At 63.4% G+C, this 42,399-nt stretch carries 36 protein-coding genes and 1 pseudogene; 18 read left to right on the top strand and 19 right to left on the bottom strand.

From position 1 onward, the window contains the following. The first annotated feature begins 302 nt into the window (after positions 1 to 302). The 4 genes from phaC (HP547_RS02845) (at position 303) to HP547_RS02830 (ending at position 5,347) form a co-directional block, all read left to right on the top strand. Positions 303 to 1,982, top strand: a complete 1,680-nt coding sequence (phaC, locus tag HP547_RS02845; protein WP_172220110.1) for a class II poly(R)-hydroxyalkanoic acid synthase — start codon at positions 303 to 305, stop codon at positions 1,980 to 1,982. A gap of 62 nt (positions 1,983 to 2,044) precedes the next feature. Then, complete coding sequence (phaZ, locus tag HP547_RS02840; protein WP_172220113.1) at positions 2,045 to 2,896, top strand: poly(3-hydroxyalkanoate) depolymerase; 852 nt, start codon at positions 2,045 to 2,047, stop codon at positions 2,894 to 2,896. 140 nt (positions 2,897 to 3,036) lie between these two features. Further along, complete coding sequence (gene phaC / locus HP547_RS02835; protein ID WP_172285452.1) at positions 3,037 to 4,719, top strand: class II poly(R)-hydroxyalkanoic acid synthase; 1,683 nt, start codon at positions 3,037 to 3,039, stop codon at positions 4,717 to 4,719. Between the two features lie 13 nt (positions 4,720 to 4,732). Next, positions 4,733 to 5,347 (top strand): TetR/AcrR family transcriptional regulator, encoded by a 615-nt coding sequence (locus tag HP547_RS02830; RefSeq protein WP_172285451.1) that lies wholly within the window; start codon positions 4,733 to 4,735, stop codon positions 5,345 to 5,347. Positions 5,348 to 5,489: 142 nt separating this feature from the next. Here HP547_RS02830 and HP547_RS02825 read toward each other — a convergent pair whose 3' ends face one another. Together HP547_RS02825 and HP547_RS02820 are read right to left on the bottom strand one after the other, a co-directional pair. Next, positions 5,490 to 6,266 carry a phasin family protein gene (locus HP547_RS02825; protein WP_172220123.1) on the bottom strand — a complete coding sequence of 259 codons (777 nt, stop codon included), beginning with the start codon at positions 6,264 to 6,266 and terminating at the stop codon, positions 5,490 to 5,492. Between the two features lie 10 nt (positions 6,267 to 6,276). Further along, positions 6,277 to 6,696 carry a phasin family protein gene (locus HP547_RS02820; protein WP_172285450.1) on the bottom strand — a complete coding sequence of 140 codons (420 nt, stop codon included), beginning with the start codon at positions 6,694 to 6,696 and terminating at the stop codon, positions 6,277 to 6,279. Positions 6,697 to 7,228: 532 nt separating this feature from the next. Here HP547_RS02820 and HP547_RS02815 point away from each other — a divergent pair. Continuing rightward, the gene (locus tag HP547_RS02815; RefSeq protein ID WP_172285449.1) at positions 7,229 to 11,665 is read left to right on the top strand and encodes a DUF6543 domain-containing protein; all 4,437 of its coding nucleotides are present in this window, start codon (positions 7,229 to 7,231) and stop codon (positions 11,663 to 11,665) included. Positions 11,666 to 11,713: 48 nt separating this feature from the next. Here the strand turns inward: HP547_RS02815 and HP547_RS02810 are convergent, their stop codons facing one another. Beyond that, the gene (locus HP547_RS02810) at positions 11,714 to 11,989 is read right to left on the bottom strand and encodes a polyhydroxyalkanoic acid system family protein (RefSeq protein WP_033701930.1); all 276 of its coding nucleotides are present in this window, start codon (positions 11,987 to 11,989) and stop codon (positions 11,714 to 11,716) included. 124 nt (positions 11,990 to 12,113) lie between these two features. Here HP547_RS02810 and ubiE point away from each other — a divergent pair, with 124 nt between their 5' ends. The 12 genes and pseudogenes from ubiE to HP547_RS29870 all read left to right on the top strand — a co-directional run bounded on the left by ubiE (position 12,114) and on the right by HP547_RS29870 (position 22,149). Further along, positions 12,114 to 12,884 (top strand): bifunctional demethylmenaquinone methyltransferase/2-methoxy-6-polyprenyl-1,4-benzoquinol methylase UbiE, encoded by a 771-nt coding sequence (ubiE, locus tag HP547_RS02805; protein WP_172220132.1) that lies wholly within the window; start codon positions 12,114 to 12,116, stop codon positions 12,882 to 12,884. After that, positions 12,884 to 13,507, top strand: coding sequence for an SCP2 domain-containing protein (locus HP547_RS02800; RefSeq protein ID WP_172285448.1), 624 nt, complete (start codon positions 12,884 to 12,886; stop codon positions 13,505 to 13,507). Before ubiE ends, HP547_RS02800 begins: the two co-directional genes overlap by 1 nt. Next, on the top strand, positions 13,504 to 15,123 hold the full coding sequence (ubiB, locus tag HP547_RS02795; protein ID WP_172220138.1) for a ubiquinone biosynthesis regulatory protein kinase UbiB: 1,620 nt from the start codon (positions 13,504 to 13,506) through the stop codon (positions 15,121 to 15,123). The genes HP547_RS02800 and ubiB overlap by 4 nt, the downstream gene beginning before the upstream one ends. Before the next feature lie 72 nt (positions 15,124 to 15,195). Beyond that, positions 15,196 to 15,588: a phosphoribosyl-AMP cyclohydrolase gene (hisI, locus tag HP547_RS02790; protein ID WP_172220141.1), complete on the top strand. Its 393-nt coding sequence runs from the start codon at positions 15,196 to 15,198 to the stop codon at positions 15,586 to 15,588. 1 nt (position 15,589) lies between these two features. Beyond that, positions 15,590 to 15,925: a phosphoribosyl-ATP diphosphatase gene (locus HP547_RS02785; protein WP_172220144.1), complete on the top strand. Its 336-nt coding sequence runs from the start codon at positions 15,590 to 15,592 to the stop codon at positions 15,923 to 15,925. 166 nt (positions 15,926 to 16,091) lie between these two features. Continuing rightward, on the top strand, positions 16,092 to 16,364 hold the full coding sequence (locus tag HP547_RS02780) for a twin-arginine translocase TatA/TatE family subunit (RefSeq protein WP_172220147.1): 273 nt from the start codon (positions 16,092 to 16,094) through the stop codon (positions 16,362 to 16,364). Positions 16,365 to 16,366: 2 nt separating this feature from the next. Further along, positions 16,367 to 16,744: a Sec-independent protein translocase protein TatB gene (gene tatB, locus HP547_RS02775; RefSeq protein WP_172220150.1), complete on the top strand. Its 378-nt coding sequence runs from the start codon at positions 16,367 to 16,369 to the stop codon at positions 16,742 to 16,744. After that, positions 16,741 to 17,529: a twin-arginine translocase subunit TatC gene (gene tatC, locus HP547_RS02770; protein WP_172220153.1), complete on the top strand. Its 789-nt coding sequence runs from the start codon at positions 16,741 to 16,743 to the stop codon at positions 17,527 to 17,529. Before tatB ends, tatC begins: the two co-directional genes overlap by 4 nt. Then, entirely contained in the window at positions 17,526 to 18,233 is a 708-nt protein-coding gene (locus HP547_RS02765; protein WP_172220156.1) for a 16S rRNA (uracil(1498)-N(3))-methyltransferase, read from the top strand. Before tatC ends, HP547_RS02765 begins: the two co-directional genes overlap by 4 nt. Before the next feature lie 101 nt (positions 18,234 to 18,334). Then, the gene (locus HP547_RS02760; protein ID WP_172220177.1) at positions 18,335 to 19,915 is read left to right on the top strand and encodes a methyl-accepting chemotaxis protein; all 1,581 of its coding nucleotides are present in this window, start codon (positions 18,335 to 18,337) and stop codon (positions 19,913 to 19,915) included. A gap of 44 nt (positions 19,916 to 19,959) precedes the next feature. Then, positions 19,960 to 21,294 (top strand): annotated as a pseudogene (locus tag HP547_RS29875) (methyl-accepting chemotaxis protein); the annotation flags it as partial. Beyond that, positions 21,277 to 22,149, top strand: a complete 873-nt coding sequence (locus HP547_RS29870; protein WP_372242846.1) for a methyl-accepting chemotaxis protein — start codon at positions 21,277 to 21,279, stop codon at positions 22,147 to 22,149. The pseudogene HP547_RS29875 and the gene HP547_RS29870, both read left to right, overlap by 18 nt. A 177-nt stretch (positions 22,150 to 22,326) precedes the next feature. Here HP547_RS29870 and HP547_RS02750 read toward each other — a convergent pair whose 3' ends face one another. The 14 genes from HP547_RS02750 to hutC form a co-directional block, all read right to left on the bottom strand. Next, complete coding sequence (locus HP547_RS02750) at positions 22,327 to 23,061, bottom strand: amino acid ABC transporter ATP-binding protein (RefSeq protein ID WP_172220217.1); 735 nt, start codon at positions 23,059 to 23,061, stop codon at positions 22,327 to 22,329. After that, positions 23,054 to 24,016: an amino acid ABC transporter permease gene (locus HP547_RS02745; protein WP_172220199.1), complete on the bottom strand. Its 963-nt coding sequence runs from the start codon at positions 24,014 to 24,016 to the stop codon at positions 23,054 to 23,056. Before HP547_RS02745 ends, HP547_RS02750 begins: the two co-directional genes overlap by 8 nt. Before the next feature lie 78 nt (positions 24,017 to 24,094). After that, positions 24,095 to 24,892 carry a transporter substrate-binding domain-containing protein gene (locus HP547_RS02740; protein WP_172220220.1) on the bottom strand — a complete coding sequence of 266 codons (798 nt, stop codon included), beginning with the start codon at positions 24,890 to 24,892 and terminating at the stop codon, positions 24,095 to 24,097. A gap of 233 nt (positions 24,893 to 25,125) precedes the next feature. Beyond that, on the bottom strand, positions 25,126 to 27,699 hold the full coding sequence (gene mdoH / locus HP547_RS02735; protein WP_172220202.1) for a glucans biosynthesis glucosyltransferase MdoH: 2,574 nt from the start codon (positions 27,697 to 27,699) through the stop codon (positions 25,126 to 25,128). After that, the gene (locus tag HP547_RS02730; protein WP_372242845.1) at positions 27,692 to 29,431 is read right to left on the bottom strand and encodes a glucan biosynthesis protein G; all 1,740 of its coding nucleotides are present in this window, start codon (positions 29,429 to 29,431) and stop codon (positions 27,692 to 27,694) included. The genes mdoH and HP547_RS02730 overlap by 8 nt, the downstream gene beginning before the upstream one ends. A 262-nt stretch (positions 29,432 to 29,693) precedes the next feature. Next, the gene (gene dtd, locus HP547_RS02725; protein ID WP_172220205.1) at positions 29,694 to 30,131 is read right to left on the bottom strand and encodes a D-aminoacyl-tRNA deacylase; all 438 of its coding nucleotides are present in this window, start codon (positions 30,129 to 30,131) and stop codon (positions 29,694 to 29,696) included. Beyond that, on the bottom strand, positions 30,128 to 31,099 hold the full coding sequence (pip, locus tag HP547_RS02720) for a prolyl aminopeptidase (RefSeq protein WP_016489576.1): 972 nt from the start codon (positions 31,097 to 31,099) through the stop codon (positions 30,128 to 30,130). The genes dtd and pip overlap by 4 nt, the downstream gene beginning before the upstream one ends. A 175-nt stretch (positions 31,100 to 31,274) precedes the next feature. Beyond that, the gene (hutG, locus tag HP547_RS02715; RefSeq protein ID WP_172220211.1) at positions 31,275 to 32,078 is read right to left on the bottom strand and encodes an N-formylglutamate deformylase; all 804 of its coding nucleotides are present in this window, start codon (positions 32,076 to 32,078) and stop codon (positions 31,275 to 31,277) included. A 10-nt stretch (positions 32,079 to 32,088) separates the two neighbouring features. Further along, positions 32,089 to 33,294: an imidazolonepropionase gene (gene hutI, locus HP547_RS02710; protein WP_172220214.1), complete on the bottom strand. Its 1,206-nt coding sequence runs from the start codon at positions 33,292 to 33,294 to the stop codon at positions 32,089 to 32,091. 15 nt (positions 33,295 to 33,309) lie between these two features. Continuing rightward, positions 33,310 to 34,713 (bottom strand): amino acid permease, encoded by a 1,404-nt coding sequence (locus HP547_RS02705; RefSeq protein ID WP_172285446.1) that lies wholly within the window; start codon positions 34,711 to 34,713, stop codon positions 33,310 to 33,312. Positions 34,714 to 34,867: 154 nt separating this feature from the next. Continuing rightward, positions 34,868 to 36,400, bottom strand: coding sequence for a histidine ammonia-lyase (hutH, locus tag HP547_RS02700; RefSeq protein WP_172232388.1), 1,533 nt, complete (start codon positions 36,398 to 36,400; stop codon positions 34,868 to 34,870). 107 nt (positions 36,401 to 36,507) lie between these two features. Further along, entirely contained in the window at positions 36,508 to 38,181 is a 1,674-nt protein-coding gene (gene hutU / locus HP547_RS02695) for a urocanate hydratase (protein WP_172285445.1), read from the bottom strand. Between the two features lie 267 nt (positions 38,182 to 38,448). Beyond that, on the bottom strand, positions 38,449 to 39,021 hold the full coding sequence (locus tag HP547_RS02690; protein WP_172231299.1) for a HutD family protein: 573 nt from the start codon (positions 39,019 to 39,021) through the stop codon (positions 38,449 to 38,451). Beyond that, complete coding sequence (gene hutC / locus HP547_RS02685; protein WP_172231302.1) at positions 39,018 to 39,728, bottom strand: histidine utilization repressor; 711 nt, start codon at positions 39,726 to 39,728, stop codon at positions 39,018 to 39,020. The genes HP547_RS02690 and hutC overlap by 4 nt, the downstream gene beginning before the upstream one ends. A 144-nt stretch (positions 39,729 to 39,872) precedes the next feature. Between hutC and HP547_RS02680 the strand changes: the two genes are divergently transcribed. After that, positions 39,873 to 41,237, top strand: a complete 1,365-nt coding sequence (locus HP547_RS02680; RefSeq protein WP_172285444.1) for a formimidoylglutamate deiminase — start codon at positions 39,873 to 39,875, stop codon at positions 41,235 to 41,237. Between the two features lie 32 nt (positions 41,238 to 41,269). On the opposite strand, the gene HP547_RS02675 is transcribed toward HP547_RS02680, so the two are convergent. Both HP547_RS02675 and bamE read right to left on the bottom strand, forming a co-directional pair. Then, positions 41,270 to 41,842, bottom strand: a complete 573-nt coding sequence (locus tag HP547_RS02675) for a lipocalin family protein (RefSeq protein ID WP_172231293.1) — start codon at positions 41,840 to 41,842, stop codon at positions 41,270 to 41,272. Then, positions 41,839 to 42,093, bottom strand: a complete 255-nt coding sequence (gene bamE, locus HP547_RS02670; protein ID WP_043200628.1) for an outer membrane protein assembly factor BamE — start codon at positions 42,091 to 42,093, stop codon at positions 41,839 to 41,841. Before bamE ends, HP547_RS02675 begins: the two co-directional genes overlap by 4 nt. Between the last annotated feature and the right edge of the window lie 306 nt (positions 42,094 to 42,399).

Genomic DNA, 42,399 nt, shown 5'->3' with positions numbered 1-42,399 from the left:
CCGGCCGAAGCCGTGGTCAAACTCATGCTCTAGCGCAAGGCCTGCAAGGTTTAGAGCGCATTTTCTAAATTCATCTGTTTGAATGCCCTACAGACAGCCCAGTGACGGGCTGTCTTGCGCATTACATGAAAGTCGGGTAACCAATGGGTGTGGCAAGTTCCCTGCATCACCTTGCAGGCAGTCAGAACCCCCGCAGCACCGCTGTTCCTTATCACTGGTCACCCGAGTAGCAGTACCGGGCTCAGGACTGTGCTTCCGGCACAGGCATCCGGTACTCGTCTCAGGACAACGGAGCGTCGTAGATGAGTAACAAGAACAACGATGAGCTGCAGCGGCAGGCCTCGGAAAACACCCTGGGGCTGAACCCGGTCATCGGCATTCGCCGCAAGGACCTGTTGAGCTCGGCACGTACCGTGCTGCGCCAGGCCGTGCGCCAACCGCTGCACAGCGCCAAGCATGTGGCCCACTTCGGCCTGGAGCTGAAAAACGTACTGCTGGGCAAGTCCAGCCTGGCCCCGGAAAGCGACGACCGTCGCTTCAACGACCCGGCCTGGAGCAACAACCCGCTGTACCGCCGCTACCTGCAAACCTACCTGGCCTGGCGCAACGAACTGCAGGACTGGGTCGCCAGCAGCGACCTGTCACCCCAGGACATCAGCCGCGGCCAGTTCGTCATCAACCTGATGACCGAAGCCATGGCCCCGACCAATACCCTGTCCAACCCGGCAGCGGTCAAACGCTTCTTCGAAACGGGTGGCAAAAGCCTGCTCGATGGCCTGTCGAATCTGGCCAAGGACATGGTCAACAACGGCGGCATGCCCAGCCAGGTAAACATGGACGCCTTCGAGGTGGGCAAGAACCTGGGCACCAGCGAAGGTGCCGTGGTGTACCGCAACGACGTGCTGGAGCTGATCCAGTACAGCCCCATCACCGAGCAGGTGCATGCCCGTCCGCTGCTGGTGGTGCCACCGCAGATCAACAAGTTCTACGTGTTCGATCTCAGCCCGGAAAAAAGCCTGGCCCGCTACTGCCTGCGCTCGCAGCAGCAGACGTTCATCATCAGCTGGCGCAACCCGACCAAGGCCCAGCGCGAATGGGGCCTGTCCACCTACATCGACGCGCTCAAGGAGGCTGTCGACGCGGTGCTGGCCATTACCGGCAGCAAGGACCTGAACATGCTCGGTGCATGCTCTGGCGGCATCACCTGCACCGCGCTGGTAGGCCACTACGCCGCAATCGGTGAAAACAAGGTCAACGCCCTGACCTTGCTGGTAAGCGTGCTGGATACCACCATGGATAACCAGGTGGCGCTGTTCGTCGACGAGCAGACCCTGGAAGCCGCCAAGCGCCATTCATACCAGGCCGGCGTGCTCGAAGGCAGCGAGATGGCCAAGGTGTTCGCCTGGATGCGCCCCAACGACCTGATCTGGAACTACTGGGTCAACAACTACCTGCTCGGCAACGAGCCGCCAGTGTTCGACATCCTGTTCTGGAACAACGACACCACGCGCCTGCCGGCCGCCTTCCACGGCGACCTCATCGAAATGTTCAAAAGCAACCCGCTGACGCGCCCGGATGCACTGGAAGTGTGCGGCACCCCGATCGACCTGAAGAACGTGCACTGCGACATTTTCAGCGTTGCCGGCACCTCCGACCACATCACCCCGTGGCAGTCGTGCTACCGCTCGGCGCACCTGTTTGGCGGCAAGATCGAGTTCGTGCTGTCCAACAGCGGCCATATCCAGAGCATCCTCAACCCGCCGGGCAACCCCAAGGCACGCTTCATGACGGGTGCCGACCGCCCGGGCGACCCGGTGGCCTGGCAGGAAAACGCCACCAAGCACGCCGACTCATGGTGGCTGCACTGGCAAAGCTGGCTGGGCGAACGTGCAGGCGAGCTGAAAAAGGCACCTACCCGCCTGGGCAACCGCGCCTATGCCGCTGGCGAAGCCGCACCGGGCACCTACGTTCACGAGCGTTGAGTTGCAGCGCCGTGGCGCCCTGCTGGGCGCCACGGTGTTAACTTCACCCAAGAGTCACGCGCATGCCGCAACCCTATATCTTCAGGACCGTCGAGCTGGACAACCAGTCCATTCGCACCGCCGTCCGGCCAGGCAAGCCACACCTGACACCGTTGCTGATCTTCAACGGCATCGGAGCCAACCTGGAGCTGGTGTTTCCGTTCATCGAAGCACTGGACCCGGACCTGGAAGTCATCGCCTTCGACGTACCCGGGGTCGGCGGGTCGTCCACGCCACGCCACCCGTATCGCTTCCCCGGGCTGGCCAAGCTGACGGCACGCATGCTCGACTACCTCGACTACGGGCAGGTAAATGCCATCGGCGTGTCCTGGGGCGGCGCCCTGGCCCAGCAGTTCGCCCACGACTACCCCGAGCGCTGCAAGAAGCTGGTGCTGGCCGCCACCGCCGCCGGTGCGGTGATGGTGCCGGGCAAGCCGAAAGTGTTGTGGATGATGGCCAGCCCACGGCGCTACGTGCAGCCGTCGCACGTCATCCGCATCGCACCGATGATCTATGGCGGCGGCTTTCGGCGTGACCCCGAGCTGGCCATGCACCATGCGGCCAAGGTGCGCTCCGGCGGCAAGCTGGGCTATTACTGGCAACTGTTCGCCGGGCTTGGCTGGACCAGCATCCACTGGCTGCACAAGATCCAGCAGCCGACCCTGGTGCTGGCCGGCGACGACGACCCGCTGATCCCGCTGGTCAACATGCGCCTGCTGGCCTGGCGGATTCCCAATGCCCAGCTACACATTATCGACGACGGCCATCTGTTTCTGATCACCCGGGCCGAGGCCGTCGCCCCGATCATCATGAAGTTCCTGCAGCAAGAACGACAGCGCGCGGTCATGCACCCACGCCCGGCCTCGGGTTTGTGAGGGCGACGCAAAACCTGTGGGAGCGGGTTTACCCGCGAAAAGCCAACTCGGTGTATGGCACCGGCTTTGCCGGTGTTCGCGGGTAAACCCGCTCTCATAGTGCCAGCGGCTGAAAATGGCTTAGACGAGGGAATGTTGCCATGAAAGAAAAACCGGCCAAAGGATCGACATCGCTCCCCGCCACCCACATGAACGTGCAGAACGCCATCCTCGGCCTGCGCGGCCGCGACCTGCTGTCCACCCTGCGCAATGTCGGCCGCCATGGCCTGCGCCACCCGCTGCATACCGCGCAGCATCTGCTAGCCCTCGGCGGGCAACTGGGGCGGGTAGTGCTGGGCGACACGCCGTACCAGCCAAACCCCCGTGACGCGCGCTTCAGCGACCCCACATGGAGCAGCAACCCGTTCTACCGCCGCAGTCTGCAGGCGTACCTGGCGTGGCAGAAGCAAACCCGCCAGTGGATCGAGGAAAGCCACCTGAGCGACGACGACCGGGCCCGCACGCACTTTCTGTTCAACCTGCTCAACGATGCCCTGGCCCCCAGCAACTCGCTGCTCAACCCGCTGGCCGTCAAGGAGCTGTTCAATACCGGCGGCCAGAGCCTGGTGCGTGGCGTGGCGCACCTGCTTGAAGACCTGCGCCATAACGACGGCCTGCCGCGCCAGGTAGACGAGCGCGCCTTCGAGGTAGGCGGCAACCTGGCGGCAACCCCCGGCGCGGTGGTGTTTCGCAATGAGCTGCTGGAGTTGATCCAGTACAAGCCGATGAGCGAAAAGCAGCACGCACGCCCACTGCTGGTGGTGCCGCCGCAAATCAACAAGTTCTACATCTTCGACCTCAGCGCGAGCAACAGCTTCGTCCAGTACATGCTCAAGAGTGGCCTGCAGGTGTTCATGGTCAGCTGGCGCAACCCTGACCCCCGCCATCGCGAATGGGGGCTGTCGAGCTACGTACAGGCCCTGGAGGAAGCACTCAACGCCTGCCGCAGCATCAGTGGCAACCGCGACCCCAACCTGATGGGTGCCTGTGCTGGCGGCCTGACCATGGCCGCGCTGCAAGGTCACCTGCAGGCCAAGCAGCAGCTGCGTCGGGTACGCAGCGCCACCTACCTTGTCAGCCTGCTGGACAGCAAGTTCGAGAGCCCCGCCAGCCTGTTCGCCGACGAACAGACGATCGAGGCAGCCAAGCGCCGCTCGTACCAGCGTGGCGTGCTGGACGGTGGCGAGGTGGCGCGGATTTTCGCCTGGATGCGGCCCAACGACCTGATCTGGAACTATTGGGTCAACAACTACCTGCTCGGCAAGACACCACCGGCCTTCGACATCCTTTACTGGAACGCCGACAGCACGCGCCTGCCCGCCGCGCTGCATGGCGACCTGCTGGACTTCTTCAAGCTCAACCCCCTCACCTACCCGGCCGGCCTCGAAGTGTGCGGCACGCCCATCGACTTGTCGCAGGTCGACCTCGACAGCTTCACCGTTGCCGGCAGCAATGACCACATCACCCCATGGGACGCGGTGTACCGCTCGTCCCTGCTGCTGGGTGGCGAGCGCCGCTTCATCCTGGCCAACAGCGGGCATATCCAGAGCATCATCAACCCGCCCGGCAATCCCAAAGCCTACTACCTGGCCAACCCCAGGCTTTCCAGCGACCCGCGTGCGTGGTTCCACGACGCCAAGCGTAGCGAAGGCAGCTGGTGGCCATTGTGGCTGGAATGGATCACCCCACGCTCGGGCCCGCTGAAGGCACCCCGCACCGAACTGGGCAACAGCACCTACCCACCGCTGGGCCCCGCGCCAGGCACCTATGTCCTGACCCGATGAGCATGTTCACTGGATGAAGACCCGCGACCGTATCCTCGAATGCGCCCTGCAGCTGTTCAACCAGCAGGGCGAGCCGAACGTATCCACCCTGGAAATTGCCAACGAACTGGGCATCAGCCCAGGCAACCTGTATTACCACTTCCACGGCAAGGAACCCCTGGTGCTAGGGCTTTTCGAGCGCTTTGAAGAGGCGTTGATGCCCTTGCTCGATCCACCGTTGGAGGTTCGCCTGGAGGCTGAGGACTACTGGCTGTTCCTGCACTTGATCGTGGAGCGCATGGCCCAGTACCGGTTTCTGTTCCAGGACCTGTCCAACCTGACTGGCCGCCTGCCGAAACTGGCCCGCGGCATGCGCAGCCTGATCAACGCACTCAAGCGCACGCTTGCGGCATTGCTGGCCAGCCTCAAGGGCCAGGGCCAGGTGGTCAGCGAGACGCAGGCGTTGGGGCAGTTGGTGGAGCAGACCACCATGACCCTGATGTTTTCGCTGGATTACCAGCGGGTGCTGGGGCGCGAAGGGGATGTGGGAATTGTGGTGTATCAGGTGATGATGCTGGTGGCGCCGCATCTGCAACCGCAGGCACGGGCGGCGGCGGAGCAGTTGGCAGTGAAGTATCTGGAGGAGTAGACCTGTCCGGGATGTATTGCCCTTGCCGACGCATTCGCGGGTGAATCGGATCGCCGCACCGCCGCTCCCACAGGCATAGCGTGGTCCTGTGGGAGCGGCGGTGCGGCGATCCGATTCACCCGCGAATAAGGCGAACGCGGTATCAGATCAGGGTACCGGTGCCGGTAGGTGCCGACGGCGTGCTGCTGGCGGGGGCCGCGGCAGGTGCCGGGGCGGCGGTCGCAGCTGGCGCAGCGCTGGCTGCTGGGGCTGCTGGCTTGGCGGCTGCCGGTTTGGCCGGCGCTTTCTTCACAGCTGGTTTCTTCGCTGCCGCTGGCTTGGCCGCTGCAGGCTTGGCTGCCGGCTTCGCAGCAGCGGTTTTGGCTGCTGGTTTTGCCGCTGCAGTTTTAGCCGCAGGTTTTGCCGCGGCAGTTTTTGCCGCTGGCTTGTCAGCTGCCGCCTTGGCCAATGGCTTGGCCGCTGCCTTGCGTGCCGCCGGCTTGGCCGCAGCCGCGCGCGACGAAACGGGCGTAACCGAAGCGCCGGTCAGTTTCTCGATCTGTTTGGTCAGGCTATCCACCTGCTGGTGCAGGGCCTTGATCTCGTTGCGGCTTGGCACACCGAGGCGCGAGATGGCGCTGTTCAGGCGCTTGTCAAAGGCCTCTTCGAGCTCACTCCACTTGCCCAGCGCACGATCTTTCACGCCCGACACACGCGAAGTGGTCGATGATTTGGCGCTGTCGGCTACCTCTTCAGCGGTTTTCTTCGCTTGCTTCTCGGCCTTCTCGCCATCCTTCACCAGCGAGTCGAACAGCTTGGGGCCGTCCTGGTCGACTTTCGAGTAGATACCCAGCCCCGCCAGCCAGATCTTGCGGGAATACTTCTCGATCCCGCCGACCCAGGAGCTGCCTTCTTTGTCGGAATTCTTCTTGCCAGCCATCCTGCTCTCCTTATGGTTTTTGCGCGACACGCTCAAGCAGCTCGTGCAGCTGTTCAAGCTTGATCGACAACGCTTCAACGTCATGTTTAGACGGAATGCCAAGGCGATTCAAGGCGCGACCGACCCGCGCGTCGAAAGCTTTTTCGATTTTATCCAGTTGAACTTCGACCTTGCCGCGTACGCGGCTCACCTCATGGGTGGCTTCGTCGATCTGGTGGTTGGCCGCATCGAGCTCTTTGTCGATGAGTTTCTTGCCACGTTTTTCTACGCCTTCACCGGCTTTCACCAGCTCCTGGAAGTAGTCCGAACCTTCCTGGCCCACCCGCGCGTAAGCGCCGATGCCAGCCAGCCAGATCTTGCGCGCGTAGCCGCGCACCTCGCCCAAGGTGCTCTGGGCGTCGTCCTTTTTCTTCACATTCACTTTGGCCATGCTCTGTACCTCATGCTCATGAGTGGAGGAGAAACCGCCCATGGAGGTTGGGCTTGAGCATAAGGTAAGGCGGGAAATTAGAATCTTCACCCTAAGCATTGCAGCCACTGATCTATCTACCGCCGCGCTGACAAGCATGCGCTCTACCGTCGCCAGCCAAACGACCGGAGCACACTGCATGTCCCACAACCCAGCGGAACCCAGGCCATCGTTCAAACGCCTGGTTGCTTCCCATTTCGCCAAACGACCAGGCCTGCGCGCTGTGGCCGCCAAAGAAGGCTTTGCCGCCCTGACCGGGCGCTATCCCTGGATACGCCAGGGTTACCCACAGCTCGATTCTCTGCAGCCCTTTTACATTCTTCGCGCAGCGTCTGCCCCATGCCCCCTGGTCGACGCACTACTGGCGTGTTTTCTAGGCGCCAGCCCCACAGTGCTGGTGCCTTCCGACCAGGTAAGCCTGGCGCCACCCACAGTTTTTCGCGCTCAGGAACAGGGGGCCGACCCGGCGACCCGGCCTGAAATCAGCTTGAGCATGACCCATCTCGACGGGGACTTCACCGACCTGCTCGGCAGGCTGATCGAGCGTTACCAACAAGCGCTGATCAGTTTCTGGACTGGGCCCAGCGATGCATCAGGGATAACGCCCCTGGAATGGTTGCAGCAGATGCTCAAGGCCGCGTGGCTCGACAAGGTTCATCGTCAGGGCCTGAGTGGGGCAGACAGGTCCATCTTGTATTCGCTGATTGCCAGCAGCGGTGAAAGGCCTGCTGTGCAGGCACTGCAGGTAACATTGCAGCGCGATGGCATCACCCGTCACCAGTCACTTCCCGACCTGCTCATCATCACCGCCCCCGGGCAGCGCGTGCTCTGGTGCAGACCATCGGGCATTGTCCACAGCTACGTCAGCCTGTCGGCATTCGCCACCGCGTTACGCGATGCGCTCGCTGGCCAACAGGTGTTCCAAAGCATGTCCTGGGCATATCAGCCTGTAGAAGGTGACCCTTTCAGCTTTCAGGCCACGCAATTGCTCAACGACACGCTCATGCGCATAGGCCAGGTGCAGGTGGCCAGCCATGACAGCGTCAGTACGCTGGAGAGCACCTTCGACAGGGTCAGCGACCCTTCGAGCTATTTCCTTGACCACGCCTACCTGGCGCCCGACCTTCCAGTGGTCGAACTGCCTGGCTGGCTGGCCCAGGCCAGTAGCACCGAGCGCCTGGACTATTACGCGGCGCTGTTGGAGCTCTCGGCCTGCCAGGCGTTGTCCCAGGGCAAATCGGCGCTGGATGATGTGCAGGACATCCATCGCTATGCAGTCGACAGGCTGCTGCAGAAAATGCCACAGAGGGCCGACGGCAAGCCCCGTTATCACCCAGATCGGGTGATGGTCACATTGTCCGTGCCGATGCAGTACTCCAGTACTGGCCTGGCCCGGCTCGAAATCAGCCGGCATGTGTCGCTCACCGAGCTGATGGTCTCGCGCCTGGACAGCGGCATAGGGGAGTCGGCCACGGGCCTCAGCGACCTGGCTGGCAACGCCCTGGCCGACAAAGACCTGGATCTGGACACTATCGCCCGGTGGATCGGTGAGCTCGACATCGGCGGCAACTACCCCGCGTACCTGGACCACGTTCTGGCCGAGGAACAGGCGACCCTGCAGCGGATACACAATTATGCCCGCGAATGGCGCAGCGGCCTGTTGTTCAGCGCTCTCAAAGCCAGGATTGGCGGCAAACTGGACAGCCGCACCCACCAGACCATCAACGATTTCTGCCACGGCGACAGCGACGATCAGCGCCAACTGACCCTGGCCCCGCTCGCCTTTGCCTTCGCCCCCGGGGCCGCAAAGGACGAGGTGGCCTGCATGTTCCTGATCAAGCTGCACGCAACCGGAAACTGGATGCTATATCGCCCGCTCTACCCCGAAGACCCTGTACGGGTGTTCCCGAGCATTGCGCAGCTGATGGATTGCATTCGTACCGAGCCAGCGCTGGGCCAGAGCATGCTCGACTGGATGAGCGCAGCCGCCAGGGCCAGGTATGCCAACGGTGGCTTCAGCAAACCCCACATTCATCCTGAACTTGAATCACTGGCCTATACCTTCAGCCCCTCCACTGCCGTGGTAACGACCATCCTGAAGAAACTCGAGCAGCCCGCCAGCGCCGCGTTCAGGCCATGGCCAACCAGGCTCGATATCCACATGTTCGAAGCGCGGCTCAATGCCATGCGGCAGCTGGCCTCGCGCCAAAGCGTGTCCAATAGCCAGGAACGCTGGGCAATGCTTGTGCATTTTGCCGCCGTGCTGTTCAACACCGCTTTGACCCTATTGCGTGGACCCGCCGCCACCCTTGCGTGGCTCGTCACCAGCCTGATGGCACTGAAAAACGATATTGACGCGCTATCAAATGGCACCGTTGAACAACGAGCGATGGCCACCGCAGATCTGATCAGTAACGTGGCTATGCTGCTGATCCACACCATAGCGACACCCCGCACGCCTGAACCCCAACTGCCAGAACTCCGGCTGAACGACCCATCGCCTGAGCACAGCGGCGTGGTGCAGGTCCCAGCAGAAAAGCCTCGACCACGAGAGTGGCAGCCCGTGACCGAGCAGGTGCCCACAGCCCTGACGGTGAGGCGCTGGCACGCCAACCAGCGCCTGGGAAACCTGCCACCTGCCTTGTTGCGCACCTTGGGCAGCCTGCGTGCGCGGCACTCACTGGCAAGCGCCATCCTGGAAACCCAGGGACGGCTGCGCGGGCTGTTCAAGCTGCAGGGGCGCCATTACGTGAAGCTGCAGGACGATGCCTATGAAGTACAGGAAGAATGGAACGGCATGCGCATCATCGGCCCAGACCAGAGCCAAGGCCCCTGGAGCAGTGAATGGGGAGGCGAGCGGGACGGTTACTACATCGTCGGGCGCGAGCGCCGCAAAGGCCCATGGCTGACCCGCTGGAACGAAGAGTGGGTCATTGACCTGCACCTGCCCGGTGGAATGCCCAAAAGCGCGCGGCAGCTGGCGGCTGAAAATGATGCAGCGTTCCAGGCCGCGATCGTCGAACAGGTCGCCGACAGCAACAGCCTGGCCCGGCTTGCGGAACAGGCAGTGCGCAAACGCCTGGCGCTCGATCCGTTTGACCGCCAACTGCTGTTGTTCGAAAGCACTTACCAGTCACAACTCGGCCTGTTACGTACCGACCCCGGCAACCTGCCCGAAGACATGCAACAAAGCTATGACGCTCTTGGCACCTTGCGCTCGGAGATTCTCCTGGACCTGCAGCTGAGCGCGCGCTGTCATGAAGAGTCGGCACGGCTGATGACCCGCATGCTCCAACGCTGCGAAGCGCTCGCTGAGCCTCGGTTTGCCAAGCTTGCGCTGGTGAAGGAACAGTTCGATGCGCAGACTGGCCGTGTAGTGAAACAATCTGCACCCTGGCAGGCAGACAACCAGCGTACCCGGGGTGACCTGGCCTACAAGCTCATCAAGAACGACACTATTTTGTTCCTGAGGCTGCGCCAGCTGGCAGACCATCGCGAAATCGAGCGACAGAATGCCCTGCTTCCTTCAGGTCCTCTGGACGCGCAACAGCTGCAGCAATACACCGCAGTGCGCGGCCGCTATCGCGATGTTCTCGCTATCGACCGACGTATCCTCGAGGCCAGCCTGCGCCTTGACCGCAATACCCTGGCCACCCTCAACGATGCGAAAATCCAGTTTGCGGACAAGGAAAACCAGATTCGAAAGTTGATCGAGATGCGCCCCTGTTCCTCAGTCCTGTTGCGCAGGCAGGTCATCGGCGACCTGTACCAGTTGACGTTCGACCGTGCATTGTCGACCGACGTCGATGGCGACGCGTTGCGCTTGATGCACGCCGAGCTGTTCAACGACGACTTTCGGACAGCAGCGATCAGCCATGAACTGTTGGCAGGTAGCGACCTTTCGCTTGCCGACCAGGCTGAAATCCTCAACTACGCCCTGCGCCAGTACGAGCGCGCGACAGGCATTGCCAGGTATCTGCAACTGTGGGAAGACCCGGCGCTGGACATGCCGATGCTGGACGCCTATATCGCTGAAGTGGGCGCCCTCAAGCAGGTCGCAGAAAGCAATCTGAGTACAGTATTGAGCGACAGCCAGCTACCTGACCCGCCTGCGCCGCGGCAGGTGGCTCACCGCATACGCCCGGGGCGCCGCAAGTTGATAAGGACGTCAAGAGGCAGGGCAGTACTGGGCGATGAGGTCGAGGGGTCCAGCCAGATGGCTCAGCATGATCCAGACAGCGGCCAGGTGTTGCAGGTGTACGAGCAACGGGAAGGGCTTTATGACGACACCCCTGCCCCCCAGGCCGGGCCTCGCAACTACCGGGCAATGCGTGAGCGTGCTACATCCTTGATGGGGGGAACGACACGTCTTGAGATTACCGCTCGCCAGTATGTAAGCAGCGATGAACCGAACGGTCTGGCAGACCTCATGGACGGTTTCATCGACAATCTGGACGAGCTGGCGTCCGGGCTCGGCACCAGCCACCAGGACCAAGCGATGACTGCTCGTCTAGGCGAGACCAGCGCCGCGCTGCGCACACTCAAAAACGAACTGCTGACAGTAACCTACCTGAATACTCGCCACCCCGGGAGCGATGCACTGAACTACCTGCACCGGGCAGGCAAGATCATCATCCAGCCAGGCCGGGTGAGAAAACGCCTGCGGGCCGGTGACTTCCTGGATGTCTACACGATCCGCAGGGCAGATCTGCCAGAGGAAACCCTGTGGGAGGCACATTTCCACTATGCCCGTGCAGACGCGGGCTCGCACGATTTCAGCAAAGGCCACCTGAAATTCCCCGAGCCCCTCGGGCTGAGCCGCAGCGCCCGCCTGGAAGCGGCAAGCAGTGCCACCGAGCGAGCCAACGTGTACCGGGGTGACCTCAAACTGGCACAGGTCGAGGGCGTGATACCGTTTCCTGCCTCCTGAAGCCCGATTGGCAGCGCTGCCTGCTCGGCCATCGGCAGGCAGCCCGACTCAGGCCAGGGCCTTGTCCAGCGCGCGCTCGATCTCACCCTTGATGGTGCCGCTCATCATCGACAGCATCATGCCAAGCTTCAGTTCCACGCGAATGCTGTCATCGCCAATGTGCACGCTGCCGTTGGCGCCGCTGCGCGCCACATCGACGCGATCACCGTTCCAGGTGGCCTTCAGGTCGTATTCGCGGCTGAGTTTGTCGACCAGCGCTTCGGCCTTGGCACGGGCGGCCTCGCGGCCGAGTGAGTGTTTGCGTTCGACGCTGATCTGGGTCATGCGGGCATTCCTGAAGATGTAGACATAATTGGCATTATGCCCGCCCCTGCCCACTGGCACACCCCGCCAAGACAAATCTGCCTGTTCGCCCTAGAATGGCGGTAATTTTTTCCGGTGAAGCGATATGAACGACCAGCGCAAAGGCGAACACGCCGAACCCACCACCCATTTCGGCTACCAGGACGTCCCTGAAAGCCAGAAGGCGAAAAAAGTCGCCGAAGTATTCCACTCGGTGGCCGCCAAGTACGACCTTATGAACGATGTGCTGTCCGGCGGCATGCACCGCCTGTGGAAGCGCTTTACCATCGAGCTGTCGGGTGTGCGCAGCGGCAACCGCGTGCTCGACATCGCCGGTGGGACCGGCGACCTGGCCGCCAAGTTCTCGCGCCTTGTCGGCCCTACCGGGCAAGTGGTGCTGGCCGACATCAACGAGTCGATGCTAAAGGTTGGCCGTGACCGCCTGCTCGACCGTGGCGTGGCCGGCAACATCGAGTTCGTCCAGGCCGACGCCGAGAAGCTGCCGTTCCCGGACAACCACTTCGACTGCGTGACCATCGCCTTCGGCCTGCGCAACGTCACCCACAAGGACCAGGCCATCCGCTCGATGCTGCGCGTGCTCAAGCCCGGTGGCCGGCTGTTGATCCTGGAATTCTCCAAGCCGACCAGCAAGCTGATGTCCAAGGCCTACGATGCCTACTCGTTCGCCTTCATGCCGCTGGCCGGCAAGCTGATCACCAACGACTCCGAAAGCTACCGTTACCTGGCCGAATCGATCCGCATGCACCCTGACCAGGAAACGCTGAAGAGCATGATGGTCGAGGCCGGCTTCGACCGCGTCACCTACCACAACATGACCAGCGGCATCGTAGCCGTGCACCGGGGGATCAAACCCTGATGCTGCTGGCCGGGCTGCTCGCCAGCGTCGAACATGGCCTGAACCGGGTCTTGCGCATGGACAGCACGGCCCTGCCGCGGCTGGCTGCGCTGGAAGGCAAGGTCATAGAGATCGACTGCCGCCAACCGGCCCTGCAGGTGTTCATCCTGCCCGATGAAGAGGGCCTGATGCTCGCCGCCCACTGGCAAGGCGAGGTTGATTGCAGCCTGCGCGCCCCGGCCAGCAGCCTGGCGCAACTGGCCCTGGCCAGCGACAAGACCGCTGTGCTGCACAGCCCGCAGGTCGAACTGCACGGCGACAGCGCCGTATTGCTCGACCTGTTCGGCGTGCTGCAAGACCTGGAACTGGACTGGGAGCACGAACTGCAGCGCTGGCTCGGCCCGGTGGCCACGGCGCTGCTGGCCGGCCATGTCCGCCTGCGCGCACGCTGGACCCGTCAGGGCCTGGCGCGCTTCAGCCGCAACCTGTCCGACTACCTGGCCGAAGAGTCCCGCACCCTGGTCGGCAAGCGCGAAGCCGAAGCCGCCTTCAGCGAACTCGACGCCCTGAAGCTTGATACCGAACGCCTCGAGGCGCGCCTGCAGCGCCTTTCCCGATCCCTTGATACCAGCGATAACGCATGAAGCTGCTCGCCGTCCGCCGTCTTTTTCGCATCCAGCGTGTGGTGATCCGCTACCGTCTCGATGACCTGCTGTTCGACCTGCCGCTGCCTTGGTGGCTGATGAGTCTGCGCCTGCTGATGCCATGGCGCTGGCTGCCTCGCAAACCGTCCGAGCTCAATCGCGGCGCACGCCTGCGCCTGGCGCTGCAGGACCTGGGGCCGATCTTCATCAAGTTCGGCCAGTTGCTGTCTACCCGGCGCGACCTGCTGCCCAACGACATCGCCGACGAGTTGATGCTGCTGCAGGACCGCGTACCGCCGTTCGACCCCAAGCAGGCCGTGGCGCTGATCGAGGCACAACTGGGCGCCCCGGTGGCGCAGCTGTTCAGCCGCTTCGACGTGGAGCCGCTGGCCTCGGCCTCGGTGGCCCAGGTGCATGCCGCACGCCTGAAAACCGGCGAAGAGGTGGTGGTAAAGGTGGTGCGCCCAGGCCTGAAGCCGGTAATCGCCCAGGACCTCGCCTGGCTGTTCCTGATCGCCAAGGCCGCCGAACGCGCCTCGGCCGACGCCCGCCGTCTGCACCCGGTGGAAATCGTCGGCGACTACGAAAAGACCATCTACGACGAGCTCGACCTGCTGCGCGAGGCGGCCAACGCCAGCCAGCTGCGGCGCAACTTCGAAGGCTCCGAGCTGATGTACGTGCCTCAGGTGTACTGGGACCTGTGCCGGCCCAAGGTGCTGGTCATGGAGCGCATCTACGGCGTACCGGTGACCGACATGGCGACCCTGGCCGACCAGCGCACCGACATGAAGCTGCTGGCCGAACGCGGCGTGGAGGTGTTCTTCACCCAGGTGTTCCGCGACAGTTTCTTCCATGCCGACATGCACCCCGGCAACATCTTCGTCAGCACGGTCAAACCCTGGAGCCCGCAGTACATCGCCATCGACTGCGGCATCGTCGGCAGCCTCACCTCGGAAGACCAGGACTACCTGGCGCGCAACCTGATTGCCTTCTTCAAGCGTGACTATCGCCGCGTTGCCCAGCTGCACATCGACTCGGGCTGGGTACCGGCGCACACCAAGGTCAACGAGTTCGAGGCAGCGATCCGCACTGTCTGCGAGCCGATCTTCGAAAAACCGTTAAAGGATATTTCCTTCGGCCAGGTGCTGATGCGCCTGTTCCAGACCGCGCGGCGCTTCAATATGGAAGTGCAGCCGCAGCTGGTGCTGCTGCAGAAGACCCTGCTCAACATCGAAGGCCTGGGCCGCCAGCTGTACCCCGACCTGGACCTGTGGAGTACCGCCAAGCCATTTCTCGAGCGCTGGATGCGCGAGCGCATGAGCCCCAAGGCCGTGCTGGGCAATGTCTATAGCCAGGCCGAACAGCTGCCGCATCTGGCGGGCATGGCCCGCGACCTGCTTGAGCGCCTGTCGCAACCGCACCTGCAAGACCCGCAGATGCCGGAACGGCGCCGCCAGGGCGACCGCCGGGCGCTGCGCCTGCTCGGCGCCGGCCTGCTGGGCGGGGGTGCGGTACTGGCTGCCGGCGCCGCCGAAGCCGCCAGCCTGGCCGCCCCGGCTGCCTGGCCGGCCTGGCTGATGCTGGCTGCGGGCCTTTACCTGATTGTGCGCCAATAGCCAGCCGCGCCTGCGGCTGGCACACTAGCGCAAAGGGCCCGGCACAGGAGCGGGCCCGTTTTGGAGTCGACGATGAAAGACTGGCTGGACGAGATCAAGTGGAACAGCGACGGCCTGGTACCGGCTATCGCCCAGGACCACAAGACCGGACGCGTGCTGATGATGGCCTGGATGAACCGCGAATCGCTGGCCCTGACCGCCGCCGAGCAACGCGCCATCTACTGGTCACGGTCGCGTGGCAAGCTGTGGCGCAAAGGCGAAGAATCGGGCCATGTGCAGAAACTGCACGAAATGCGCCTGGACTGCGACGCCGACGTGATCATCCTGATGGTCGAGCAACTGGGCCATATCGCCTGCCATACCGGCCGTGAAAGCTGCTTCTACCGGGTTTTCGAAAACGGCCAGTGGAACACCGTCGACCCGGTCCTGAAGGACCCGGATGCCATCTACAGCGCAGGACACTGACATGAGCGACACCCTCGACCGCCTGGCCGAAGTGCTTGAAGAACGCAAGCAAGCGGCCCCTGACAGCTCCTACGTGGCCAGCCTGTACCACAAGGGCCTGAACAAGATTCTGGAAAAACTCGGCGAAGAGTCGATCGAGACGATCATTGCCGCCAAGGATGCCGCCGTCAGCAAGGATTACAGCGATGTCATCTATGAAACCGCCGACCTGTGGTTTCATAGCCTGGTGATGCTCAGCGCACTGGGCCAGCATCCGCAAGCCGTGCTCGATGAACTGGACCGCCGCTTTGGCTTGTCCGGTCATGATGAGAAGGCCGCACGAACGCCTTCTGCCTGATGTATTTTCGGGGCGTGCTGCGCGCCCCTGTGGGAGCGGGTTCACCCGCGAAGCTTGCAACGCGATATATGGCACCGGCTGCGCCGGTGTTCGCGGGTGAACCCGCTCCCACAAGGTTTGCAATGCAGCCCGGATAGGGCCAACACACAATATTCAGGAGTACGAAATGGGTATTTTTGACTGGAAACACTGGATCGTCCTGCTGGTCGTCGTGGTCCTGGTGTTCGGCACCAAGAAGCTGAAGAACTTCGGCAGTGACCTGGGCGAATCGATCAAGGGCTTCCGCAAGGCCATGAACGAAGAAGAGAACAAGCCGGCCGAGCAAACCCCGCCGCCCGCCCAGCCTGTGCCTCCGGTGCAGAACACTGCGCAACAGGCCCAAGGGCACACCATCGATGGCCAGGCCCAACCGGTCCAAGAGCCGCAGCGGAAAGACTGACCATGTTCGGCATCAGTTTCACCGAGCTGCTGCTCGTCGGCCTGGTCGCCCTGCTGGTGCTCGGCCCCGAGCGCCTGCCGGGTGCCGCGCGCACGGCAGGGCTGTGGATCGGCCGACTCAAGCGCAGCTTCAACAGCATCAAGATGGAAGTCGAGCGCGAAATCGGCGCCGACGACATACGCCGCCAGCTGCACAACGAGCATATCCTGCAGATGGAAGAGGAAGCCAAGCGCATTCTCAACCCGATGGCCACACCTGCGCAGCCGCCCGTGACCACCGCCACCGTGCAACCCCCTGCCGGGCTCGAAGCCAGGTCGGTCGAAGCACCTGCGGCACCGGTAGCCCCTTCTGAACCGCCTGAAACGCCGCGAGCCCCATGAGCGAGAATCCGGAACACGACCAGCCAATGCCGCTGGTTTCGCACCTGACCGAACTGCGCACCCGCCTGCTGCGCTGCGTCGCGGTCATTTTCCTGATCTTTGCCGGGCTGTTCTCATTCGCCCAGCAGATCTACACCCTGGTCTCCGCGCCACTGCGTGATCACCTGCCGGCCAATGCAACGATGATCGCCACCGACGTGGCCTCGCCGTTCCTGACGCCGTTCAAGCTGACCATGATCGTGTCGCTGTTCCTGGCCATCCCGTTCATCCTCCAGCAAATCTGGGGGTTTATCGCACCTGGGCTGTACCGCCACGAAAAACGCATCGCCATACCGTTGCTGGTGTCGAGCATCCTGCTGTTCTACGCCGGCATGGCGTTCGCTTATTTCTTCGTATTCCCGCTGATGTTCAAGTTCTTCGCCGCCGCCACTCCGGCCGGTGTGTCGATGATGACCGACATCGCCAACTACCTCGACTTCGTGATGACGCTGTTCTTCGCCTTTGGCGTAGCCTTCGAAATCCCGGTGGCGGTGGTACTGCTGGTGTGGATCGGCGTGGTCGACGTGAAGTACCTGAAGAAAATCCGCCCGTACGTGATCATCGGCTGCTTCGTAGTCGGCATGGTTCTTACCCCGCCGGACATCTTCTCCCAGACCCTGCTGGCCGTGCCCATGTGGCTGCTGTTCGAGGTAGGCCTGCTGTGCGGCAGCCTGATTCGCAAGCGCAGTACCCACGACGAAACCGCCGATGACCATAACGATCAGCCGCCTGCGACCCAATCGTGAACCTGTTGCTCCTTGAAGAGGCCGACTTCGTTTCGGCCGACCGTGTCGTTCTCGCTGATCGGCGCTTCACCCACATGCAGGAAATCCATCGCGTGGCGGTGGGCGACAACCTGCGCGTGGGCCGTATCAACGGCCTGATGGGCAAGGCTACCGTGCTGCGCCTGGACAAGCACGAAGCCGAACTTGAAGTCGCCTTCGACCAGCAGCCGCCAACCAAACTGCCGCTGACCCTGGTGCTGGCTGTGCCACGGCCGAAAATGCTGCGGCGGCTGTTCCAGACCGTGGCGACCCTGGGCGTGCCGCGGCTGATCCTGCTGAACAGCTACAAGGTCGAGAAAAGCTTCTGGCAAACGCCCTTCCTGCAGCCGGAAAGCATCCGCGACAACCTTATCCTCGGCCTCGAGCAGGCGCGCGATACCGTGCTGCCTGAGGTGATCATCGAAAAGCGCTTCAAGCCCTTCGTCGAAGACCGTCTGCCGGCCATCGCCGCCGGTACTCTCGGCCTGGTAGGCCACCCCGGCCCCTACCCCGCCTGCCCGCGCGCCGTGGAACAAGCCGTGACCCTGGCCATCGGCCCCGAGGGTGGCTGGATCCCCTACGAAGTCGACCTGCTGGGCAAGGCCGGCTTGGCGCCAGTGCAGTTGGGTGATCGCATCTTGCGCGTCGAGACTGCAGTAACTGCGCTGCTTTCGCGTATTTTCTGACGTAAACGCCACTTTTTCGCCCATCAAGTTTCCCTCCCCCAGGCCGATGGCCTTGGCAACACAACAACTATTTGTGCTGCCAAGGCGCCGGGGAGTCGTAAATGTATCAAGGGTTAGCCCAATCGTTGGGCAATGTGAGCGTCAATCGCAAACTGGGGCTGGGCTTCGGCCTGGTGCTGCTGCTGACCCTGGCCATCACCGTGACCGGCTGGCTGGGCATGGACAGCATCATCGATCGTGGCGACAAGCTGGGCAATATCTCGGTGATTCACCAGTACACCCAGGACTTGCGCATTGCCCGGCAACACTACGAACGCAACCGCGACAACGTGGCCGTGGCAGAGCTGGAGAAGGCCCTGAACGACCTGGAGCGGCAGATCCAGCTGATGCTAGGGCAGATCGACCAACCTGAGGATCAGCAACGCCTTCAGCAGCAGCTGGCAGCCGTACGCGAATATCGGCAAGCGTACGCCGACCTCAGCCGGTCCGCTGCCGACCCGGACGCCACGGAGCAGGCATTGCGGCGCATGGCCGACCAGGGCACGGTCTTGCTGAAAGCCAGCCAGGCGATGACTGCCTCGCAAACCGTCGTGCGCGATGAAGGTGCCGCGCGGGCCAAGAGCCTGCTCGCCATGGCTACGGTGCTGGCGCTGGCGTTGGGCCTGCTGGCAGCCTGGGCCATCACCCGGCAGATCATCATCCCGCTGCGCCAGACCTTGCGCGCCGCCGAACGCGTGGCCAATGGCGACCTGACCGAGAACCAGCTGCAGGTGCAGCGACGCGATGAACTGGGCCAGTTGCAAGCCAGCATGCAGCGCATGACCCAGGGCCTGCGCGAACTGATCGGCGGCATCGGCGATGGCGTCACCCAGATTGCCAGTGCGGCCGAACAGCTGTCGGCTGTCACCGAGCAGACCAGCGCAGGGGTCAACAACCAGAAGGTCGAGACCGATCAGGTAGCGACCGCCATGAACCAGATGACTGCCACCGTGCATGAAGTGGCACGCAATGCGGAACAGGCCTCGGAGGCCGCCCTGATGGCCGACCAGCAGGCCCGTGAAGGCGACCGGGTAGTCGGCGAGGCGGTCGCGCAGATCGAGCGCCTGGCCGGCGAAGTGGTCAACTCAAGCGAGGCGATGAACCAGCTCAAGGCCGAAAGCGACAAGATCGGCAGTGTGCTCGACGTGATCAAGTCGGTAGCGCAGCAGACCAACCTGCTTGCCCTCAACGCGGCCATCGAAGCCGCCCGCGCCGGCGAGGCTGGCCGTGGTTTTGCCGTGGTAGCCGACGAAGTGCGCAGCCTGGCCCAGCGTACCCAGCAGTCGACCGAAGAGATTGAAGAGCTGATCGCCGGCCTGCAAAGCGGCACCCAACGGGTGGCCAGCGTGATGGACAACAGCCGCCAGCTGACCGACAGCAGCGTCGAGCTGACCCGCCGTGCCGGCAGCTCGCTGGAGACGATCACCCGTACCGTATCGTCGATCCAGGCGATGAACCAGCAGATTGCCACGGCGGCGGAGGAACAGACGGCGGTAGCCGAGGAAATCAACCGCAGCGTCATGAATGTGCGGGATATCTCCGACCAGACCTCGGCGGCCAGTGAAGAGACGGCCAGTTCGAGTGTGGAGCTGGCGCGGCTAGGCACCCATTTACAGGGGTTGGTGGGGCGGTTCAGGCTCTGATCCAGCGGGACCACACGTTCCTGTAGGAGCGGCCTTGTGTCGCGATGGGGCGCATAGCGGCCCCAAGATTTCAGCTTCGCAGCCTTTATTGCCGGGGCCGCTTTGCGGCCCGTTCGCGACGCAAGGCCGCTCCTACAGCGGTCACGCCGCAAGGTAATTCTTCCTACAGTTGCAAGTGCCATTTCCTACCTGATTATCAGGTCAAGTCCTACAACTCCGCTGCCGATTGGCAAAGGTGTGATGCCAGCAATGCGCCTGCATCCCCTCTCTCAATCGCTCGGAGACTTCCCATGCTCGGCTACCTCAACCGCAAGCTCGGCAACATCAGCGTCGCTGCCAAGCTGGCCCTAGGCTTTGCCGTGGTCCTGCTGCTTACCCTGGCCACCACGATCAGCGGCTGGCGCGCGCTGGATGACGCCATTGTTCGCTCGCAGCAACTCAGCGAAATCGGCCTGATCAACGACCTGACCAAGGACCTGCGCGCGGAACGCATCACCTACCGCGTGCTCGACGACGACGCCAGCAAATCGCGGATGGGCAGTATCCTCGACCAGCTCGACAACATGCTGACCACGCTGCAACAACGCAGCAGCGTCGATGAATCGCGGCAAATGCTGACTGAAAAGCTGGCCCTGCTGCAGCGCCTGCGCGACGACTTCAGCGAACTGCAACGCAGTGTCGCCAACCGCATTGCCTTGCGCGAGGCCATGCAGGTGCAGGAGCAAAAGCTCAATGCCGTCATCGACGAACTGCAGACCCAGGCCTTGCTCAAGATGCCTGCCGACAGCCAGCAAAGTGGCGTGCTAGGCCTGATGGACACGCTCACCCGGCATGTCGACGGCGCCAATCAGCAGAGCCTGGTACCGGCCTATACCTTCACCCCCGTCGAAGACTTCGCCAAGGTCGGCGACAACGCCTTGAACGCCGCCGACAGTAGCCTTGGGCAACTGCTCAGGGGCTTGGCGCCGCTGGGCTTGCCACGCGCACTCAGTGAACAGCCGGGGGTCGAACTGGCCAAGTATCGCGCCATCCTGGACCAGTATCGTCGCGCTGCCGTGCGCGTCGAGCAGCTGCAAAACAACATGGAAAATATGGGCAACGAACTGCGCGCGGTCAGCCTGGAGCTGGGCAAACGCAAGGTCGCACAACGCGACAGCGAAGCCGTGGCTGCCCGCTCACTGCTGACCACCGTGGCGCTGCTGGCGCTGGCGGTTGGGGTGCTGGCCGCCTGGCTGATCACCTTGCAGATAACCCAGCCCTTGCGCCAGACGCTGGCCGTAGCCGCACGCATTGCCAAGGGCGACCTGACCCAGGTCGACACGGTGCAACGCCGCGACGAGATGGGCCAGTTGCAGAGCAGCATGCGCGAGATGACCTTGAGCCTGCGCGCGCTTATCGGTGGTATCGACCAGGGTGTCGGCCAGCTGTCCCAGGCCGCCACGCAGCTGGCGGCCAGCAGCGAAGACACCAAGCTGCGCATCAACCAGCAGCGCGAGGAAACCGACCAGGTGGCCACCGCCATGAACCAGATGAGCGCCACCGTGCAGGAAGTGGCGCAGAACGCCGAGCAAGCCTCGCTGGCCGCCACCAACGCCGACCAGCAGGCGCAGGTGGGCGACCAGGTGGTCGCCGAAGCCATCGGCCGCATCGAGCAACTGGCCGGGCAGATGGACCATTGCCTGGCCGCCATGCAGCACCTGGCGGGCGAGAGCCAGCGCATTGGCAGCATCCTCGATGTGATCAAGTCGGTGTCCGAGCAGACCAACCTGCTGGCCCTGAACGCGGCGATCGAAGCAGCGCGGGCGGGGGAAGCCGGGCGCGGGTTTGCCGTGGTGGCCGATGAGGTGCGCGGGTTGGCCCAGCGAACTTCGACCGCGACAGAGGAAATCGGCCAATTGATCGACAGCCTGCACAACGGTACCGACGAAGTGAACCGGCTACTGGACAGCAGCAAGAGCCTGACCGAGCAGAGCGTGGAGCTGAGCCGCAGGGCTGGCGATGCGCTGAGCCAGATCACCGACACGGTGTCGAACATCCAGGGCATGAACCAGCAGATCGCCACGGCCAGCGAAGAGCAGAGCGTGGTGGCCGAGCAGATCAACCGCAGTGTGCTGAACGTGCGGGATGTGTCTGATCAGACCAGTGCGGCCAGTGAGCAGACGGCGGCGTCGAGTGGCGAGCTGGAGCAGTTGGGGCGGGAGTTGCGGGGGATGGTAGGGCGTTTCAACATCTGAGATTGCCGGAGCTGCTCGCAGCCCAATCGCTGGCAAGCCAGCTCCCACAGGGAATGCACAATTCTCAATACTGCGGTGTGCCTGCAACAGCAACCATGTAGCTCAGTTCCCAGAGGCCGGCGCGATCCCTCTGGGGGCTGGCTTGCCGGCGAAAGGGGCGCAAAGCGCCCCCGGCCATTACAGCACCTGGCGCAGGAACGCCTGCGCACGCGGGTCTTTCGGTGCGGCAAAGAACTCCGCCGGCGGCGAATCTTCCAGCAGCTTGCCGTGGTCGAAGAACAGCACCCGGTCGGCCACTTCGCGGGCAAAGCCCATTTCGTGGGTGACGCAGACCATGGTCATGCCTTCCTGGGCCAGGGTCTTCATCACGTCCAGCACTTCGCCGACCATTTCCGGGTCCAGCGCCGAGGTCGGCTCGTCGAACAGCATCACCTTCGGGTCCATGGCCAGGGCACGGGCAATGGCTACGCGCTGCTGCTGGCCGCCGGACAGGCGCGAAGGGTATTCATTGGCCTTCTGGGCAATACCTACCTTCTCCAGCAACGCTCGGGCCTTGGCTTCGCGCTCGGCCTTGTTGCGCTTGCGCACCACCTTCTGTGCCAGGCACAGGTTTTCCAGCACGGTCATGTGCGGGAACAGGTTGAAGTGCTGGAACACCATGCCGACTTCGCGGCGGTAGGCGTTGATGTCGGTTTTCGGGTCGGCCAGCTGCAAGCCGTCGATGGCCACGTGGCCTTCGTCGAAGTGCTCCAGGCCGTTGAGGCAGCGCAGGAAGGTCGACTTGCCCGAACCCGACGGGCCCAGCACCACCACCACTTCGGCCTTGGCCACGCGGGTGGTGACGTTGTCTACCGCACGCACCACCTGGCCGCGGGTATCGAAGATCTTTACCAGGTCACGAACTTCAATCACTTTGCGCAAGCCTCCGCTCAAGCCGGCTGGCAATGTGCGACAGCGGCAGGTTGATCAGCAGGTACAGGCCTGCCACGCAGAACCAGATCTCGAAGGTCGAGAACGAGGTGGTGATGGCCTCGCGGCCGCTCTTGGTCAGCTCGGTGATGGCGATCACCGACACCAGCGACGTGTCCTTGACCAGGCTGATGAACTGCCCAGCCAGCGGTGGCAGCACGCGCTTGAACGCCTGCGGCAGGATCACGTGGCGCATCGACTGGCTGGTGTTCAGCCCCAGCGAGCGGGCTGCTTCGTTCTGGCCCTTGGCGATCGACTGCACGCCGGCACGGACGATTTCCGCCACGTAGGCGCCGGTGAACAGCGCCAGCGCCGCTACCCCGGCGAACTCGCGGGACAGATTGAGCACGGTGCCGATAAAGAAGTAGAAGATGAAGATCTGCACCAGCAGCGGCGTGCCGCGCACCAGCTCGACATAGACGGTGGACAGGTCACGCAGGGTCGGGTTGTTCGACAACCGGCACAACCCGGCGAACAGGCCGATCAGCAGGCCCAGCGCGCCGGACACTACCGAAATCCACAGCGTGGTCCACAGGCCCCAGGCCAGCGGGCCCGCGGCCCAATGCCGGGTTACGCCGATCGCGTCGCCTTCGGCAACATCGTCGCCGCGGCTCAGTTGCAGGCTGTCCTTGGCCACCTCAAGCACTTGCTCGGCGCCGCTGTCGTCCTTCAGCGTGACACGGGCGTTATCGCCGGAGATGACGATTTCCTGCACGGTACCGTAACCGGCGGCGCGCTGCGTATCCTCGGCCTTGTAGGCGAAATATTGGGGTACGCGGTTCCAGCGCCACTCGTAGGAGATCATCGAGGTAGCCATGTACAGGCTGATCGCCAGGCCCACCAGGACCAGGGCGGTCAGCCCATGCCAGGGCCACTGGGCTTTCTTGTGTTTGATCACGTGGGGTACTTCCGTAAATGCGAACGCGCAGGGTTTGCCTGCGCGTCGGGGTCATAAAGCCGGCTTGTGGCCTGGGCTTTATTCCATTTCCTTTAGCCAGTCCTTGTTCTTGAACCACTTGTCGTGGATACGATCGTAGGTCCCGTCATGCTTGATCTGGTGCAGGAAGTTGTTGATGAAGTTGATGCTGTCGTAGTCGCCTTTCTTCAGGCCGAAGGCCAGCGGCTCGTAGGTGAAGGGTTCTTCGAGGAACAGCAGCTTGCCGGCCCCGGCCTTCTCCACTGCCACAACGTTGTACGGGGCGTCATAGACAAAGGCGTCAGCCTTGCCGTTGACCACATCCATCACCGCCTCTTGCTCGTTGTCGTAGCCATGGTACTGGGCCTTGCCGATCAGCTTCTTGGAAACCATCTCGCCGGTGGTGCCGAGCTTGGAGGTGAGGCGGTACTTCTCGTTGTTCAGGTCCTTGTACGACTTGATCTCGCCGGCCAGTTCCTTGCGGATCAGCAGGGTCTGGCCAACCACGATGAAGGGCTCGCTGAAGTTCAGGCGCAGGTTGCGTTCCTGGGTCAGGGTCATGCCGCTGCCGATCATGTCGAACTTGTCAGTCAGCAGGGCCGGGATGATGCCGTCATAGGCGGTGGAAACGGCCTCGAACTTCACGCCCATGGACTTGGCCATGGCCTTGAGGATATCGACCTCGAAGCCGATGATCTCGCCACGCTTGTTGGTCATCTGGAACGGCATGTAGGTCGGGTCCATGCCCACCCGCAAGGTGCCGCGCTTGACCGCGTCATCGATGGCGCCCGCCTGGGCTGCCGTGACTGCGACCAGGGCGGTAACACCGACCAGCAGCCGCGAAAGGTATTTCTTGATCATCACCAAGTCCCCTAGCAAGAAAAGTAGCGAATCTTATTGTTGGCACGGCCGTACTGGCCGATGTGGCATATCGGGGAGGGATGCTAACGCATGGCGGCCCGGGGACCTAGAGGTGGGGGGGACTTTGTTGGCCAAAATAGGGGGGGCCCTAAAAGCTTCGCGGGTGAACCCGCTCCCACAAGGTCCTGAACAGCCCTTGTGGGAGCGGGTTCACCCGCGAATAGGCCCTGTCAGGCGCCGACGAGTGCCGGCTGGCCTTCATTCTCCGGGTGCAACGGCAACAGCGGCGAATGCGGGTCGTTCTTGATAGAAGCACGCCACACATCGATCCACGCCGCATTATGCTCGGCCCATACTTGCTCATGCAGGCGGGTCAGTGCCACCGGGTCGCTGAGCAGGGCCAGGCGCGTATTGAGGTCCAGCCCTTTCGGCCCGACCTCCATTGCCTTGGCCACGCGCTCGGCACGCAGTGCCTCGATCGGCGCCGCCTGGCCGTGCCGGGCAGTGGCCATGGCGCAGGCCAGGGCGTTCTGCCGTGGGTCGACCACCGCCCGCACGAAGCCGTCATGCAGGGCATGCCAGCGGTTCTCGTGGGTGTACTGGTCAGTGGCCAGCAGCTCTTGCGGGGTGGCGTATTCCTCGGGGATGAGGAACAGCTTCTCGTCCTTGGCCGCCAGGCCCAGGCGGGTGCGGCTGGAAATCACCGAAACCGGGATCGACAGCACCAGCGAACCGACGATCGGCGCCAGCCACCACAGGAAGCTCGGGTTCAGCCAGGCCACCAGCGATGCCCAGGCAATGCCCAGCAGGGTCTGCGGGCCATGGCGGCGCACGGCTTCGCTCCACGGCGTGGAGTCGTCGTCACGCTGGGGCGAGTTCCAGGTCGCAGCCCAGCCGAGGAACGCGGCCAGCACGAAGCGGGTGTGGAAGATCATGCGCACCGGTGCCAGCAGCATGGAGAACAGCATCTCCATCAGCATCGACAGGGTGACCTTGATCCGCCCACCAAACTCGGTGGCGCCCTTGGCCCAGATCAGGATGACGCTGAGCAGCTTGGGCAGGAAGAGCAGCACGATGGTGGTGGAGAACAGCGCCACGGCCTTTTCCGGGTGCCACTGCGGCCACAGCGGGTACAGCTGGTACGGTTCGATGAAATACTGCGGTTCCATCAGGGTGTTGGTCGCCAGCAGCGCCGTCGACAGCACCAGGAACAGGAACCACAGCGGCGCCGACAGGTACGACATCACCCCGGTCAGGAACACCGCGCGATGCACCGGGTGCATGCCCTTGACCAGGAACAGGCGGAAGTTCATCAGGTTGCCGTGGCACCAGCGGCGGTCACGCTTGAGCTCGTCCAGCAGGTTGGGCGGCAGCTCTTCGTAACTGCCTGGCAGGTCGTAGGCGATCCACACTCCCCAGCCGGCACGGCGCATCAGCGCAGCTTCGACGAAGTCGTGGGAAAGAATTGCCCCGGCAAACGCGCCCTTGCCCGGCAACGGCGCCAGCGCGCAGTGCTCGATGAAGGGTTTCATGCGGATGATCGCGTTGTGGCCCCAGTAGTGCGATTCGCCCAGCTGCCAGAAGTGCAGGCCGGCGGTGAACAGCGGGCCGTACACGCGGGTGGCAAACTGCTGCATGCGCGCATACAGGGTGTCCATGCCCGAGGCTCTCGGGCCGGTCTGGATGATGCCGGCGTCCGGGTTGGCCTCCATCAGGCGCACCAGGCTGCTCAGGCACTCGCCGCTCATGACGCTGTCGGCGTCGAGCACGACCATGTACTTGTAATCGCCACCCCAGCGACGGCAGAAGTCGTCGAGGTTGCCACTCTTGCGCTTCACCCGGCGCCGGCGGCGACGGTAGAAGATGCGGCCGAAGCCCTTGGTCTCGCGGCACACGTCCAGCCAGGCTTGTTGCTCGGCCACGGCGATGTCGGTGTCATTGGTGTCGCTGAGCACGAAGAAGTCAAAACGGTCGAGGTTGCCGCTGGCGGCTACCGATTCGAACGTTGCACGCAGGCCGGCGAACACGCGCGGCACGTCTTCGTTGCAGATCGGCATCACCAGCGCGGTACGCGCCTCGGGTGCAATCGGCTCATTGCCGGCACTGCTGCCCGAAATCTTGTACTTGTCGCGCCCGGTGAGCAGCTCGAGGAAGCCCATCAGCGCGGTCCAGAAGCCCGCCGACACCCAGCAGAAGAGGATGCCGAAGAGAATCAGGATGGATGTCTGCAGGGCATACGGCCACACCTGCACCACCGTGTCCCACAGCGACTGGCTGAGGATTTCGTCGAGGTCGACGAACGACCAGCCCTGGTACGGCAGGATGCCCTTCATGTACCAGCCAGCGATGATGGTCTGGCCGATCATCAGGGTCAGCAGGATGTAACGGCGGATCGAACCGACCGTACGCCAGCGTGCCGGCGGCAGCTCGCGCTTGGGCGGCTGCGGCGCATTCGGGCGACCGGTCATGCGCCGCCACATGCGGATCAGCACGTTGGTACGCCAAGGCTCTGGCACGACCTTGGTGCGGTTGATCGGCGGGGCGATCTTCAGGCACAGGCGGCCGCTGCCATCGACGCCGAGCATTTCGGCGTCTTCCAGTTCGGCGGCACTGCCAACGGTCAGGCGTGAGCCGACCGAGGCCTGCACCGCCTCGGCGGAATCGGCGGCCGGGTTGGCCGCCAGGCGTTGGTGCAGCTCACTGAACGAGGTGCAGCTGGCAAGTTCCGCCCGTTGCTCGTCGCTCAATGGTAGGTGGGCCAGGTACTCGCCAAGCGGTACCGGCCTTGCGCTTGAGTTACTCATCGGCAGGCAACTGATAGCTCCAGGTCTCGGTCAGCACCTTCTCGGTGGTGGCCGGGGCCCCGTTGGTGGGCGCCGCATCGGCGGCAGGTTGGTCAGCCTTGGCAGGTTGCTCGGCCTTGACCGCTTTTTCGGCCTTGGCATGCTTGGCTGCGGCCTTGTCCTGCTTGGTGTCCTGGGAAGTCTTGGCGGGCTCGACCGGTACGTCGCGCACCAGCGAGGCACGCATTTCGGTCGACTTGTTGGCTTCCTTGACCTTCAAGCGCAGGGTCAGGCGCCAGCCCTTGGTCTCAGGGTTATAGCGCAGATTGTTCTCGACCACCTCGGCGTTGTCGCCCACGCTGATCAGGCTGCGCACTGCGGTGTCTTCCGGCAGGGCGGCCAGGGCCGGGCCTGCGAAATCGACCAGGAAGGCCACGCTGCCGTCTGGCTGACGGATCAGGTTGGACTGCTTGACGTCGCCGGTGGAGCGCAGGGTCTGCTTGACCGAGCCCAGTTCAGCCGCCTGGAACTTCGCTTCATCAATGGTGAAGTGCAGGCGGTAGGCGTACTCGAACGGCTTGCCTGGCTCAGGCAGTTTTTCCGGGCTCCAGAAGGCAACGATATTGTCGTTGGTTTCGTCCGCAGTCGGGATCTCTACCAGATCGACGGTGCCTTTGCCCCAGTCACCCTTTGGCTCGATCCAGGCGCTTGGACGCTTCTGGTAGTTGTCGTCGAGGTCTTCATAGTCGCTGAAGGCGCGCTGACGCTGCATCAGGCCGAAACCGCGCGGGTTTTCAACGCTGAAGTTGCTCACCGCCAGGTGTTTCGGGTTGTTCAGCGGACGCCACAGCCACTCGCCGTTGTCGGCATGAATCGACAGGCCTTCGGAATCGTGCAGGGCCGGACGATAGTTGAGGACCTTGGATGGCTGGTTGGGGCCGAACAGGTACATGCTGGTCAACGGCGCAATGCCCAGGCGGCTGACCTGGTCACGCAGGAACACGCGGGACTGCACGTCGACCACAGTGTCGTTGCCCGGGCGCAGGGTCAGCTTGTAGGCGCCGGTAGAACGCGGCGAGTCCAGCAGGGCGTAGATCACCAGGTGCTTGTCGGCCGGTTTGGGCTTCTCGACCCAGAACTCGGTAAAGCGCGGGAATTCTTCGCCCGACGGCAGTGCGGTGTCGATGGCCAGGCCACGCGCCGACAAACCGTAGACATGGCCCTTGCCGACCACGCGGAAATAGCTGGCGCCAAGCAGGGTCATGATCTCGTCCTGCTTGTCGGCCTTGTTGATCGGGTAAAGCACGCGGAAACCGGCGTAACCCAGGTTCTTGGTGGTTTCCGGGTCGTGCGGCACGTCACCGAACTCGAAACGGCTCGGGTCGTACTTGATTTCCTCGACCGTGGTGGCCGTGACCTCGTTGATTTTCACCGGGGTGTCGAAGTGCATGCCCTGGTGATAGAACGACAGCTTGAATGGGGTCTTGTCCTTGGCCCACTCGGCCTTTTCCTGCAGGAAATGAATTTTCTGGTAATCCGCGAACTTCATGTCGCGGAATACTGCCGGCAGGTTGCTTTTTGGTGCGTCGTACTTCTGGCCGGCCAGATCCTTTGCCTTGGCTGCAACATCGTCAAGATTGAATGCCCACAGCTGGCCCGCGCTCATCAGGCCGACCAGAGCCACGCTGGCCATCAGGGCCTTGCGCAGGCGGATGCCGGGGATTCTTGATGCTTTTTGGGGACTAACAATCACGAGCAACCCTCGCCGAAAACAGATCATGAAACCAACGGCCAGCGACAAATGCCGGGTTGGCGAGCACTGTTCGGACCCCGTGAGGGCGTAATGATTCCCCAAACGGATCCAGACAATGCTCGAGTCAGAGTGAAACGAACCTGCGAACGCAGGTCCATGCAGCGCGCGATTATCCAGCAGGTCGCGTGACAACGCATCAGGCTGGAACAACTATTTATTGTACAAAACCCCTTGTTTGCCCATAAACAAAGGGTTTTTGACCTCATATTTGTAACAAGAATGTCACTGGGCCATCATTGACCAGGTGCACCTGCATGTCCGCGCCGAATCGCCCGCTCGCCACATCGGCGTGCTTGCCTTTGGCCTGCTGCAAAAGATAGTCGAACAATTCGGCGCCCAGGGCCGGCGGCGCTGCCGTCGAGAAGCTCGGGCGCATGCCGTTGCGGGTGTCCGCTGCCAAGGTGAATTGCGACACCAGCAGCAACCCACCCCCGACATCCTTGAGCGACAGGTTCATCTTGCCCTGCTCGTCGCTGAACACACGGTAGTTCAACAGCTTGTGCAGTAGCTTGTCGGCCAGCTCAGGGGAATCTTCAGGCTCGACCGCGACCAGCACCAGCAAACCCTGGTCGATGGCGCCGACCACCTCCCCCGCAACTTCGACACGCGCACCGCGCACACGCTGCAGCAGCGCCCTCATGCTTCTTCCAGGGGCAGGTCGAGCAGGCGCCGGGCCATCTGGTCGGCCGCACGCACCAGGGCATCGGTGATGCCAGGCTCGGAGGCGGCGTGGCCGGCGTCACGAATGACCTTCAACTCACTGTTGGGCCACGCCTGGTGCAGCGCCCAGGCATTGTCCAGCGGGCAGATCACGTCGTAACGGCCATGCACGATCACTGCAGGCAAATGGGCGATTTTCGGCAGGTCGCGGATCAGCTGGTCCGGCTCGAGGAACGCGTTGTTCATGAAATAGTGGCATTCGATGCGGGCAATCGACAGCGCGCGCTGCGGCTCGGAGAAGCGGTCGACCACCAGCGGGTTGGGGCGCAGGGTGGCAGTGCGGCCCTCCCAGGTGGACCAGGCCTTGGCGGCATGCATCTGGGCGATCTGGTCGTTGCCGGTGAGGCGCTTGTGGAATGCCTTGACCAGGTCGCCGCGCTCTTCCGGCGGGATCGGCGCAATGTAGTCTTGCCAGTAATCGGGGAACAGGCGACTGGCGCCCTCCTGATAGAACCACTCGATTTCCTGCGGGCGGCACAGGAAGATGCCGCGCAGGATCAGGCCATGCACGCGCTCGGGGTGGGTCTGGGCATACGCCAGGGCCAGGGTCGAGCCCCACGAGCCGCCGAACAGTACCCATTTGTCGATGCCCAGGTGCTCACGGATACGCTCGAGGTCTTCGACCAGGTGCCAGGTGGTGTTGTTCTCCAGGCTCGCATGCGGCGTGGAGCGGCCGCAGCCGCGCTGGTCGAAGGTGATGATGCGGTACAGGTTGGGATCGAAATAGCACCGGCTCTGGGCGTCGCAACCGGCCCCCGGGCCACCGTGGATGAACACCACCGGCAGACCTTCTGGCGAGCCGCTTTCGTCGACATACAGCACATGCGGCGCTTCCACGGCCAGATCGTGCCGGGCGTAGGGTTTGATCTGCGGGTACAGGGTCTGCATTGCGCACTCCGTGTGAGGTTTATTCAGCCGTGGGCCATCATAAACCTGAATTGCAGCAAGAGCATGCCCCCCGTGGTGAGTTCATGTGCCGAGCAGTCAGCAGCGCTACCCCGGCGCTCGACCGGGCCTTCGCCGAAGCCGGGCTGAAGGCCTATGCCGAGGCGAATGCCAAGGGTCAGACGCCGTAGCGCTGCTTCCCCCAGGCCAAGGTTTCCTCAAGCAAGTGGCGCAACACCTGGCGGGTAGGTTGGGCCAGGTCGTCGCGGTAGGCGAAGGGCTCGACCTCATTCATGTAGGTACTCTGCGCCAGCTCCAGTTGCACCGCATGAATATGCTGAGCGGGGTCGCCGTAGTGGCGGGTGATGTGCCCGCCCTTGAAACGGCCATTGAGCACATGGCTGTAGTTCTGCGCCTGGGCACACACGTCCTCCAGTCGCTCGGCAAGCGCCGGATCGCAGCTGGCGCCGTTGAACGTGCCCAGGTTGAAGTCCGGCAGCGTGCCATCGAACAGATGCGGGATGTGCGAACGGATCGAGTGGGCGTCCCACAGCAGCGCATAGCCAAACTGCTCACGCAGTCGAATCAGCTCATTGCGAAGCGTGTCGTGGTACGGGCGCCAGATCTGCTCAAGGTATTGCTTGCGCTGCTCGGTCGTCGGCTCCAGGCCTGCCTTGAACAGCGGCTCGCCCTCGAACAGTGTGGCCGGGTACAGGCCGGTGGTAGCGCCGGCGTACAGCGGCGTGTCGTCATCCGGGCGGTTGAGGTCGATGACGAAGCGCGAATACTCCGCCGCCACCACGCTGGCCCCCATCTCTTGAGCAAAGTCATACAGCTGCGGGATGTGCCAGTCGGTATCCGGCAAGCTGCGCGCCTGCTCGACCAGCCCGTCGCGAACGGCGTCGGTCAGGTTCAGCCCGGCATGGGGCATGCTGATCAACAGCGGCAGGCTGCCTTGGTGAAAACTCAGTACCTTGTCCATCTCGCCTCGCTCAGTTGGAGATTTCGTGGCCCTTGCGCACCACGCGCTTGGGCAGGTCGCCGCCCAGCCAGTAGGCCAGGTCGGCAGGGCGTTCGATTTGCCAGGCGACGAAGTCGGCCACCTTGCCCGCTTCCAGCGAGCCGTGGCTCTCGCCCAGGCCTAGCGCCGTGGCGGCGTGGACCGTGACACCGGCCAGGGCTTCTTCTGGCGTCATGCGAAAACACGTGCAGCCCATGTTCAACATCAGCCGCAGCGACAACCCTGGCGAGGTGCCGGGGTTGAGGTCGCTGGCCAGGGCAATCTTCACCCCGTGGCGGCGCAGGGCGTCCATCGGCGGCAGCTGGGTTTCGCGCAAGAAGTAGAAGGCCCCCGGCAGCAGCACGGCGACAGTGCCGGCTGCAGCCATGGCGATGGCGTCTTCTTCGGTCATGAATTCCAGGTGGTCAGCCGACAGCGCCTGGTAGCGCGCCGCCAGGCTTGACCCGTGCAACGACGACAGCTGTTCGGCGTGCAGCTTGACCGGCAGGCCCAGCTCGCGCGCCTTGATGAACAGTCGCTCGACCTGGGCCGGGGAGAACGCCAGGTGTTCGCAGAACGCATCCACCGCATCCACCAGGCCTTCTGCGGCCAGGGCCGGCAGCATTTCGTCGCAGATGTGCGCGATGTAGTCGTCGGCGCGGCCAGCGTACTCCGGTGGCAAGGCATGCGCGGCCAGGCAGGTGGCACGCACCGCCAGCGGCAGCTCGTCGGCCAGGCGCCGGGCCACGCGCAGCATCTTGCGCTCGTTGGCCAGGTCCAGGCCGTAGCCGGACTTGATCTCGATGGTGGTCACGCCATCGCGCATCAATGCCTGAACCCGCTGCCGGGCACTGGCAAACAGCTCGTCCTCGCTGGCCGCACGGGTGGCCCGCACGGTGCTGGCGATGCCACCACCCTGGGCGGCAATTTCGGCGTAGCTCACGCCTTGCAGGCGCTGCTCGAACTCGCCGCTGCGGTTACCACCAAACACCGCATGGGTGTGGCAGTCGATCAGCCCCGGGGTGACCCAGGCGCCGCCCAGGTCAACGGTGCGCTCGGCATCGACCGGCGCCAGCTCGGCCCGTGGGCCGATCCACTCGATCAGCCCGGCATTGGTCACGATGGCCGCGTCCTCGATGCTCGAGTAGCGGCCCTCGGCCATGGTTGCCACATGGCAATGCTGCCAGAGGGTTCTCATGCACAATCTCCTTTGCTAGCGGTGCAACTCGACCGGCTCCGATACCGGCTGGCCCTGCCCTGCCCGCGGCTTGCACCACAGCAGGTAGGAGGCCACCAGGAACACCACCCAGACCACCCCGACCAGCAAGGCCGGCTGGCTGTCCGGGAAGTAGCCGAGCACGCCAAAGATGAACACCATGAACGCAATGGCCATGGCCGGGCCGTATGGCCAGAACGGAACCGGGAACTTGAGCTGGGCAACCTCTTCACGGCTCATGCTGCGGCGCATGGCCACCTGAGTGACCAGGATCATCAGCCACACCCAAACGGTGGCGAAGGTGGCGATGGAGGCAATCAGCAGGAACACGTTTTCCGGGATCAGGTAGTTCAGCAGCACACCGACCAGCAGTGCGGCACCCATCACCACCACGGTCATCCACGGCACGCCATGCTTCGACAGCTTGCTGAAGCTGCGCGGGGCGTGACCTTGCTGGGCCAGGCCGTACATCATGCGGCCGGCTCCGAAGATGTCGCTGTTGATGGCGGAGATCGCGGCGGAAATCACTACCACGTTCAGCACTGCGGCGGCAGAGCCAATGCCCAGGTTGCTGAATATCTGCACGAACGGGCTGCCCTCGCTACCGATCTGCGGCCATGGGTACAGGCACATCAGTACAAACAGGGTAAGCACATAGAACAGCAGGATGCGCAGGGGCACGGCGTTGATCGCCTTGGGGATGACCCGCTGCGGGTCCTTGGCTTCACCGGCGGTGACGCCGATGATCTCGATACCGCCGAAGGCGAACATCACCACGGCAAAGGACGCGATCAGGCCGCCTACGCCATTGGGCATGAAGCCGCCATGCTCGAACAGATTGCTGACGCCCACCGCCTGCCCGGTACCTACCTGGCTGAAGCCGAAGGCCATGATGCCGAGGCCGGCCAGGATCATCGCCACGATGGCGCCGACCTTGAGCAGCGACAGCCAGAACTCCATCTCGCCGAACACCTTGACGTTGCACAGGTTGAGGCCGCCGATCAGGAACACGATGCCCAGCACCCAGATCCAGCGGGCCACTTCCGGGAACCAGAAGCCCATGTAGATACCGAAGGCGGTGACGTCGGCAATGGCGACGATGACCATCTCGAAGGCGTAGGTCCAGCCGAGGATGAAGCCGGCCATGGGCCCCAGGTAGGTGCTGGCGTAGTGGCCGAAGGAGCCGGCAACCGGGTTGTGCACGGCCATTTCACCGAGCGCGCGCATGACCATGAACACGGCGGCGCCGCCGATCAGGTAGGCCAGCAGAACAGCCGGGCCGGCCATCTGGATGGCCGAGGCGGAACCGTAGAAAAGCCCGGTACCGATAGCGGAACCGAGCGCCATGAAACGGATGTGCCGGGCACTTAGCCCGCGCTTGAGACCTTCAGCTTGTTGCATGTCACGTCCTTAAATTGTTTTTGTGGTCGTGAGATCGATAGGGGCTGCCTTGCAGCCCAATCGCCGGCAAGCCAGCTCCCACAGAGACAGGGTTTGCGCCGTCAATGTGGGAGCTGGCTTGCCGGCGATGGGCCGCACAGCGGCCCCGGGGGCATTACAGGCTTGGCAGCACACCCGCCGGCAGCAAGCCGGTCAGGCTACCCTTGGCCAACAGTTCCACAGCCTTTTCGATGTCTGGCGCGAAGAAGCGGTCACGGTCGTAGTGCGGCACTTCGCTGCGCAGCGCCTGGCGCGCCTGCTCCAGCTTGGCCGAGGTCTTCAGGCCTTTGCGCAGGTCAAGGCCCTGGCAGGCGCCCAGCCATTCGATGGCCAGCACGCCGCGGGTGTTCTCGGCCATTTCCCACAAGCGCTTGCCGGCAGCCGGGGCCATCGAGACGTGGTCTTCCTGGTTGGCCGAGGTCGGCAGGCTGTCGACGCTGTGCGGGTGCGACAGGGCCTTGTTTTCGCTGGCCAGGGCGGCTGCGGTAACCTGGGCGATCATGAAGCCGGAGTTGACCCCACCGTTTTCCACCAGGAACGGCGGCAGCTGGGACATGTGCTTGTCCATCATCAACGAGATGCGGCGCTCGCTGAGCGAGCCGATTTCGGCAATGGCCAGGGCGAGGTTGTCGGCGGCCATGGCCACGGGCTCGGCGTGGAAGTTACCGCCGGAAATCACGTCACCTTCGGCCGCGAATACCAGCGGGTTGTCCGACACGGCGTTGGCTTCGATACCCAGCACCTCGGCAGCCTGGCGCAACTGGGTCAGGCAGGCGCCCATGACCTGTGGCTGGCAGCGCAGCGAGTACGGGTCCTGGACCTTGTCGCAGTTCTTGTGCGACAGCGACACTTCGCTGGAATCGCCCAGCAGGTCGCGGAAGCAGGCAGCCGTGTCGATCTGGCCGCGCTGGCCACGCACCGCATGCACCCGTGCATCGAACGGCGAACGCGAACCCAGCGCCGCTTCCACGGTCAGGCCGCCACAGGCGATGGCAGCGGCGTAAAGGTCTTCGGCATGGAACAGGCCACGCAAGGCATACGCGGTAGAAGCCTGGGTACCGTTGAGCAGGGCGAGGCCTTCTTTGGCGGCCAGGGTCAGCGGCTCCAGGCCGGCCACTGCCAGCGCTTCAGTGGCCGGCAGCCACTGGCCCTTGTAACGCGCCTTGCCTTCACCCAGCAGCACCAGCGACATATGCGCCAGCGGTGCCAGGTCACCGGATGCCCCCACCGAGCCCTTGAGCGGGATGTGCGGGTAGACCTCGGCATTGATCAGGGCGATCAGCGCATCGATTACCTTGCGACGAATGCCGGAGAAGCCACGGCTCAGGCTGTTGACCTTGAGCACCATGATCAGCCGCACCAGGCTGTCGTCCAGCGGTGCTCCGATGCCGGCAGCGTGCGACAGCACCAGCGAGCGCTGCAGGTTTTCCAGGTCGTGACTGGCGATGCGGGTCGAGGCCAGCAGGCCGAAACCGGTGTTGATGCCGTAGGCCGTGCGGTCTTCGGCGAGAATCTGTTCAACGCAGGCGACGCTGTCGTTGATCGGCTGGTCGGCGCTGGCATCCAGTTGCAGGCGCACGGGCGCGGCATGGATTGCGCGCAGCTGGGCCAAGGTCATGGTGCCGGGCTTGAGGTTCAATTCGGTCACTTCGCTACTCCAATCGCGTGGAACCGCAGGCCCATCTGTGGGTGCCTGCGCGCTCCTTCTTGTTGTTCAGTATCACCCCTTGCGGGGTGCGATCCAAAGCGCGGCTATCAGCCGGTGATCATCGGCAGGTCCAGGCCCTGCTCCTTGGCGCAGTCGATGGCGATGTCGTAACCGGCATCGGCGTGGCGCATTACGCCAGTGCCCGGGTCGTTGGTCAGCACGCGGGCGATACGCTCGGCGGCCTCATCGGTACCGTCGCAGACGATGACCATGCCCGAGTGCTGGGAGAAGCCCATGCCCACGCCACCGCCGTGGTGCAACGAAACCCAGGTGGCGCCGCCAGCAGTGTTGAGCAGGGCGTTGAGCAGCGGCCAGTCGGAAACCGCATCGGAGCCGTCGCGCATGGCTTCGGTTTCGCGGTTGGGGCTGGACACCGAACCAGAGTCCAGGTGGTCGCGACCGATCACTACCGGCGCCGACAGTTCGCCGCTGCGCACCATTTCGTTGAACGCCAGGCCCAGCTTGGCGCGCAGGCCCAGGCCAACCCAGCAGATACGCGCCGGCAGGCCCTGGAAGCTGATGCGCTCGCGGGCCATGTCCAGCCAGCGGTGCAGGTGGGCGTCGTCGGGGATCAGCTCCTTGACCTTGGCGTCGGTCTTGTAGATGTCCTCGGCTTCACCCGACAGCGCCGCCCAGCGGAACGGGCCGATGCCACGGCAGAACAGCGGGCGGATATAGGCGGGCACGAAACCCGGGAAGTCGAAGGCATTGGCCACGCCTTCTTCCTTGGCCATCTGGCGGATGTTGTTGCCGTAGTCGAAGGTCGGGATGCCTTGCTTCTGGAAGTCCAGCATGGCCTGTACGTGCACCGCCATCGACTGCTTGGCGGCCTTCACCACTGCTGCAGGCTCGGTCTGTGCGCGGTCGCGGTACTGTTCCCAGGTCCAGCCGGCGGGCAGGTAGCCGTTCAGCGGATCGTGGGCGCTGGTCTGGTCGGTGACCATGTCCGGGCGCACGCCACGCTTGACCAGCTCTGGCAGGATTTCGGCGGCGTTACCGTGCAGGGCGATGGAGATGGCCTTGCCTTCGGCGGTGTATTTGCCGATGCGCGCCAGGGCGTCGTCAAGGTCGGTAGCCTGCTCGTCGACATAGCGGGTTTCCAGGCGGAAGTCGATGCGGCTCTGCTGGCACTCGATGTTCAGCGAGCAGGCGCCAGCCAGGGTGGCGGCCAGTGGCTGGGCGCCACCCATGCCGCCAAGGCCGGCGGTGAGCACCCACTTGCCTTTCAGGCTGCCACCGTAGTGCTGGCGGCCGGCTTCGACGAAGGTTTCATAGGTACCCTGGACGATGCCCTGGCTGCCGATGTAGATCCAGCTGCCGGCGGTCATCTGGCCGTACATGGCCAGGCCCTTGGCGTCCAGTTCGTTGAAGTGTTCCCAGTTGGCCCAGTGCGGCACCAGGTTGGAGTTGGCGATCAGTACACGCGGGGCATTGCTGTGGGTCTTGAACACGCCGACCGGCTTGCCGGATTGCACCAGCAGGGTTTCGTCGTCTTCCAGGCGGGTCAGGGTTTCGACGATCTTGTCGTAGCACGCCCAGTTGCGCGCGGCGCGGCCGATACCGCCGTATACCACCAGTTCCTTGGGGTTTTCCGCGACCTGCGGGTCGAGGTTGTTCATCAGCATGCGCAGTGGCGCTTCAGTCAGCCAGCTTTTGGCGGTCAGCTTGTTGCCACGTGGGGCACGGATTTCAACGTCACGGTATTTGTTGTTGTCGGTCACGGGAAAGGTCCTCTGCGGTCGTTCGCGGGCAGGTGTGTCGTGGTTGATATACAAACACACCTTTACTTGTATGTACAAGCATGGACAACCAAAATAATCGGACCGGCCCGCTGAATGGTTCGCAAAACAAGGGGCCGCTGCGCGAACCCAATCGCGGCACGCCAGCTCCCACCCGTACGCATTAGCCTTGAAAGCAGCGGCGTACCTGTGGGAGCTGGCTTGCCGGCGATTGGGCTGCGCAGCAGCCCCTTACTGGCTAACCAGATGTCAGCGCGGCATCAGTTCGATCAGGCAGCACCGTCCCTGCACATTCAGCCCCAACAACCCGTCGTTGCTCTCCAGCCGCAGGCAGTCATACAAACCCAACTGCTGCACATCTCCCCCCGCCATAGCCACCTCGACCAGGCCACTGGCTGCAAACAACAGCACCGTCGAAGCCGAGCTATACACCCGGCTGGTACCATCCAGCCACTGCAACCGCGCCGTGTAACGCTGCGGCGCATAGATCAGGTTGAAATCGCGAATCGCCCCACCCAGCAGCTTGCAACTCACCTGGCTTTCACCACCGAAGGCCAAAGCATCGAACGGCAGCAATGGCCGGCTGGCCTCGCCGTCGACCTGCAGGCGCATGCCATCCCCTTGCAACACGGTGATGATCCGCTGATAACCGGCAAACGTGGAGAAGCCGCCCGATTCCTCGATATCGGCAATCGACAGGCGCCAGCCAAAGCCGTCCAGGCCTTCGCCACTGTCGCGGGTGATTTCCTCGGTGAAACCACCACCGTTCTTCCACGGCATGCGCGGGTAATCCTGCGCACGCAACAACTGCAACTGGCTCATTTGCTGAAACGTCCTTCGAGGCGATGACGGGAACCGGGGTGGATCAGCCGGGCAGCCGTCACCGGCTGGCGGCCGGACCAGGTACGCCGGCGAATCAACAGGCAAGGCTCGCCCCGCTCGATCTGCAGCAGGCGGCACTCTTCCGGCTCGGCCAGGATCGCCTCCACCACGTGCTCGCCCTCGGTCAGCGGCGCTACCTGGGACAGATAGGCGTAAGGGGTCTGCCGGGTGAAGTCCTGCTTGAGGTACTCGGGGGCGATGGCCGCGTTGACGTAGCGGTCTTCGATCTGCACCGGCACACCGTTCTCGAAATGCACGATCAACGAGTGGAATACCCGCTGGCCTTCACGCATGTCCAGCGCCAGGGCCCGCTCGGAGCCGGCCGCTTCCTCGGCAAGGGTGATCACCTGGCAGCTATGCTGATGGCCTCGCGCGGCAATTTCGTCGGCGATGTTGTTGACCTCGAACAGCGCCGAACGGCCCTTGGGCTCGGCCACGAAGGTGCCCACCCCCTGCATGCGCACCAGCAGGCCGTCGGCGGTGAGTTCGCGCAGGGCACGGTTGATGGTCATGCGGCTGAAGCCCAGCTGGTTGACCAGTTCGCTCTCCGAAGGTACCCGGTGATGCGGTGGCCAGCTGCCGTTGTCGATCTGCTGGATGATCATCTGTTTGACCCGGGCGTAGAGCGGCGCCGGGCCCTCGCCCATCTGGGCAACCAGCGCGGAGACAGGAGGTGTCGGCACGGCGTTGGATCCTTGTGCAAATGGAATGAGCGGTAGCTTGCCGCAGTTTACCCGGCAGGCAAACGCCTGTATATGTATATACAAGTTAACAATAACAGGATTTCACCGATGTCCGCCTACTTCGCCGAACGCGCCCTGCTGCCTACGGGCTGGGCCAGCCATGTCCGCATCGAGGTCGCCAGCGATGGCAATGTAGCCAGCATCCAGCCAGGGGCTTCGGCTGAAGGCGCCGAACGCCTGGGCGGCCCGTTGCTGCCGGGCATGCCCAATCTGCATTCGCATGCGTTCCAGCGCGCCATGGCGGGCCTGGCGGAAGTTGCCGGCAACCCCAACGACAGTTTCTGGACCTGGCGCGACCTGATGTACCGCCTGGTCGGGCAGATAAGCCCGCAGCAACTGCAGGTCATCGCTCGCCAGTTGTATATCGAGATGCTCAAGGCCGGTTACACCTCGGTGGCCGAATTCCACTACGTTCACCATGACCAGGCCGGCAAGCCTTACGCCGACCCTGCCGAACTCTCGCTCAGGATCAGCGCGGCTGCAGCCGACAGCGGCATCGGCCTGACCCTGCTGCCGGTGTTGTACAGCCATGCCGGTTTTGGCGGGCAGGCACCGAACGACGGGCAGCGGCGCTTCATCAACGCGACCGACCAGTACTTGCAACTGCAGGCACAACTCGGCCCGCTGCTGGCCGCGCAGCCGGCGCAACACCTGGGCCTGTGCTTCCATTCGCTACGGGCGGTGACCCCTGCGCAGATCGCCGAGGTGCTGGCCGCCAGCGACAAGCAATGCCCGGTGCATATCCATATCGCCGAGCAGCAGAAAGAAGTCGACGACTGCCTGGCCTGGAGCGGACTGCGCCCGTTGCAGTGGCTGTACGAGCATGTGGACGTAGACCCCCGCTGGTGCCTGGTGCATGCCACCCATGCCCAGCCGGATGAGGTCACCGCGATGGCCCGCAGCGGTGCAGTGGCCGGCCTGTGCCTGACCACCGAAGCCAACCTGGGTGACGGGATATTCCCGGCAGTGGACTTCCTGGCCCAGGGTGGGCGTATGGGTATTGGCTCGGACAGCCATGTGTCGCTGAGCGTGGTCGAGGAGCTGCGCTGGCTGGAATATGGCCAGCGGCTGCGCGACCAGCGGCGCAACCGGCTGTATCGCGGCGACCAGCCGATGGTCGGGCGCACGCTGTATGACGCCGCACTGGCAGGCGGTGCGCAGGCACTGGGGCAGGCGATTGGCGAGCTGGCAGTGGGCAAGCGTGCCGACTGGCTGGTGCTTGATGGGCAGGACCCTTACATCGCCCTGGCAGATGGCGATGCCATTCTCAACCGCTGGCTGTTTGCCGGTGGCGATCGCCAGGTGCGCGATGTGATGGTGAACGGGAAGTGGGTGGTGCGCCAGGGGCGGCATGCGCAGGAAGAGCACAGCGCGCGGGCGTTTGCCGAGGTGTTGCGGCAGCTTTTGGGTTAGGTTTACTGGGGCTGCTTTGCAGCCCCAGAAAATCAGTGCATTTTTACGATTTGCTGATCGGACGCGCGCCAGATCAGTCGACTGGTGTCATAGCCTTGCTGCCGCGCCTTGGACAACAGGCTCTCGCGCTCCCAAGCCGCCAGCGACGGCGTCCGCGACAAGATCCACAGGTACTTGCGGTCCGGGCTGCCAACGATGGCGGTACGGTAGCGGTCGTCTACATACAGGATCCAGTACTCGCCCCTGGCCACCCCTGGCACCAGCTTGGTGAACCAGTTGTCGAACTCTACCCACAGCTTGTCGGTATGCCCCGGCTCCTGAATGCTGGCATGGCCTTCGGCGCGCAGCCACTCATCCCCCATGGTGCGGCAGCGGTTCAGCACACCATAGGAACCGTCGGGCTTGAGGTTGTAGTGCGCCTCGGACTGCTCGCAGTCGGCCTGGTAGCGCATGGGCAGGCGCGCCAGCTCGTACCATTTGCCCTGGTAGCGCTTGAGGTCGACATTGCCGGCGGTTTTCGGCGCCAGCGGGTCGTGCACCGAGCCTGCACAACCGCCCAGCAGCAACGCCAGGCATACCCCCATCAGCAGGTACAAAGGCCTCATTTGAGGCCCTGCCCTGAATACATCAGCACCTTGTCAGCCGCGTACTGCACGCTGATGAAGCTCTTCTCGTCCCCCCAGGTGCAGCTGCTCATGCCCAACGCGCCCGAACACTCGGTCGGCGTGCCGAGCAGCTGCTCGACCTCGGCCTTGTTCATACCGGCCTTGATCCTGGAATAGTTTTCCTGGTTGATCTTGCTGCAGGCAGTCAGGACGACGCACAGCGACAACAGGGCGAGGGAACGCAACGACATGAAGGACACTCCTGAAGAAGGGTAACAGGCGAGTGGCCTGCAGTGACCTTCGACGGGAAAATCCCTCCCGGGTTCCCTGACCTACCCTCTTTGCCTCTGCACCATTTGTCGGATGGCCACTACGGCATGACTAATCACAAAGGATTAGCCATGCCAATAAAAATCTATGGTCACCCCATTTTTTTGCAATACTGATTAACGGATGAAATGGATGGCTTGCTTAAATCTATCCGGCGTCAAATTGGGGCAAGCCCCGCGCCACGATGAGAGCCGCGCCTGACGATCCTTAAAAGCCGCTCGGCTTCG

The organism is Pseudomonas sp. CM27, assembly GCF_013179515.1.
In the GTDB taxonomy this organism is placed as follows: Bacteria; Pseudomonadota; Gammaproteobacteria; order Pseudomonadales; family Pseudomonadaceae; genus Aquipseudomonas.
Note: the sequence above shows the minus strand (reverse complement) of the source record. Positions and strands in the feature narration are given on the sequence as shown.

What these genes read in the sequence shown, in the direction of transcription:
- phaZ (WP_172220113.1), top strand. Translation starts at nt 2,045, where the DNA reads ATGCCGCAACCCTATATCTTCAGGACCGTCGAGCTGGACAACCAGTCC.
- HP547_RS02810 (WP_033701930.1), bottom strand. Translation starts at nt 11,989, where the DNA reads ATGACCCAGATCAGCGTCGAACGCAAACACTCACTCGGCCGCGAGGCC.
- HP547_RS02680 (WP_172285444.1), top strand. Translation starts at nt 39,873, where the DNA reads ATGTCCGCCTACTTCGCCGAACGCGCCCTGCTGCCTACGGGCTGGGCC.
- HP547_RS02815 (WP_172285449.1), top strand. Translation starts at nt 7,229, where the DNA reads ATGACCCATCTCGACGGGGACTTCACCGACCTGCTCGGCAGGCTGATC.
- bamE (WP_043200628.1), bottom strand. Translation starts at nt 42,093, where the DNA reads ATGTCGTTGCGTTCCCTCGCCCTGTTGTCGCTGTGCGTCGTCCTGACT.
- tatB (WP_172220150.1), top strand. Translation starts at nt 16,367, where the DNA reads ATGTTCGGCATCAGTTTCACCGAGCTGCTGCTCGTCGGCCTGGTCGCC.
- mdoH (WP_172220202.1), bottom strand. Translation starts at nt 27,699, where the DNA reads ATGAGTAACTCAAGCGCAAGGCCGGTACCGCTTGGCGAGTACCTGGCC.
- HP547_RS02830 (WP_172285451.1), top strand. Translation starts at nt 4,733, where the DNA reads ATGAAGACCCGCGACCGTATCCTCGAATGCGCCCTGCAGCTGTTCAAC.
- ubiB (WP_172220138.1), top strand. Translation starts at nt 13,504, where the DNA reads ATGAAGCTGCTCGCCGTCCGCCGTCTTTTTCGCATCCAGCGTGTGGTG.
- hutC (WP_172231302.1), bottom strand. Translation starts at nt 39,728, where the DNA reads ATGGGCGAGGGCCCGGCGCCGCTCTACGCCCGGGTCAAACAGATGATC.
- phaC (WP_172220110.1), top strand. Translation starts at nt 303, where the DNA reads ATGAGTAACAAGAACAACGATGAGCTGCAGCGGCAGGCCTCGGAAAAC.
- phaC (WP_172285452.1), top strand. Translation starts at nt 3,037, where the DNA reads ATGAAAGAAAAACCGGCCAAAGGATCGACATCGCTCCCCGCCACCCAC.
- dtd (WP_172220205.1), bottom strand. Translation starts at nt 30,131, where the DNA reads ATGAGGGCGCTGCTGCAGCGTGTGCGCGGTGCGCGTGTCGAAGTTGCG.
- HP547_RS02690 (WP_172231299.1), bottom strand. Translation starts at nt 39,021, where the DNA reads ATGAGCCAGTTGCAGTTGTTGCGTGCGCAGGATTACCCGCGCATGCCG.
- HP547_RS02780 (WP_172220147.1), top strand. Translation starts at nt 16,092, where the DNA reads ATGGGTATTTTTGACTGGAAACACTGGATCGTCCTGCTGGTCGTCGTG.
- tatC (WP_172220153.1), top strand. Translation starts at nt 16,741, where the DNA reads ATGAGCGAGAATCCGGAACACGACCAGCCAATGCCGCTGGTTTCGCAC.
- hutG (WP_172220211.1), bottom strand. Translation starts at nt 32,078, where the DNA reads ATGGACAAGGTACTGAGTTTTCACCAAGGCAGCCTGCCGCTGTTGATC.
- HP547_RS02785 (WP_172220144.1), top strand. Translation starts at nt 15,590, where the DNA reads ATGAGCGACACCCTCGACCGCCTGGCCGAAGTGCTTGAAGAACGCAAG.
- hutI (WP_172220214.1), bottom strand. Translation starts at nt 33,294, where the DNA reads ATGAGAACCCTCTGGCAGCATTGCCATGTGGCAACCATGGCCGAGGGC.
- hisI (WP_172220141.1), top strand. Translation starts at nt 15,196, where the DNA reads ATGAAAGACTGGCTGGACGAGATCAAGTGGAACAGCGACGGCCTGGTA.
- HP547_RS02675 (WP_172231293.1), bottom strand. Translation starts at nt 41,842, where the DNA reads ATGAGGCCTTTGTACCTGCTGATGGGGGTATGCCTGGCGTTGCTGCTG.
- HP547_RS29870 (WP_372242846.1), top strand. Translation starts at nt 21,277, where the DNA reads ATGCGCGAGATGACCTTGAGCCTGCGCGCGCTTATCGGTGGTATCGAC.
- ubiE (WP_172220132.1), top strand. Translation starts at nt 12,114, where the DNA reads ATGAACGACCAGCGCAAAGGCGAACACGCCGAACCCACCACCCATTTC.
- HP547_RS02820 (WP_172285450.1), bottom strand. Translation starts at nt 6,696, where the DNA reads ATGGCCAAAGTGAATGTGAAGAAAAAGGACGACGCCCAGAGCACCTTG.
- HP547_RS02825 (WP_172220123.1), bottom strand. Translation starts at nt 6,266, where the DNA reads ATGGCTGGCAAGAAGAATTCCGACAAAGAAGGCAGCTCCTGGGTCGGC.
- HP547_RS02705 (WP_172285446.1), bottom strand. Translation starts at nt 34,713, where the DNA reads ATGCAACAAGCTGAAGGTCTCAAGCGCGGGCTAAGTGCCCGGCACATC.
- pip (WP_016489576.1), bottom strand. Translation starts at nt 31,099, where the DNA reads ATGCAGACCCTGTACCCGCAGATCAAACCCTACGCCCGGCACGATCTG.
- HP547_RS02800 (WP_172285448.1), top strand. Translation starts at nt 12,884, where the DNA reads ATGCTGCTGGCCGGGCTGCTCGCCAGCGTCGAACATGGCCTGAACCGG.
- HP547_RS02760 (WP_172220177.1), top strand. Translation starts at nt 18,335, where the DNA reads ATGTATCAAGGGTTAGCCCAATCGTTGGGCAATGTGAGCGTCAATCGC.